The sequence below is a fragment of the Sphingomonas sp. SAFR-052 genome (assembly GCF_051965015.1).
Classification (GTDB): domain Bacteria; phylum Pseudomonadota; class Alphaproteobacteria; order Sphingomonadales; family Sphingomonadaceae; genus Sphingomonas.
The window spans coordinates 57,672-114,724 of the sequence record NZ_JBQCMO010000005.1; the positions used below are offsets into that span (position 1 = coordinate 57,672).

Sequence of the window (57,053 nt, forward strand, 5' to 3'; positions counted from 1 at the left end):
CTCCATCGCGCGCAATACCGCAACCCGTCCCTCCTCGCTGTCGGCGGCCGCAAGCGCGCGTTCGAGCGTCGCGCGGAGCCGGGTCAGCGGCGAGCGCAGGTCGTGCGCCAGCGCATCGGTCGCCATCTTCAATTCGCCTACCAGCATTGCGATCCGGTCGAGCATCGCGTTGACCGACCGGCCGAGATCCTCGAACGCATCGCGACCGCCGGCCAGTGCGACACGTCGGTCGAGATCGCCCGCGGTGACCGCCGCGACGGTATCGACAGTGCGCCACAGACGCCGCGCGATTATCCGCGCGGCGACCCATCCGGCAAGGGCGGCAAGCAGCAGCGCGACGATCATCGCCGCGATCATCGCCATCTCCATCGCGCCGACGAACGCCCGCTCGCCCTCGATCACATGCCCGGTCAGCAGCCGGGTACCGTCGGGCAGGACCGTGCCGATCACCCGCATCGATTCGGGCCGGTCGCGGCGGACACGGAACAGTTCGATCGTGGCGGGCGCGCCGGGATCGACATTGGGCGGCCATGCGCCGACATTCCCGGCCAGCGGCGTGCCGTCGCGGGTGGTCACCAGCACCACCGAGAGCGGCCGGTCGCTCCGGTCGAGCCGCATCTCCGCCGCCGCGCGCAATCCGACAACGCCGCGTGCCGCCCAAGCCTCCAGGAGGGTCGCGCGCAGGTGGTGCGCTTCGTCGGTCGCGCTGGCAGTCAGGCGGTTCTCGGTAATGGTCCGCACGCTCAGCAGCGTCACCGCCGCGCCGGCAAGTTGCAACGCAAAGACCAGCGCGGCAAAGCGCAGCGTCGCCGACCGGGGTAACAACCTCAGGACTCAAGCCCCAGCTTGTAGCCCGACCCGCGCACCGTATGGAGCAGCCGGCGCGGCTCGCCATCGTCGATCTTGCGGCGCAGGCGGCTGATATGCACGTCGGTCACGTTGCTGCCCGGATCGAAATGATAGTCCCATACCCCTTCGAGCAGCATGGTGCGCGTCACCACCTGTCCGGCGTGGCGCAGCAGATATTCGAGCAGGCGGAACTCGCGCGGTTGCAGGTCGATGACCCGCGTGCCACGCCGTACCCGCCGCGCGAGCAGGTCCATCTCGAGATCGTCGCAGGTCAGTACCGTGTCCACCGCCGGTCCGCCGGCGGGCTGTCGCCGGGTCAGCAGCCGCACCCGCGCGAGCAATTCGGCAAAGACGAACGGCTTGGTCAGATAGTCGTCGGCGCCCTGGGTCAGCCCCGCCACCCGGTCGTCGGGCGCTCCCATCGCCGAGAGGATCAGCACCGGCGTCGCCACTCCCGCCGCGCGCATCGCCGCGATGGTCGCCATGCCGTCCATCTGCGGAAGCATCCGGTCCATGACGATACAGTCGTATTCGCCGTCGATGGCATGGAACAGCCCGTCGCGGCCATTGGCGGCGCGATCGACGACGAAGCCGGCTTCGGTCAGCCCCTTGCCGATATAGGCTGCGGTTTCTTCATCGTCCTCGACGATCAGGATCTTCACGTGACGCCACCTCCGCCGGCCGCAATATCAGCGAGTGGGCGCCGACGTCACCCCTTGCCGCGACATGCAGCAGTACGGGACCATCGCCGATGCCGGGCGAGTGGCCGCCAATGCCGTCGATCACGTCGCCGACGTGCAGGCCCGATCGGGCCGCAATACCGCCGGTGCGCAGGCTGGTCACGACCCATGCACCCGATCCGTCGGAGGGGGCCAGCGTCGCGCCGTCCGCAGTGATCGCGTCCGCTGGGGAACCGACGCCGCACCAGCCCGCCGCGAGCAACGCGGTCGCGACCAATCCGCCGAGCAGCGTGGCGCGGGCCAAACCGAAACGGGGTGCGTCGTCCACCGGCATCTGCGACTCCTCGTCCCCATCCTGCCCGAAACCACCCGCACGGACGATGGGCGGTGGATGACGGTACGGTCATGTTGCGATTGACACGGGCGCGGCGGCGTGGCGGTGATGCGGATATGCAACCAGCTCGATCGCGTCCGCCGCGACGCATCACCATCGTCGACGTCGCGCGCCATGCAGCCGTTTCGACCAAGACCGTCTCGCGCGTGTTGAACGGCGAGCCGCACGTCACCGATGCGGTGCGCGACCGGGTGCGCGAAGCGGTCCGCACGCTCGACTACCATCCCAATATCATGGCACAGGGTCTGGCGCGGCAGCGGTCGCACCTGATCGGGCTGGTCTATGAAAACCCTTCGCCCAGCTATGTCGTCGACCTGCAGATGGGCGTGCTCGACCGGCTGCGCGGCGAACGCTACCGGCTGGTCGTGCTGCCGGTGCGATCGGTCAACGACCATGCCGACGAGGTCGTCGGACTGCTACGATCGGCGGCGGTCGACGGCGTCGTGCTGGCCCCGCCGGCGTCGGACAGCCGCCGCATCCTCGACGAACTGACCGCGATCGGCATGCCCTTCGCCCGGATCGCCCCGACCCGCTGGCCCGAGCTGACACCAGGGGTGGTCGTCGACGATATCGTCGCCGCCTGCGAAGTCGCCGCCCTTGTCCTGAACCAGGGGCACAAGCGGATCGGCATCATCAAGGGCGACCCGACCCACGCCGCCGCCGAGGCGCGCATGACCGGCTATGCGCAGGCGTTCGCGGCGGCGGGACGCTCGATCGACGACGATCTGGTGCTCGACGGGCTTTTCACTTTCGATTCGGGCTTCGCCGCGGCGCAGGCGTTGCTGGCGCGTCGCGACCGGCCAACCGCGATCCTCGCGCAGAATGACGATATGGCGGTCGGCGCGCTGATGGCCGCGCGCGATGCGAGGATCGACGTGCCGGGCGACCTGTCGATCGTCGGCTTCGACGATTCGGAAATCGCGCGCATCACTTGGCCGCGCATCACGACCATGCGCCAGCCGGTCTTCGACATGGCGGTCAGCGCGACGACGCTGCTGCTCGACCAGCTGGGCGGCGGGCAGGTCCCGGCCAGTGTCGAACACGAACACCGACTGATCGAACGCGACTCGGTCGCGGTGGCGCCGGCCGGCTAGGCGTCGGGCTTCTCGACCACCGCCCGCGCCACATCGCCCTTCCGCACCGCCGCCAGCAACGCGCCGCCGGAATAGGGTTTGGCAAGGACGATCGCATCGGCTTCGTCGGCGACCGCGCCCGGATCGCCGGTCGCGAACACCACCAGCGCGTCGGGTCGCAGCGCGCGGGCCCGCTGCGCCAGCTCGCGCCCCGATGCGCCGGGCAGGTTGACGTCGGTGATGAGGACGTCGACGGGCGCGGTCTGCAACGCGGTGATCGCCTCCTCGGCACTCGCCGCCTCCAGCACGACGAAGCCCGCCTCCTCCAGCATTTCCGCGCTGTTGATGCGGATCAGCCCGTCATCCTCGACCAGCAGGATCGTGCGCCGCAGCGTCGGCGGCGTCGTGATCGCGACCGGCCGGCTGCCAGGCGACGGTGGTGTGGCGAGGTTGCGCTGCTGCTGGTTCGACAGGACGTGGCGGATCTTTCGCGCCAGCGCCTCGCGCGTATAGGGTTTGGACAGCAGGTCGACGCCCTTGTCGAGCCGCCCGCCGTGCACGATCGAATTCTCGGTATAGCCGCTGGTGAACAGCACCGCGATGCCGGGCAGCCGTTCGCGCGCCTTGCGGGCCATTTCGGGGCTTTTGAGCGCGCCCGGCATCACCACGTCGGTGAACAGCAGGTCGATCGGCACCCCGCTCTCGATCACCGCCAGCCCGCTGGCGGCGTCCGATGCCTTGAGCACGCGATAGCCAAGGTCGCCGAGCATCTCGACCACCGTCGCGCGCACTTCCTCGTCATCCTCGACGACCAACACCGTCTCGCTGCCGCCGCGCACCGGGCCGGTATCAACCAGCACCTCGACATCCTCGGACTGCATCGCGCGCGGCAGGTACAGCTTGATCGACGTGCCGTGGCCGACTTCCGAATAGATTTTGACGTGGCCGCCCGACTGTTTGACGAAGCCATAGACCATCGACAGTCCCAGCCCCGACCCCTTGCCCTCGGGCTTGGTCGAAAAGAACGGCTCGAACACCCGTTCGACGACGTCGGGCGACATGCCGCTGCCGGTGTCGGTCACCGCCAGCATGACATATTGCCCCGGCACGACCTCTTCATGGGTGCGGGCATAGGCGTCGTCGAGATGGGCGTTGGCAAGTTCGATGGTCAGCTTGCCACGCCCCTCCATCGCGTCGCGGGCGTTGATGGCGAGGTTGAGCAGCGCATTCTCGATCTGGCCCGGATCGATGAAGGTATTCCAAAGCCCACCGGCAAAGACCGTCTCGATCTCGATCGCCTCACCGATCGCACGGCGCAGCATGTCGTCCATGCCCCGGACGAAGCGGGTGACGTTTACGACCTTCGGCTCCAGCGCCTGCCGCCGCCCGAACGCCAGCAACTGGCTGGCCAGTCGCGCGCCGCGCGACACGCCGGCCATCGCATTCTCGACGCGCCGCTCGGCCTTGGCATGGCCCACCACGTCGCGGGCGAGCAGTTGCAGATTGCCGCCAATGACTTGCAGCAAATTGTTGAAATCGTGCGCGACCCCGCCGGTCAGCTTGCCGACGGTCTCCATCTTCTGCGCCTGTGCCAGTTGTGCCTCGGCCTGTCTCCGCTCCGCGATCTCCGCGATCACCCGGCTCTCGAGCGTCTCGTTCAGGCTGCGGAGCTGTTCCTCGGCGCGCTCACGGTGCCGGACCTGCCGGGCGAGGCTGTCGGCCTGTTCGCGCAGCGCCGCCTCCGCTGCGCGCCGGTGCGAGATGTCGGTATGGACCCCGACCCATTCGGTTATCTCCCCCGCCCCGTCGAGGATCGGCAGCGCGCGGATGGCGAAGGTGCGCCATTCGCCGTCGCGCCGCCGGACGCGGTGTTCGTGGACAAACATACTGCGCGCGGCGACCGCGACGTTCCATGCGTCGATCGATCCTTGCGCGTCCTCGGGATGAACCGCCGAAGCCCAGCCGAATCCCTGATATTCCTCGACCGACTGCCCGGTCAGTGCCGCCCAGCCTGGCTGTTCGCCGACCATCCGCCCTTCGGCGCTGTTGGTCCACAACACGCCGTGCACCGCCTGCATCGCCGTGCGGAAACGGGCGTTGCTCGCCTTGATCTCGGCGGCGTCGCGGGCGCGTTCGGTAATGTCGATACCAAGGATATAGGCGCCGACCGTCGTGCCGCTATCGTCCTGATGCGGAACATAGCGGATTTCGACCGCGCGCGGCCCCAGCGCCTGATGCTGCAAGACCGTCTCGCCGGTGATCCATTCGCCGTTCAACGCTGCCTCGATATCGGGCTGCCGGTCGCGATACATGTCCTCGCCGATCACATCGCGGATATGGCGCCCGACCATCGCATCGGGCTCGCCACCGAACCAGCTTTGATATTTGGCGTTGGTGAAGCGATAGCGGTGGCTGCGGTCGATATAGGAGACCAGCATCGGCACCGCATCGGCGATGCGGCGCAGTTCCGCCTCGCTCGCCGCCAGCCGCGCTTCGATCGCCTTGCGCCCGCTATTGTCGATGACCGTGCACAGCACGCCGCCAGCCACCCCGCGCCCGTCAACGACCGGCGTATAATAGAGGTCGAGGATTAGCGTTTCCGACCCATGGGCACGTGAAAAGACGGTTGGCCGATCCCGGAACGATTGGCGTTGTCCGCGCAACGCCGCCGGCAGGACGGCACGGTGGTGGTCCCACAGGTCGGGAAACGCCTGTTCGACCGGGGTGCCGAACACCTCTGGATGGCGGTCGCCGACGATCGCGCGATAGGCGTCGTTGTAAAACAGGATATGGTCCGGGCCCCACATCAGCATCTTGGCGACCGGCGAGTTGACGATGTTGGCGATCGTCGCGCGCATTTCGGGCGGCCAATCGGCCGGCGCACCGATCGGCGAATCCGCCCAGCTTCGCGTCTGGATCAGCGCGGCGCATTCGCCGTCCGCCGCCGGCCAGTCCGCCGCCACCGTGCCGCGTGCCGCCGAACCGTTGCGCAGCGCGCGCAGGCCTGCCCGGACGACTTCGCTGGCATTGGCATAGTCGCCGCCCGCCACGGCATCGGCGATGAACGCCTTGAGCTCGGGGGTCAGCGATACGTTGCTGGTATGTCGTCCGGTCATCGCGAACATCTCATGCAACCCGCAATTTGTGTCAACAAGTGCCACAGCTTCATGCGGCAGCGGCGACCTCGGGTGCGGCAGACGGAGTTGCGCGCTCGCCGATCGACGTGACGACGGACGCGTTGTCGGGTGCGGTCACGCTCCCGCTGCGCTCCAGCTTGCCCCATCCGACCTTCGGTCCGGTCATCGCCGCCGCCAGCGCACGCAGCACGACGGCATAGAGCAGTTGCCGATAGCCGAAACGCTGCGCCAGCATCCGTAGCGCCGGCAGGCGCTCTCCCCGACCCTCCAGCCGATAGGCGACAAAGCCGCACGCCAGATCGATCGCAGTGAACGCTGCCCAGTAAAGCGCGACCCAGCCGACATCGCCGCCTGCCGCGTCCCAGCCGCGATCGGCGATCCGCCACGCGGTGGTACCGATACTGGCGACCAGCGCTAGGTCGATCAGCGGCGCGGCGAGCGTGAACAGCAGCTGGAACACCAGTGCCTGCGGCAGTCCCAGCATCGCCAGCCCGCGCGGCCGCCCCCGGCCGATGATCGCGCGATGCTTCCACAGGCATTGCAGCGTGCCATACGCCCAGCGATAGCGCTGCCGGAACAGCGCCCGCGCCGTCTCGGGTGCCTCGGTCCATGCGATCGCCTCCATGTCGCACGCGACGCGCCAGCCGGCACGCTGGATGGCGATAGTCAGGTCCTGATCCTCGGCCAGCGTGTCGTCGGGATAGCCGCCGACCGCATCGAGCGCAGCACGCCGCCACGCTCCGACCGCACCGGGCACCACCGTCACGGCGCTCAGCGCGTGGAGCGCACGCCGCTCGAGATTCTGGGCGGTGATATATTCGAGCGCCTGCCAGCGTGTGATGAGGTTCACGAGGTTGCCGACCTTCGCATTGCCCGCGACCGCGCCGATCGCGGGATCGGCGAACCAGCGCAGCAGCTTGGCGATGGTGTCGGGTTCGAACTGGGTATCGGCATCGAGCGCGACGACCACGTCGCCCTTGGCCAGCTGCAACGCGGCGTTGAGCGCGCGCGCCTTGCCGCCATTTTCCAGCGTCAGCAGCCGGACGCGCGGATCGATGCCGAACGCCGCCTGCACGATATCGGACGTCCCGTCGGTCGATCCGTCGTCGATCACGATCACGTCGATCCGCACGCCGACGCTCCCGAGAATGCGCCTGACCGATGCCTCGATCACGCGCGCTTCGTTGAAGGCGGGGATCAGGACCGAGACCGAGGTCGGGACCTGATGCGGCGCGGCCGGCGGCGGCCCGCCCCGGCGCGCGGCCAGCAGCGCCAACCCGGCCAGCGTCACCGATCGGGCGATGCCGATCGCGATCACCAACAGGAACGCGGTCATCAGCAGGTCGCGGGTCAGGCTGACCCCGCCGAACAGCCCGCGCGCGCTTGCCGCCTCGCTCGCCTGCGCACCGTTCAGCACCGGCATCACCTGATCGCGCGATAGCCCCGCCAGCCGTGACACCCCGACGATTTCATAGCCGCGCGCGCGCAAGCCCCGGATGATGCCGGGCAGCGCGGCCAGCGTGCGACTGCGATCGCCGCCCGAATCGTGGAGCAGGACGATCTGGGTCGGGCGATCGGGCGTGCCGGCCTCTACCTCCGCGATCGTGCGGGCGACGATCTGCTGCGGCGACGGGGTCTGCCAGTCGTGCGGATCGACGTTCAGACCGACCGTCAGATAGCCGAGTTCGGCCCCCACCCGCGTCGCATGCAGTTCGTCGCCGCGATCGGGATCGGCATCGCCCAGGAACGGCGGGCGGAACAGCCGCATCGCGCGCCCGGTATAGGCCTCGACCAGCCGTTCGGTCGCGGTCAGTTCCAGCCGGATAGCCTCCGGCGAGCGGTGCGACAGGTTCGCGTGCGAGGTGCTGTGGTTGCCCAGTTCGCTGCCCTCGTCGACGATCCGCCGCAGGATCGGGCCCTGCCCCAGCACATTGGCCCCGGTGACGAAGAAGGTTGCGGGTGCACCTTCGCGCTTCAGCACGTCGAGGATCTTCGGCGTCCAGACCGGGTCGGGCCCGTCGTCGAAGGTCAGCGCGACCATGTGCCGCTGCGCGCCGGTGCGCTGGACGATATCGGGTCCGGGCAGGCGATCGACCTGCGCGGCGCGGACTAGGCCGCTGCCGTCCTGCTGCAACGATCTTTGCCCGGCGGTCGCACCGGCATCCAGCCGCAGGACTTCGCCCTGTCCTAGCAACGTCACGCCCGCCGGTTGCGGCAGCGTGCCGGTTCCGCTGGCCGAACCGGTGCGCGCGACGGTCCAGAAATGCGGGTCCTCGCTGCCCATCCGCCACAGCGCCACGGCGTTGGCGCCCGCGGCCGATGCGGCGCGCAGCTGGTTCGCGGCGGTGACCGCGTCCAGCAGCCATACCTGATGGTCGCGCCCCTCCTGGCGATAGGCGAAATGCCAGTTGCCGCTGGCCGGGTCGAATTGCGGGACGGTCCCCGCCTGTCGCGCGAGGTTCCATGCATCGCCGACGCGCAGCGGCACGGTCGTTCGCCCGGTCCAGTCGTAACCGTAATTGCCGAGCGCAACGATCGCACCGGGACCGGCGCTGCGCAGCGCGTCGGCCACGACCTGCGCGAACCACGGCTGCGATGCGATCGGCCCTGCTTCACCGCCCATCCAATGCTCGTCATAGGCCATCAGCACCAGCCGATCGACGACCCTCGCATAGCTGGCGAGGTCCCATTCTGGATCGGCGACCGGCGTGGCGATCATCACCTGCCATTGGCGGCGGGCGAAGCGGGTGCGCAATTCGGACAGGAAGCGGCGATAATCGGCGTGCGCAGTCGCGGGCAGGCTTTCGAGGTCGAGCATGACCCCGGCGCCCTGCTCCGCCGTCACCATCGCCTCAATCTGTGCGACAAACCGGCGGCGCGCCGTTGCATCGGCCAGCAGTGCGGCGGTGCCGGTGCCGTCCCAGCTGCCGTCCTCGCGCGCGTTCTGCACCATCGGGATCAGCGCGGGCGGACGCTTTGCCTGTCGCAGCACCCGGTGGAGATAGTCGTCGCTTTCATAGGCGAAGCGATGATCGCGCCCCGAGACCGAGGCGATGCCCGGCGCCAGCCAGTCGACCTCATCGACATGCGCCACCAGCGACTGCCGCGACGCCGCGTCCCACGGCATGTAGAAGCCGAGCACCGGCAGATGGCGTGCCGGGGCCTTCGCCTGTCCGGCGGGCAGCCACGGACCGGGAACGGTCTGCACGGGCGCGGCGGCGATGGCGCGCGGGCGCGCGGCATCCTCGGGCAGGGTCAGCGCCCCCCGCTGCGGCGTCCGCGTCAGCGCCGACACGACCAGCGCGACGATCCCCAGCAGCGCGACGGCCAGCATGGCCGCGCCCCACCGCACCCACCGGGCACGCCGCCCGCTGGCATCGTAGAAGATGGGATGTGTCACGCCGCCCCCTGAAAAGTGGTAGCAAGCGCATAGGCATCGAAACCGAAAATGCGGTTAACTACGGACATATTGACTATTCGCCGCCGCGACCGCGATACGAACAGTCATCGGCAACGATTGATTTCGACGATCTGACAACGCTATCAGAGGCGTTGGAATTGCGACGTCGATCCGGCGCGCAACTGCGGGGGAGGGATATGCGCCGCATCGTGCCACGCCATCATCGTTCCCCGCGCCTGTCCGCCCCCCACCCGCGAAAGACCCTATCGATGTCCGCATCCCATCGCATCGCCGCGCTGCTCGGCGGCACGTTGCTCGCCACCGCCCCGGCGCTCGCGCAGACGACCAACAACGCCCCGCAGGCCGCCACCCGCCCCACCGATGGCCCGCAGGCGCGGCCGTGGATGGACCGGTCGCTCGACGCCGATGCCCGCACCGAACTGGTGCTGAAGGAAATGACGCTCGACGAGAAGCTCCAGCTGACCTTCGGCTATTTCTCGACCAAGGCCGATTGGCAGCGCACTGCGACCAAGAATTACGAGATGCCGAAGGACGGCCTGCCCGATTCGGCGGGCTTCATCCCCGGCATTCCCCGGCTGGGCATCCCCAACCAGTGGCAGACCGATGCCGGCCTCGGCGTCGCGACCCAGCGCTCGCCGACCCCGCGGCTGCGCACCTCGCTGCCATCGGGCATCGCCACCGCCGCGACGTGGAACCCGCAGGTCGCACAGGCCGGCGGCGCGATGATCGGGCGCGAGGCATATCTGTCGGGCTTCAATGTGCAGCTGGCCGGCGGCATGAACCTGATGCGCGAACCGCGTAACGGCCGGAACTTCGAATATGGCGGCGAAGACCCGCTGCTCGCCGGCATCATCACCGGCCACGAGATTAAGGGCATCCAGTCGCAGAACGTCGTCTCGACGATGAAGCATTATGCCTTCAACGGACAGGAGACCAATCGCTTCAACATCGACCACCGCATCGACGAGGCGGCGGCGCGCCAGTCGGACCTGCTCGCCTTCGAATTCGCGATCGAAGCGGGCGATCCGGGGTCGGTGATGTGCGCGTACAACCGCGTCAACGGCTTCTATGCGTGCGAGAATGACTGGCTGCTCAACCGCACCTTGAAGAAGGACTGGGGATATAAGGGCTATGTGATGTCGGACTGGGGCGCGACCCATTCGACGACACAAGCCGCCAATGCCGGGCTGGACCAGCAATCGGGCTGGGCGTTCGATCGCTCGCCCTATTTCGCCGATGCCCTGCGCGAGGCGGTGAACAACGGCTATGTCCCCGAAGCGCGCGCGACCGACATGGCGCGGCGCATCCTGTGGGCGATGTTCCGGAACGGGTTGTTCGATACACCGGTCGCGGGCGACCGCGCGACGACGATCGACTATGCCGCGCATGCCGCCGTCACCCGCGCCGATGCCGAGGAAGGCATCGTCCTACTGAAGAACAGCGCGGGACTGCTGCCGCTGGCATCGACGGCCAAATCGATCCTGCTGATCGGCGCCCATGCCGATGTCGGCGTGCTGTCGGGCGGCGGGTCGAGCCAAGTCTATCCGCATGGCGGCCCGGCCAACGGCCTTGCCGTCGCCGACGAATATCCCGGCGGCTTTCCGGGGCCGAAGCTCTACCACCCGTCCTCGCCGATGAAGGCGTTGCAGGCACGGACGAAGGCACAGGTCACCTATCTCGACGGCAAGGACGTGAAGGCAGCCGCTGCCGCGGCGCGCAAGGCCGATGCAGTGATCGTGTTCGGCGAACAATGGACCGGTGAATCGATCGATGCGCCCAATCTGAACCTGCCCGACAATCAGGACGCGCTGATCGACGCGGTCGCGCGCGCCAATCGCCGGACGGTGGTCGTGCTCGAAACCGGCGGCCCGGTGCTGATGCCGTGGCTGGGCAAGGTCGGCGCGGTGCTGGAGGCGTGGTATCCGGGCACGTCCGGTGGCGAGGCGATCGCACGGGTGTTGACCGGCGAGGTCAATCCGTCGGGCCACCTGCCCGCGACCTTCCCGGCCTCGCTCGCGCAACTGCCGCGCCCGGTGATCGAGGGCAATCCGAAGCTCGACCGCGATTCGCATCCGATGAGCAATTACAATATCGAAGGGGCTGCGGTCGGCTATAAGTGGTTCGACAAGACCGACGCCAAACCGCTGTTCCCGTTCGGATACGGTCTGTCTTATACCATCTTCACCCTTGGTGGCCTAACCGCCCAACCGACCGGCAAGGGCGTGCAGGCGCGCTTCACCATCACCAATAGCGGGAAGGTCCGCGGCAAGGGGTTGGCGCAACTCTATGTCGCAGGCAGCGGCTGGGAAGCGCCCAAGCGGCTCGGCGGGTTCGCCAAGGTCGACCTCGCGCCGGGCGAAACGCGGACCATGGAGGTGACCGTCGATCCGCGCCTGCTAGCGACGTTCGACAGCCAGACGCGCGGCTGGAAGATCGCGGGCGGGACCTATCAGCTGCTGCTGGCCAACAGCGCGACCGACATCGTCGCGCGGACGAGTGTGCGGGTGGCACCGGCAACGCTCGACAATCGCGGCAAATAAGCAGTCGATCGGCGGAGGCGCGCGCCGCCTCCGCCACAAGAAAAAAGGGCCGCGGTAGCAAACGCCACCGCGGCCCTTTTACGACGTGCTCGGCGCCGTGGCGCCCGCCGCTTACTTCTTGCCGAGCGAGAGACCGCCGAAACGCTTGTTGAAGCGTGCGACCTGACCACCCGAATCCAGCATCTGGCCACGGCCGCCGGTCCATGCCGGGTGCGCCAGCGGGTCGATGTCCAGCTGCATCGTGTCGCCTTCCTTGCCCCAGGTGGAGCGGGTTTCGAACACGGTGCCGTCGGTCATCTGGACCTTGATCGTGTGGTAGTCGGGGTGGGTGTCTTTCTTCATCGGTCGTCTCCACGAACGGCTGGTTCCGACCAGCCTGGAAATTGGAAGGCGCGCCCGTACACGGACGCGGCCATAATAGCAATGATCGTCGCCGATTTACGCCTTGGGCGGATCGGCGATCATCGCGGTGAATTCGCACTCGGCGGCCAGTTCGCCGTCGATGCGCGCCTTGCCCGCGAACTTGCAGACACGCGCGCGCTTCTGCACGAATTCGGCCTCCAGCGTCAGCAGCACGCCCGGTTCGACCGGCTTGCGGAACTTCACGCCGTCGATCGACATGAAATAGACCAGCTTGCCCGACCCGGCGAGGCCGAGGCTCTCGACCGCGAGGATGCCGGCCGCCTGGGCCAACGCCTCGACGATCAGCACGCCCGGCATGATCGGACGACCGGGAAAATGCCCCTGGAAGAAGCCTTCGTTGATCGTCACCGCCTTGATCGCGGTGATCGACCGGTCGGGGATCAGTTCCGCGACACGGTCGACCAGCAACATGGGATAGCGATGCGGGATCGCCGCCATCACACGCGTGATGTCGAGCGGTCCGATCGAGGTCGCCTCCCCTTCCATGATCAGCGGCCTGCCGGAGCCGGACGCGCGCCGGCGGCGGGCGCGGTGGCGGACGGAGCAGCCTGTGCCGGTGCGGTCACGCTGACGCTCGGCAGCGCTGCGTTGAGCGCGGTCAGCACCGCATCGGTGATTTCGGTGGCCGGTGCGTTGTAGAAGCTGTTGCCCTTATCCACCGCCAGCGTGGCGCCACGCTGCTGCGCGATCTGGGTAATGATCGGGCCAAGGCGGGTGCCGATCTGTTCACGGACATAGGCGATGTTGCGTTGGACCTGCTGTTCCTGCGCACCAACTTCCTGCTGGGCACGCTGCTGGTTCTGCTCGAACGTGCGGATGCGCGTCTGAAGTGCCGCATCCGGGTTACCCTTGGCCGCCGTGACAGCTGCCTGGAGCGCTTGCGCTTCGGTCTGGAGCGGCTGCCCCCGCTGCGTGGCCAGCGCCTGCAGCTGCTGGCGCTGTGCCTGCAACTGGGTGGTCGCCGCCTTGCACGCGGTGCAGTCGCGGAAGATCCGCTCCGAATCGACGACCGCGATCTTCGCGTCGGGTAGCGCCTGCGCGAAAGCCGGGGCGGTCGGTGCGGCGAAAACGAATGCGGCGACAGCCGCCTTGGTGAAGCTACGCATCAGAATTGAGTTCCTACGTTGAAAGTGATGAGTTTCTTGTCGTCGCCCGGCTGGCTCAGCAGCGCCTTGGCCAGATCGATCCGCAGCGGTCCGAACGGCGAGTTCCAGTTCACGCCGATACCGATCGACAGGCGCGGGCGGGCCGAATCGCCCAGGAACTGTTCGAGGAAGGGCTGGGTGGTGTTGATCGCGACGGTGTTTGGCTCGCCGCCGACGCAGGTGCCGCCGATGGTCGACGAATAGCCGACCGCGCAGGTCGTCTGCCGGATCGCCGGGGCGCCCGAACCGTCGGTGAACTGGTTGTTATAGACCTGCAACCCGCCGGTCGTCGTAATCGGCGAGCTGAACGGCAGCAGCGAGGGCGACCCGTCCTTGTTGAACTGCAACGTCCCGTCGGCATTGCGCGCCTGCTCGAACGCCAGCGTCGGGCGCGGCCGGGTGACGCCGAACAGCGCACCCGCCTGCACAAAGATCGACGGCCGCAGCCCGAGCTCGGCAATGCCCGAGCCCAAGGGCGGTTCGAGCTCGATCTTGCCGAGATAATAGGCCTTGCCGCCCAGCGGATCGTTCAGCACCTGTTCGCGCGCGGTAACCAGCGCCTGATCGCCGCCCGCGACCGAACCGGTATATTGCTGGCGCTGGATGCGGGGCCCCACGCCGCGAATGTCGAAGCCGCGGAACTGCGGTTCGCCCAGGTAGAAGCGATCGACGATGCGGACCGGATCGATCCCCTCGCCCGCGCTCTTCTGCAGCGCGTGGATATAGCCGCCCTCGACCCCGGCCGACAGGATGAAGCCGCCGACATTCCAGTATTTGTCGAAATCGCCGCGAACACGTGCGAACCGGACGTCACCGCCCAGACCAGCGAAATCGAGGCCGGTTACCAACCGCTGCCCACGCGACGGGCGCAGGCGGTTGTTGAGATTGTCGAAGATTAGGTTCGCGCCGACCATGCTGGTCAGCCGGTTGCCGATCGAGTCGCACAGATAGCGCCCGGCCTTCAGCGGGTCGCAGACGCCATTGGTGAAATAGGTGCCTTCGTCCAGCCCGACATTGTCCTGGCTCAGCTGATAGCGGCCCGACAGCGTCCAGAATTCGGTCAGCGGCACGCTCGCCACGATCTGACCACCGGTCGAAATCTGCGAATACAGCGAGTTGCGACCGGTGCCGAGGAAGTTGAACGAATTGAAGTCGCGGCGGAAGATCGTTCCACCCAGCGCGATGTTCTTGTCGAACAGATAGGGTTCAGTGAAGCCGAGTTCGACCGACTTCTGATAGGTCGAATAGTTGACCGACGCCTGAAGGTCCTGTCCCTTGCCGCGGAAATTCCGCTGCCGGATCGACGCCTGGATGATGAAGCGTTCGAGACTGGAGAAACCCGCCGACAGCGTCAGTTCGCCGGTCGACTTCTCCTCGACGTTCGCGCCCAGCACGATGCGGTCGGGCGCCGACCCTTCGGTCCGCTCGATCTCGAACTTGTCCTGGAAATAGCCGAGCGAGTTGATGCGGTCCTGCGAACGCTTGATGAGGAAGGCGTTGAACGCATCGCCCTCCGCCACACGGAATTCGCGGCGGATGACGCGGTCCTGCGTCTGCGTGTTGCCGGTGATGTTGATCTTTTCGACATAGGTGCGATTCGCTTCGTTCAGGACGAAGGTGATCGACATCGTATGCTTTTCGCGATCCGGCACATAATCCGGGCGAACGTCGGTGAACGCATAGCCGAACAGGCCGGCATATTCGCTCAGCTGATCGATCGTATCCTCGACCTGCTTGGCGTTGTACCAGTCGCCCTTCTTCATCGGCAGCGTCTTGGTCAACGCGGCATTGTCGAAGTCGCGGATCGCGCTCTCGACCTTCACCTCGTCGAATTTGTAGCGCGGACCTTCCTCCACCACATAGGTGATGATGAAGTCTTCCTTATCCGGCGTCAGTTCGGCGACGGCCGAGATGACGCGGAAATCTGCATAGCCTTCGGTCAGGTAGAATTGGCGCAGCTTCTGCTGGTCATAGGCCAGCCGGTCCTGGTCGTAGCTCGTGTTCGAGCTGAAGATGCGCCACGGCCGTGATTCCTTGGTCGCCATCTCGCTGCGCAACTGGCTGTCGCTGAACACCTCGTTGCCGAGGATGTTGATCTGGCGGACCTTGGACTTGGCGCCTTCGCTGATCTCGAAGATCACATCGACCCGGTTCTGGTCGAGCATGACCATCTTCGGCTCGACATTCGCGGCGAAGCGGCCCTGGCGGCGATACAGTTCGATGATGCGCGCGACGTCGGCGCGGACGGCGGTGCGGGTGAAGATCTGCCGCGGGGCGAGCTTGATCTCCTTAGTGATCTTGTCGTCCTTCAACCGCTTGTTGCCCTCCAGCACGACGCGGTTGATGATCGGATTCTCGCGGACGCGGACGACGATATCACCGGTTTCGACACCCTCGATCGTGACGTCGGCGAGCAGATCGGACGCGAGCAGGTCCTTGATCGCCTGATCGAGGGTTTCGGCGGTGTAGGGGATGCCGATGCGCAACTTGGTATAGGAGAGCACCGTATCAGGTTCGATGCGCTGCGATCCCTCGACGCGGAGCGAGCGGATGGTGCGGACCGGCGCGGTGGGAGCGGCCGGAGCCTGTGCGGCGGGGGGGCGCACCGCCGGCGCGGCAGCGGCGGGGGCGCGCTGCGCCTGCGCAAAGGCCGTGCTCGAGAGCATCGTGCCCGCGAGCAACGCGACACCGCGCACGCCGTGAATCGAAAACTTGCTTAGCGTCACCAAACCCACCCCAACCGGAGGAACTTTCATCACAGGACGTGCGCGCCCTGCCCTAACCACGTCAGCCGATCAAGCCGGCCAGCCCCTGCCACACGCCGAACGCCCCCAGATCGTTCACCGTGACGAAGATCATCAATGCCAGCAACAGCGCCAATCCACCGCGAAACGCCCATTCCATCGTCTGCGGACGGACCGGCCCGCGCTTCACCGCCTCGATCGCGTAGAACAACAGGTGCCCGCCATCCAGCATTGGAACTGGCAACAAGTTGATGAATCCGAGATTAATCGAAACGAACGCCACGAACGTCACCAATGCCGGCCAGCCAAGCGAGAATTGCTCGCCCGACGCCTTGGCAATGCGCAGCGGCCCGCCCATTTCCTCGACCGATCGCCGGCCGGTGATGATCTGGCCCAACCCGTCGACCGTGCCGCGCAGGATCGTGCCGACCATGCGAATCCCCTCGCCCGGCGCCTGCCAGATGGGAACCGATACGAAGACCGGGGCGCCGCGTTCGATGCCGAAGCGGCCGATCTGCGCCTCGTTGCCGAACCGGTCGCGCTGCCGCACCGCGCCGATCGTCGCCTCGGTCTCACGCGGGGCATCGTTGCGCAGATAATCGACGCGGACCCGCTCGTTAGGCCGCAGGACGGTGTAGAAGGACAGGTCGGCAAAGGTATCGATGGCGCGGCCGCCCATCGCGATGATCCGGTCGCCCGCCTGCAGTCCGGCGCGCTCGGCAGCGCTGCCCTCGACCACCCGGCCGATCGTCGCCGGGGTACGATCGACGCCATAGGCCGCGGCGAACCCGCCGAGGATCAGGACCGCCAGCAACAGGTTCACCGCCGGCCCGGCCGCGACGATGATCGCGCGCTGCCATACCGGCTTGGCCTGGAAGGTCCGCGCGCGTTCGGCAGCGGGCAGTTGCAGCCATTCGGCATCGGGCTGCGACGCCGGGTTCATGTCGCCGGCAAAGCGGACATAGCCGCCCAAGGGCAGCCACCCGAATTTCCAGCGGGTACCCTGCCGATCGGTGAAGCCCGCGATTTCCTTGCCGAAACCGACCGCGAACGCATCGACCTTCACGCCGAACCAGCGTCCCGCCGCATAGTGGCCGAGTTCGTGCAGGAACACGAGCGGCCCCAGCACCAGCAGGAACGCGACGACGGTAATCAGCAACCCAGGGGATTCGATCAAGCCGCGCAATCCTTCACACGCTCCCGCGCCAATGCCCGCGCTTCGGCATCGATCGCCAGCACGGCGTCGAGCGTCTGCGGCCCTGCTGGGTCGAAGCGCTGCAAGACATCACCGACGATTGCGGCAATTTCGAGGAAACCGATCCGCCGGTCGAGAAACGCGGCGACCGCGACCTCGTTGGCGGCATTCAGGATCGCCGGCCGTCCGCCGCCCGCCGACAGCGCCGCACGGGCCAGCGCCAGCGCCGGGAAGCGCTCCATATCGGGCGCTTCGAAATCGAGCCGGCCGATCCGTGCCAGATCGAGACGTTCGCACGGCGTCTCCATCCGGTCCGGCCATGCCAGCGCATGCGCGATCGGCACCCGCATGTCGGGCGATCCGAGCTGCGCCAGTGTCGACCCGTCGACATATTCGACCATCGAATGAATGACCGACTGGCGATGGACCAGTACGTCCAATTGCTCGGGCGTGACCGGGAACAGGTGATAGGCCTCGATCAGTTCTAGCCCCTTGTTCATCATCGTCGCCGAATCGACCGAAATCTTGGCGCCCATCGACCAGTTGGGATGGGCCACCGCCTGTTCGGGCGTTATGCTCTGCATTTCCGCCAGCGAGCGTTCGCGGAACGGCCCGCCGCTGGCAGTGAGGATGATGCGGCGAATGCGCTCGGGCGGGCAATCGTCGAGGCACTGGAACACGGCATTATGTTCGCTGTCGACCGGCAGCAGCGTCGTGCCGGCGCGGGTCGCCGCCGCCATCATTACCTCGCCCGCCGACACCAACGCTTCCTTGTTGGCGAGTGCCACCGCGCCGCCCCGGGCCAGCGCCGCCATGACCGGCTTCAACCCGGCGGTGCCGACGATCGCCGCCATCGTCCAGTCGACGGGCCGGGCCGCGGCATCGATCACCGCCTGCTCGCCCCCCGCCGCCTCGATCCCACTGTCGCCCAGCGCGTCGCGAAGTGCCGGCAGGCAGGCTTCGTCACCGACCACCGCCAGCTTCGCGCCGACCCTGCGCGCCGCCGCCGCCAGCTTGCCGACGTCGCGATGCGCGGTCAGCGCCTCGACCTCGAACTCGCCGGGCGCGCGCTCGATCAGGTCGAGCGTCGACGTGCCGACCGATCCGGTCGCCCCCAAAATGCTAACGCGCTTCATGCCAGATATAGTCCCGCCAACAGCATCAGCGCCGCCGCCGGCGCGACCGGCACCAGTCCGTCGAGCCGGTCCATCACTCCGCCGTGCCCCGGCAGGACGTTGCCCGAATCCTTGACCCCGGCGGCACGCTTCAGCTGGCTCTCATACAAATCGCCCGCCTGTGCCAGCACCGCGAGCAACGGCGTCGCCAGCACCAGATGCAGCGGCAGCCCGGCATATTGCAGCACGCCACCCAGGACCGACGCGGCGATGACCCCGCCGATCAGCCCAGCCCAGGTCTTGTTGGGGCTGATCGTCGGGGCGAGCTTCGGTCCGCCGATCGTCCGTCCGGCGAAATACGCGCCGATGTCGCAGGCCCAGACCAGCGCCATCGCCCAGAAGGCGAGCAGCAATCCGTCGGGCCGATCGCGCAGGAACACGACCGCCAGCGCCGGAAACCCGCAATACAGCAGGCCCCGCGCCAGCTTCGGCAGGCCGGTGGTGATGACGATGAAGAATGCCGCGCCGATGATGAGCCCGAACGCCAGGAATCCCGCCCCCGCCGCCAGCGGCGACAGGATCGCCAGCGGCACGGTCAGCGCCAGTTGCGTCAGTCGCTTATGCTCGCGCGAGACTTTGTGGAGATCGGCCCATTCGGCCATCATGAACAGCGTGCCGAGCGCGACCAGCAGCCAGAAGGCGAAGCCGCCGAACCACAGGGCGGTCGCGGCGACGGCGATCATGCCGACGCTGGCGAACGTGCGGGTGGCGAGGTCGGACTTGCGGCGCGCTGCTGGATCGGTGACGGGTTCGGGCGTCACAAGCCCCCGAACCGGCGCTGTCGCCGGCCATAGGCGGCGATCGCATCCGCCAGCGCAGCACCGTCGAAATCGGGCCACAGCGTGTCGACGAACAGCAATTCGGCGTAGGCCGCCTGCCACAACAGGAAGTTCGACAGCCGCTGTTCGCCCGACGTCCGGATCATCAGGTCGAGCGGCGGCAGGTCGTGGGTATCGAGTTCGCGGTCGATCGCCGCCTCGTCGATCGCCGACACCGGCATGCCCGCCGCGACCCGCTCGGCAAGGCGACGCGCGGCAGCGACCAGTTCGGCCTGCGCGCCATAGTTCAGCGCGATCGCGAGGATCGGACCGGTATTGGTCGCGGTCCGCGCGACGGCGTTTTCGATCAGCTTGACCAGATCGGGCTGCAGCGCCTGATAATTTCCGAGAATTCTAAGCCGCACGCCTTCGCTATGCAGTTCGTCGATCTCGCTCTTCAGGAAATGGCGGAGCAACCCCATCAGATCGCCGATCTCCTGTTCGGGACGCCGCCAATTCTCCGAGGAGAAGGCGTAGAGCGTCAGCGCCTCGACGCCCTGTTCGCGTGCCGCTCGCGCAATGCGCCGCACCGCCTCCACGCCCTGCCGATGGCCGGCGATCCGCGGCAGGCGCCGGGCCTTCGCCCAGCGACCATTGCCGTCCATGATGATCGCGACATGGCGGGGGATCGGCGTGGAATGGGGCAGCCCCGGCGCCGCGCGATCGTCCGCCGGAACCGAAGCGCGAGCGGCGAACGACGTCACTTGCCGAGGATTTCCTTTTCCTTGGCATCGGCCGCGGCATCGATATCGGCGATGGTCGCGTCGGTAAGCTTCTGGACCTCGGTCTCGAGCCGCTTGCGCTCGTCTTCCGAATACACGCCCTTCTTCTCGTCGGTCTTCAGGCTTTCCATGCCGTCGCGACGAACGTTGCGCACCGCGATGCGCGCCGATTCAGCGTATTTGCCCGCGAGCTTCGCCAGTTCCTTGCGACGTTCCTCGGTCAGGTCGGGGATCGGCAGGCGCAGCGTCTGGCCATCGACGATCGGGTTCAGGCCGAGGCCTGCCGACCGGATCGCCTTATCGGCCGGCCCGACGTTCGACTTGTCCCACACCTGTACCGACAACATGCGCGGTTCGGGGGCGGAAACGGTCGCGACCTGGTTGAGCGGCATGTGCGCGCCATAAACTTCGACCATGACCGGATCGAGCAGCGACACCGCCGCGCGTCCGGTGCGAAGGCCACCCAGATCGCCCTTCAGCGATTCGACCGCGCCGGCCATGCGGCGTTCCAGATCGGCCTTGTTATATGCGGCCATAACCGACTTCCTTCTAATTCAAGCGTTGTTCTGAACGATCGTCGACACACCTTCGCCCGCCAGCACGGCGGCGAGATTGCCTTCGTCACGAATGTTGAAGACGACGATCGGGATATTATTGTCGCGGCACAGCGCAACCGCCGATGCGTCCATGACCTTCAGGTCGTCGGCCAGCACACGGCCGAAGCCGAGCGTGTCGTAACGCTTGGCAGTCGGCACCTTCTTGGGATCGGCATCATAGACGCCGTCGACGCTGGTGCCCTTGAACAGCGCTTCGCAACCCATTTCGGCGGCGCGCAGCGCGGCGGTGGTGTCGGTGGTGAAGAACGGGCTGCCGGTGCCGGCAGCGAAGATCACGACGCGGCCCTTTTCCATGTGCCGCACGGCACGGCGGCGGATATAGGGTTCGCATACCGACGCCATCGGGATCGCGGACTGGACGCGGGTTTCGATGCCCATCTGCTCCAGCGCGTTCTGCATCGCCAGCGCGTTCATCACGGTCGCCAGCATGCCCATATAATCGGCACTGGCGCGTTCGAAGCCCTTGGCGGCCCCGGCGACACCCCGGAAAATATTGCCGCCGCCGACGACGATGCAGACCTCATGCCCTTCGCCCCGCGCCGCCTTGATCTCACGCGCGACACGCTCGCACATCGCCGGATCGATGCCGAACTGCCCCGATCCCATCAGGACCTCGCCCGAGAGTTTCAGGAGGATACGGTTGAAACGGGGACGGGTCATGACACCTGCGGAAATGGACTATCGGGAGCGCGGCGGACCCTAGCCGCGCATGCCCGCAAAGCCAAGCGACGTTATGCCGATGCAAAACGGGCCGCGTGGGCAGAGTGCCCGCGCGGCCCGCAAAGGTGGCAACGGTTGCGCGTATTAGCGCGCGAGACCTGCCGTGGCGGCGACCTCGGCGGCGAAGTCGCTCTCTTCCTTCTCGATGCCTTCGCCGAGCTGGAAGCGGACATAGTCCTTCAGCACGATCGAGGTACCGGCATCCTTCGCCGCCTTGGCGACGACGTCGGCGACCGGGGTCTTGCCGTCCATCACGATCGGCTGGCTGAGCAGCGCGTTTTCCTTGGCGAACTTCTTCACCGAGCCTTCGACCATCTTGGCGATGATGTCGGCCGGCTTGCCCGAATCGGCGGCCTTTTCGGTCGCGATCTGGCGCTCGCGCTCCAAAATGTCCTGGTCGAGACCGCTCTCGTCCAGCGCCAGCGGGAAGGCGGCGGCGATGTGCATCGCGATCTGCTTGCCGAGCGGCTCGAGCACGTCGACACCGGCGTCCGATTCCAGCGCGACCAGCACGCCGATCTTGCCGAGGCCCGGGCCGGCCGAGTTGTGGACGTAGGGGATCACCGCGCCCTTGGCGACTTCGACGGCCTTCGCACGACGCAGCACCTGGTTCTCGCCGATGGTCGAGATGTTGGCGACCAGCGCGTCCTCGACGGTGCCGCCGTTCGGCATCGTCTGGCCCTTCAGCGCCTCGACATCATCACCCGATTCCAACGCGATGGCGACAACGTCGCGGACGAAGCTCTGAAACTGGTCGTTCTTCGCGACGAAGTCGGTCTGGCTGTTAACTTCGATCGCGACGCCCTTGGTGCCGGCGACGGCAACGCCGACCAGACCTTCGGCCGCAGTACGGCTCGACTTCTTGGCGACGGCGGCGAGACCCTTGGTCCGCAGCCAGTCGACGGCGGCTTCCATGTCGCCATTGTTCTCGGACAGCGCCTTCTTGCAGTCCATCATGCCGGCGCCCGAGCGCTCACGCAGTTCCTTGACGGCGGCGGCGGTAACTTCTGCCATGATCAGGCTCCTGTTTGGTGTTCGATATGCTTGCGGGCGAGGCAGCGCGGTTTCCGCCCTGCCCCGCCCGCACGTCAGTTCCGTGACAGCGTTACGCTTCGACGGTCGCTTCCGGTTCGGCGGTCAGCGCCTCTTCCGCCGGCGGCTCGTCCATCGCGCCGAGGTCGCGGCCCGAATAAGCGGCGGCCTGCTGGCCACCACGGGTCGCAGCGATCGCGATGGCTTCGCAGTACAGACGGATCGCGCGGCTGGCGTCGTCGTTCGCGGGGACCGGGAAGGCGATGCCGTCGGGCGAGACGTTCGAATCGAGGATCGCGACGACCGGGATACCCAGCGTGTTGGCTTCCTTGATCGCCAGCTCTTCCTTGTTCGCGTCGATCACGAACATGATGTCGGGAATGCCGCCCAGATCGCGGATACCGCCGAGCGACAGCTCGAGCTTGTCCTTCTCGCGGGTCAGGTTCAGCACTTCCTTCTTGGTCAGGCCGTGCGTGTCGCCCGACAGCTGCTCTTCGAGCGCCTTCAGACGCTTGATCGAGTTGCTGATCGTCTTCCAGTTGGTGAGCATGCCGCCCAGCCAGCGATGGTTGACGAAGTGCTGGCCCGACTTGCGGGCTGCTTCGGCGATCGGCTCCTGCGCCTGACGCTTGGTGCCGACGAACAGGACCTTGCCGCCCGACGCGACGGTCGACGACACGAATTCCAGCGCGCGCGCGAACAGCGGCACGGTCTGCGACAGGTCGAGGATGTGAACGCCGTTACGATCGCCAAAGATGTACGGCTTCATCTTCGGGTTCCAGCGGTGGGTCTGGTGGCCGAAGTGCGCGCCCGATTCGAGCAGGGCCTGCATGGTGACGACAGGTGCCGCCATAGGATAATTCCTTCCGGTTGATCCTCTGGGAAGCAGGAACCCTGAAGGAGCCGAAGGCTCGGGCACCGGTATATGCGCTTCCCATGTGGGGTTGAGATCGGCGCCGTTAGCGCAAAACGTACCAACGATCAAGTGTTGACGTTGGAACGATATGAGAACATTAAGGGTGCATAAACGGACCATGGAACCGTGGTTCGGCGAAGATGTTGCACCTTTTGCGGTTTTTTTGAAATCGCATGTTCCGGGGAGTTTCGAGATGGCCCTGTTTGCTTCTGCTTTGTTCGCTGCCGCGTTCCTGATCGCCATGGGAACGATCGTCGCCACCATCCTGCCGGCAAGCGACCGCATCCTGCGCCTGCTGCGCCGGGGCCCGGAATGGACGATCGATCCGTTGCCGCCGGTCCGCCTTACCTCGCGGCGGGGCGTCATCCGGCAGCGCGCCGCTACGGCCGCGCCGCAGCCGCTTCGCGCTGCCGCCTGATCCGACCATAGCTGCGGATGCTGAACGGCAGCGTAGCTAGATAGGCGACGCAGACGACCGTCAGCGTCTGCCACGGCGCCGAGACCAGCGCCGCCGCGACGATCACGAGGATCGCGATCGCTTCGAACCGGATGTGTCGGCGCAGCTTGAGCGACGACCAGCTGAAGGTCGCTAGGCTCGAGACCATCAGGAACGCGACGAACGCCACCCATGGCGCCACGATCCACGGCGAGCGAAAGATCGCTTCGTCGCTCCAGATCCAGATATAGAGCGGCAGCATCGCCAGTCCCGCGCCTGCCGGGGCGGGAATACCGGTCAGGAAGCCGGCCGATTTGTGCGGCTGATCCGCCACGTCGATGCGGGCATTGAACCGTGCGAGCCGCAGCGCGGTGAAGACCGCATAGATCAGCGATACGATCCACCCGACGCGCGGTTCGTTGAGCAGCGCCCACAGATAAAGGATCAGCGCCGGCGACACACCGAACGAGATGGCGTCCGACAGCGAGTCGAGCTCGGCGCCGAACCGGCTCTCGCCACGCAGCATCCGCGCGACGCGACCATCGATGCCGTCGAGCACCCCGGCGAGCAGCACCATCAGTACGGCGCGTTCCCATTCGCCACCGATCGCAAAGCGAATACCGGTCAGGCCGGAACACAGCGCGAGCGCAGTGACCGCGTTGGGGGCGAGGGCACGCAGCGGAATGCCGCGGACGGGCAAGGGGCGCCGCATCTTACTGGGCGATCCCGGCGGGTGCGGGCAGGCCCGGCCGGCCCAGCACGGTTTCGCCAGCGACGCTGCGCTGGCCCAGCACGACCTGCGGTTCGATCCCCTCGGGCAGGAACACATCGACCCGGCTGCCGAAGCGGATCAGTCCGACCCGTTGTCCGGCGGCGACGATATCTCCGGGCTTCACGAAGCCGACGATGCGCCGCGCGACCAGCCCCGCAATCTGGGTGAAGCCGACGCGCTGTCCGTCGAGGCTTTCGACCACGACATGCTGGCGCTCATTCTCGTCGCTTGCCTTGTCGAGATCGGCGTTCAGGAACTTGCCCGAGATATAGACCACCTGCCGGATCGTCCCTGCAATCGGGGTGCGGTTGATATGGACGTCGAACACCGACATGAAGATCGACACGCGCACCAGCGGCCGATCGCCCAGGCCGTTTGGTCCGCGCAGTTCGGGCGGCAATTCGACCCGCTGGATCATCGTCACCAGCCCGTCGGCAGGCGCGACGATCAGTCCCTCGCCCTGCGGCGTGGTCCGCACCGGATCGCGAAAGAACGCGGCGACCCATAACGTCACCAGTCCCATCGGCCATGCCAGCGTCTCCCACGCCATGAAGGCGAAGAAGGCGGTGACGGCGGCGGCGATGAGGACGTATTTGCGCCCTTCGGGATGTACCGAGGACCAGCGCCACTTGACGGTCGTGGTGCCGACCGCGGGCTTTTCGAGCGATGCCATGAAGCGTGGTGTACCCAAGGTAGGCCGTGCTGACAACCGCCGCGCATCCGCGACGCGGTTGATCCTTGCCGACCGACCCCGTAAGGCCGCGCCAATCGCAACAGAAATCGAGAGCAGGCGCATGGCGAAGATCAAGGTCAAAACCCCGGTCGTAGAGATCGACGGCGATGAAATGACCCGCATCATCTGGGCATGGATTCGCGAGCGGCTGATCCAGCCCTATCTCGAAATCGACCTCGATTATTACGACCTCGGCATCGAAAAGCGCGACGAGACCGACGACAAGATCACCGTCGACAGCGCCAAGGCGATCCAGAAGTACGGCGTCGGCGTGAAGTGCGCGACGATCACCCCCGACGAGCAGCGCGTCGAGGAATTCGGCCTGAAGAAGATGTGGCGCTCGCCCAACGGCACGATCCGCAACATCCTGGGCGGCGTCGTTTTCCGCGAACCGATCGTCATTTCGAACGTGCCGCGCCTCATCCCGGGCTGGACCAAGCCGATCGTCGTCGGCCGTCATGCATTCGGCGACCAATATAAGGCGACCGATTTCAAGGTGCCGGGTGCCGGCAAGCTGACCATGAAGTGGGAAGGCACCGACGGGCAGGTGATCGAGGAGGAAGTGTTCGACTTCCCCGCCGCCGGCGTCGCCATGGGCATGTACAATCTCGACGAATCGATCCGCGATTTCGCGCGCGCGTCGATGAACTACGGCCTCGGCCGCGGCTGGCCGGTGTATCTGTCGACCAAGAACACGATCTTGAAGGCCTATGACGGCCGATTCAAGGACATCTTTGAGGAAGTGTTCGCGACCGAGTTCAAGGACCAGTTCCAGGCCGCCGGCATCGAATATCAGCACCGCCTGATCGACGACATGGTCGCCAGCGCGCTCAAGTGGCACGGCGAATTCGTCTGGGCCTGCAAGAACTATGACGGCGACGTGCAGTCGGATCAGGTCGCGCAGGGCTTCGGTTCGCTGGGCCTGATGACGTCGGTGCTGATGTCGCCGGACGGCAAGACGATCGAGGCAGAAGCGGCGCACGGCACCGTCACCCGCCACTATCGCCAGCATCAGCAGGGCAAGGCAACCTCGACCAACCCGATCGCGTCGATCTTCGCATGGACCGGCGGCCTGAAGTATCGCGGTAAGTTCGACGATACGCCCGAGGTCACCAAGTTCGCCGAGACGCTCGAGCGGGTCTGCATCGAAACCGTCGAAGCCGGCCACATGACCAAGGATCTTGCGATCCTGATCGGCCCGAACCAGCCGTGGATGACCACCGAGCAGTTCTTCGAACAGGTTCGCGTCAACCTCGAAGCGGCGATGGGCTCGCAGGGCTAAACGCCCCTCCTCCGCGGCCGGACGGACGGCGTCTATCCGATGGGATGGGCGCCGTTCGTGCGTTAGCGGTTGCCGCCACCGTGTCGCATCCGCAACAATGGCCCTATGCCGTTGCCGATTGATTCCACGCCGTTCAGTGATTCGCTGGTCATATTGGGGGCCGCCGGCCTCGTCATTCCCGCCTTCGCCCGTTTCCGCGTCAACCCGGTGATCGGGTTCATCCTCGTCGGCGTGCTGGTCGGCCCTTACGGCCTCGGCGCTTTGGTCGACCGGGTGCCGTGGCTGTTCCACATCACCATCACCGATCGCCATTCGATCGAACCCTTTGCCGAATTCGGCATTATCCTGCTGCTATTCTCGATCGGCCTCGAACTGTCGTTCAAGCGGCTGTGGGCGATGCGACGGCAGGTGTTCGGGCTGGGCGCGGCGGAGCTGCTCGGGTCGGGGCTGTTGATCGGTTTGGCGCTGATGGTCATGGGACAGGCGAGTGCCGGCGCGATCGGCCTCGGCCTCGCTCTGGCGCTATCGTCGACCGCGCTGGTGCTGCCGATGGCGGGCACGACCGGACCGGTCGGGCGCACCGCCTTTGCGATGCTGTTGTTCGAGGATCTTGCGCTGGTCCCGATCATCTTCGCGCTGGGCGCGCTGGCGCCGACCGCCAGCGACGATGGCTGGGCTGGCCTCGCGAACACCGCGCTATGGGGCGGGGTCAGCGTCGCCGCGCTTTATCTGGCCGGCCGCTTCATCCTGCCGAAACTGTTCGCGCAGGCAGCGCGGACGAAGAGCCCCGAACTGTTCCTGTCGGCCAGCCTGCTGGTCGTGATCGTCGCCAGCCTCGTCACCACCGCCGCCGGGCTGTCGCCGATCGTCGGTGCGCTACTGGCGGGCCTGCTGATCGCCGAAACCGAATATCATAGCGAGGTCGAGGTCATCACCGCGCCGTTCAAGGGGCTGGCGCTCGGCGTGTTCCTCATCACCATCGGCATGAGCCTCGATATCGCGACGATCATCGAGAATTGGCCGGAACTGCTCGGCGCGATCGCCGGTGTCGTCGTGCTGAAGGCGGTGGTGACCGGCGCGCTGCTCTGGGTCAACGGGGTGCGTCCCGGCACCGCGACCGAAACCGGCCTGCTGATGGCCAGTCCATCCGAAACCACGTTGATCGTGCTCGGCGCAGCGACGCAGGCGCAGCTGATCCAGGCATCGACCGCCGCCTTCTGGCAGACGGTGACCGCCATCGGCCTCACCATCACGCCGTTGCTGGCGATGCTCGGCAAGCGCGCATCGCGACGGATCGAGCGCCGGACCGGGACCGAGGAAGCGCCGCCGGTCGATCCGACCGGATCGGGCGTGGTTATCATCGGCTTCGGCCGCGTCGGGCGGCTGGTCGCGGAGATGCTCAAGACGCATGGCAAGCGCTACATCGCCGTTGATTCGGACATCGACAATGTCGCCGCGGCGCGGGCGGAGGGGCATCCGATCCTGTTCGGCGACGTCGCGCGATCCGAACTGGTCGACCGGCTCGATCTGGGGCGGGCGACCGCCCTCGTGCTGACGATGGACGACCCGGTACTGACGGTGCGGCTGACGCGGCGCGTGCGCGGATGGGTGCCGAACCTGACGATCCTCGCCCGCGCTCGCGATGCGGCCCATGCCGCCGAACTCTATGCGGCAGGGGTCAGCGACGCGGTGCCGGAAACGCTCGAAAGCTCGCTGCAACTGTCCGAAGCGGTGCTGGTCGATCTGGGTGTCGCGATGGGACCGGTGATCGCATCGATACACGAAAAGCGCGATGAACTGCGCCAGTCGATCCGCGAACAGGCCAGCATCGAACGCGAACCGCGCATCCGCCGGTTGCGCCGGGTCGACGACCCGGCGTGACGGTTCAGCCGCGGCCGATCAGGCGGCGGGCGATCGCGTCGGCGACTTCGGAATGCGGGCGGCCGCTGGCGTCGCTTTCGTCCCACACCTCGACCAGCCGGTCGGGGATGCGCGCGATGCGGCTCTCGACCTCGGCCCGGTCGCCCTGCCCCAGATATTCGAGCGCGACGTTGATGATGCCGCCGGCGTTGATGACGTAATCGGGCGCATAGAGGATGCCGCGTTCCTGCAGCCGCTTGCCGTCCCCTGCCGTCGCCAGCTGGTTGTTGGCACCACCGGCCACCGCCTTGCACTTGAGCGCCGCGATCGTCGCTTCGTCGAGCACCGCACCGAGCGCATTGGGGCTGACGATATCGGCCTCCAGCGTCAGCACCGAAGCGGGATCGGCGGTCGTCGCGCCCAGTTCGCTGGCCAGTGCCTCGGCACGCGCTTCGTTGACGTCCGCCAGCGTCAGCACCGCACCGTCCTTCGCCAGCAAGCGCGCCAGACCGCCACCGACCGACCCGACGCCCTGCACCGCGACGCGCACGCCGCGCATGTCGTCGCTGCCCAGCGCCCGCTTGGCCGCGGCGCGAACGCCCAGATAGACGCCCATCGCGGTGAACGGCCCCGGATCGCCACCGGCATTGCCCGCCGCCACCGGCAGGCCCGACACATATTTGGTCGCGCCGGAAATGGTCATCATGTCGGCTTCGGACATGCCGACATCCTCGGCCGTCACATAGCGGCCGCCGAGCGATTCGACCGCGCGCCCAAAGGCGCCGAGCAGTTCGGGGGTCTTGGCGCCGCCCTCGGGTGCCAACACCACGCCCTTGCCGCCGCCCATCGGCAGCCCGGCCATCGCATTCTTGAAGCTCATGCCGCGCGACAGGCGCAGCGCGTCGGTGACCGCCGCATCGCTGCTGGCATAGCGCCAGAAGCGAACCCCACCCGCCGCCGGCCCGAGCGCGGTCGAGTGGACCGCGATCACGCAGCGCAGACCGGTCTTGTGATCGGAGAACAGGTGAATGCCTTCGTGATCGTCGAAGTCGGGATAGCCCCAATCGGTCTGCACGGCGGCGGCTCCAGCGCTGTAAGGGATGGGGCGACCGACGGGACTTGAACCCGCAACTTCCGGCATCACAAGCCGGCGCTCTAACCAATTGAACTACGGTCGCCGTGGAAGGGCGCGCTTAGCCGGGCCGTACGCATCGGTCAAGCAGTGGCGTGCCGACAATCGTTCTGGCAGGAAAAAGTCCATGGAAACGGCCCCGCCCCCTGCCCCCGCCCGCCCGAATCTCGGCTCCGGCTTCCCCTCCGAACCGGTCGTCGACCACATCATGACCCGACCGGGCGTGCAGCGGGTGCCGAGCGCCAAGCTGTCGCTGTTCATTCGCCGCGGCCTGATCCCGGCCGATCTCTGCGCCGCGTTGATCGACCGGATCGATGCCAAGCGCCGCCCTTCGACCATCGCAGACGCCAATGGCGACCCGACTTTCCGCACCAGCGAGACCTGCGACCTCGATTCGAGCGACCCGGTCGTCGCCGCCGCCGAAGCGCTGATCTTCGATTTCTGCGGCCTCGACCCGGCGCATGGCGAGCCGTTGCAGGGGCAGCGCTATGCCGTCGGGCAGGAGTTCAAGGCGCATACCGATTATTTCGATCCGCAGGGCGGCGACTTCGCCCGCTATTGCTCGGTCGCCGGTAACCGGACCTGGACGGTGATGCTGTATCTGAACGAACCGGGTGCCGGCGGCGCGACGCGGTTCAAGGCGATCGACAAGATCGTCCAGCCCGAAACCGGCAAGTTGCTGGCGTGGAACAATTTGCGCGCCGATGGCAGCCCAAATCCGGCGACATTGCACCATGGGATGAAGGTGCGCGACGGCACCAAATATGTGCTGACCAAATGGTTTCGCGAACGTCCCTGGGGATAAGCGAACGGGCCGCCGGCATCGCTGCCGACGGCCCGTCGCCACCCGATCGTTCGATCAGAACTGCGCGGTGATCCCCAGCGAGAATACGCGGCCCAGATCGTAGCGGTTGATATAGACCTGATTGCCGCCGAAATTCTGGCTTTCGCTGTAACGCGTACCGGTCAGGTTACGCGCTTCGGCCTTCACTTCCAGCTGCGCGCCGGCAACTTCGAAGCCCTGCCGCCCGACCAGATCGAGCCGGATGCCCGGACGCTCGACGATATCGGGCTGGAACCCCGCACCCGACAGGTTCGACGGACCGCGATTGGTCACCCGATCGCTGGCATAGTTGAACAGCAACGTCAGCTGCGACAATGCCGCCGTATCCTCGACACCGATCTGGACGTTGACCAGATGGTCCGACTGTCCGGTCAGCGGCGCGCCGTCGCGGAACAGTGCGTTGGCCCGACCGAAGCCGGCCTGACAACCGCCGATACCCGGCGACCCCAGCGCCGCCGCCGGATTGGGCACGCAGGTGCCGTCCGCCGTGATCTGCGACTGGGTATAGGTATAGTTGGCGAGTAGCAGGAGGCGACGGGTCGCGAAGAAATTGCCGAGCCCGCTCAGCGGCACGTATCTCTGCGCCTCGACCTCGGCACCGTACAGCGTCGCCTTGGGCAGATAGGTGAAACCGGTCTGCAGCGTCGCGTCTGGGCTGGGATAGAAGCCCGCCTGTTCGATCGGGTTGTCGATCCGCTTGTAGAAGCCCGCAGCGGTAATGCGCTGATCGCGGCCGAAGAAATATTCGTAGCGGCCTTCGAGGTTCCACAGCTCCGAGTCGCGCAGGTTCGGGTTACCGAAGAACAGGCGATCCGAATCGGGATCGCGGAACTGCTGCGGGGCCAGTTCGCGGAACTGCGGACGCGAGATCGTCTTCGCGCCGCTGAGGCGGAACTGCATGTCCGACGCGAAATTCCATGTCAGCGTGCCCGCGGGCAGCCAATAGGCGTTCTTCAGGACCGTCGGCGTCAGGTTGATCGGCGTGACCTGTTCGTTCGCGGTTTCATAGCGAACGCCGGCGACCGCGCGCAGGCCATCGGACACCTCGGCCTCCGCCTGGACGTAACCGGCATGGATTTCGAGGCTGGCGTCATAGGCATAGGCGCCGGCCTGGGTATTGAACTGCAACTCGATCGTGCAGGCGCCGGTGCCGCGCTGCGGACAGGCGTTGAACAGCGAATCGGGCGACAGCAGATAGTCGGGCCGCAACAGATTGTTGGGGAAGCCCGGCGCGGTGCCGGCACCGTCGCTGGTCTGGTAGTTGAATTGCAGGCGACGCGAGGACCGGTCGGTGTTCGAATAGAAATAGCCTGCCGATACGGTCATCGGACGATCGGTCGGCAGCTTGTACGCCAAGTCCGCCTGACCCGTATACAGGTCTTCGTTCAGCTCGCTGAACACGACGCTGGCAAAGGGCGAGAAGCGCTGCGTCACCTGATAGGCGCCGTTGCAGTTGAAGCCGCGCGAAACCGGGGCATCGGTGACCGTGATCGGATAGCCGTTGGTGGTGCGGTTCGAGCAGAGATAGTCGAACTGACGCTCGTACGGCGCATTGCGCTTCGAATTGGCGAAGGCACCGCGCGCATCGAACTTAAGCGCGTCGGTCAGCTTGAATTCGCCAACCAGCTGGCTCTCGATCAGCTGGCGTTCGAACCAGTTGGTGTTCTGCTGCACGCGCAGGCCGCTGAAATTGTTGTAGTTGTCCGACGCGGCCAGGCGACCCTGCTTCAGCGTGTCGTGAATATAGACGTTGGTCCAGCGCAGCGTGTTGTCGTTGAACTCGTACCCCAGCCCGACCAGCCCGTTGGCGACGATCCGGTTGTCGGTCAGCACGGTGCGGAAGTCGTTGCGGACGGTGCCGTTCTCACTGACGCTGTCCTGCTGGATCGCATCGCGGGTGCGGAAGGTGTTGGAGAGGCCGAGCGAGGCGATGACGCCCAGCCGGTCGCTGCCGACATCGAACACCGATCCGCCGGCAATCTCGCCCGACAGATTGGCAGGCAGCTGGTTGTTGACCTGCAACAGCGAGGTGCGGGCATTGTCGAGCTGCGCGACCTGCGCGACCGGGATCAGACCCGAACCCTTGTCGGCATTGCGGATGAACGACGGTACGCCGCGCGTCCCGTCGTCATAGCCGATCCAGTCGCTCTTGCCGCCGGCATAGACATAGCCGAGCTCGCTGGTCGTGACCGTATCGGCTGCGATAGACCCGCCGATCGACAGGAAATTCTTCTTCGGGATCGCTTTCGACGTCAGGTTGATGACGCCGCCGCCGAATTCGCCGGGAAAGTTGACCGAATAGGTTTTCTGCACCAGCGCCGATCCGACGATCGAGGTCGGGAAGATATCGAGCGGGACCGAACGGCGCAGCGGCTCGGGGCTGGGCAGCGGCGAGCCGTTGAGCAGCGACGACGAGTAGCGATCGCCAAGGCCACGGACATAAACGAAGCCGCCGCCAACGACCGACAAGCCGGTCACGCGGGTAAGCGCACCGGCGATGTCGCCGTCGCCGGTGCGGGCAATGTCGGCTTCGGACAGGACCGACACGATCTGCGGCGTGGCGCGGACCACGTTCGGGATGTTGCGACCGACGACGACAATTTCCTCGCCCGCGGCTTCGTCGAAACCGGGCGACGAGACTTCGGCCGGGGCATCGGTCGTGGTGCCGTCCTGCGGCGCCGACGCGGCGGTATCGGGTTCGGTGCCGGTCTGCACGACCGGCGGTGTCGCGGTGGCGGGGGCCGGCGGCGTGGTCGATTGCGCCAGCACGGCCGGCGCAACCAGCTGCGACGTCAGGAGAAGGAGTGTTGCGTAAGCGCGGCGGTGCTGCATGGCCGTTGATCCACCTTGTAATTCTGAAAGAGCGAATGCCGGGACGGGCGTATCGGCCCGCCCCGGCATCGGCGTGTCATCGCGGGTTAGGCGACGGGTCGGATCAGCGGCCCTGGCAGGCGAAGTAGACCGACGAGAACACCGGCGGGCCCGCTTCCTGCTTCGTCGCATCCGCCGCGCGGATCGTCGAGCGATCCGAGGCGCTGGTCTCGCCAGCGATCAGGTTGATGCAGGCGACGTTGCCGACCGACTTCACCACGCCGTTGACATAGCGCATGTCGGAACCGCCACGCTGACGGATCGCCGCCGGGGCGAGCGCAGTCTGGATGAAGGTGAAGTTGGCATAGGTGCTGTAGGTACGCGGCAGCAGGTCCTCGCCGTTATTCGAGTCGATCTCGGTCGAGAACGAGTCGGCGGTCGCGCCGAGCACGCGCTGTGCTGCGATCATGAACTGCATGAAGCCGCGATAGCCGTTGTCGATGTCGAAGCCGTCATCGTCGGCGCCGGTGATGGCGATGTACTTCAAGTTGGTCGTGCCGCCGAAGATTTCGATGCCGTCATCGGCCGAGTTGTGGCTCTGGATATGATCCAGCACGGTGCCGCTGCCGGTACCGCCCAGCGTCAGGCCCTGCAGTTCGTTGCCGTCGCTGATGGCGATGCCCGAATAGCGGATCTGGACGTAGGACATCTGGCCCGAATTGTCGGCGGCGTTCGGCCCGCCATAGAAGCGGCCGGTCACGCCCTCGATTGCCTGCTGGCAGGTGGTCGACGAACCGTCGGCGTTGTTCGGGCCGGTACCGGTGGCGCAGACCGCAGTCGGCGCACGGCCGAGCAGGATGATGCCGCCCCACTGACCCTGCGATGCGTCCGACACGCCGTTATTCACCAGGTTCTGCTGCGAGGTAAAGATGATCGGCGCGTCGCGGGTACCGATCGCCGAAAGCTTCGAACCACGGTTCACCAGCAGCAGGTCGTTGGTGTTTTCCGACGAGTCGGCCGCGATCACCGAACCGGCGGCGATGGTCAGCGTTACGCCGGCCGCACCGGTGCTGCCGAGATCGGTTCCGACCTCGGTCTGGCCGCGCAGGCGATAGACAACGCCCGCGATCTTCGGCAGCGACAGGTCTGCCGTGATGTTCTGCGGCAGGCGGCAATAACGCAGGGTCGGGCTCGACGAACTGTTCGTGCCGTCATCGATCGTGCCGGTCGGGCAGACCGAGGTCGCAGCAGCGTAGGTACCGATCGACGGCACCGCGGTGCAGCGCGCGCCCGAACCGCCGAATTCGGCCGAGGTCGAGTTGCAGGTCCAGCCTTGGAAGGCGGTGTCGGTCGGGCCGTTCAGCGCGCCGACATAGTTGGTGCTGGTGAAGAAGCTGTTGATCGTCGACGGATCGGTCGCGGTCGTGAGCGACGCTGCGCCGGCCGGATAGACGCCGTTCAGCACCGAACCGACGCCATTGACGTTGTTGTTGGTGCCGGCGTTGACGATCGCCAGCTGTTCGTCCGACGTGATGGTGATGCCGTTGACGGTGGTCTGCGCGGCGAACTGCGCGGCGGTGATCGCGCTCGGCGCGGTCGAGGTCGGCGTGGGCGTCGGAGCCGGCGCCGGCACGGTCACGTTGATGCTGCCCGCCCCCGGCGATGCGACGCCATCGGCACCGCTGCACCCGGCGAGCGCCGCGCAGGCCGTCGTCGCCATGAGAATAAAGCCGAAGCGCTTGCTGCTGGCCATCACCGATGAACTCCCGAAACTTGGTTGGTCGTTGTGCGGGCGCGAGACCCGGCGATCGTCCAAGGCTCCCCCTTCGGCCGACCCACGGCCGCCGCGTTAGGGATGCTGCATGACGGGAACATGCGATTCCGATGAAGTTTCGGAGACGGTATGGTTTCGGTTTTATGACAGCGGGCGACAGGGCAACGAGCCGCCCGGAATCAGAAACGGCCGCCCGGCCCGTCGCCTCTGAACAGAGGTCTGACGTGCCGGACGGCCGTTGATCTGGTGGGCGCGACAGGGATTGAACCTGTGACCCCACCCGTGTGAAGGGTGTGCTCTACCGCTGAGCTACGCGCCCGGAAACCCGGAGGCCGGCTCCCTAAAGGGGTCCGGCCATGCTGTCCAGACCTTAATTCACCGAATCCTTCAGGCCCTTGCCGGCCTTGAACTTCGGCTGCGACGACGCCTTGATCGTCATCGGTTCGCCGGTGCGCGGATTGCGGCCGGTCGATGCCTTGCGCTTCGATACCGAAAACGTGCCGAACCCGACGAGGCGCACTTCGTCGCCCTTCTTGAGCGCCGCCGAGATGACGTCGAATACCGCTTCGACCGCCTTCATCGCATCGCCGCGGGTGAGCCCCGAATGGTCGGCGACCTGCCCGATCAGCTCCTGCTTGTTCATCCCGTGGAACCCCCTTTGTCTCAAAGAAATATGGCCAGACTCGAACGCGGCAATAAGGCCGCTGCGTCGGACGCTGTCAAAGCAAATTGCCAATGTGAGCGCAATCCAATGGATTGCGTAGCGTCGCCTACGTACGCCGCTTCGGCGACGCCGGCGGGACGGTGCTACCCCTCCCGCCGGCCCTGATCAATGCGGCCGCGATTCGGCGATGCCCGGTACCGGCACCGGCGGCTGCGCGGCCAGATCGTCCGCCTCGGTCCAATCGATCGCGGTCAGCGGCTCGGTCAGCGCGAGTCGCAGCACCTCGTCGACATGCGACACCGGGATGATCTCCAGCCCGGTGCGGATATTGGCGGGGATTTCCGCCAGATCCTTCTCGTTCTCGACCGGGATCAGCACGGTGGTGATCCCGCCGCGCAGCGCCGCCAGCAGCTTTTCCTTCAACCCGCCGATCGGCAGCACGCGACCGCGCAGCGTCACCTCGCCGGTCATCGCCACCTCGCGCCGGACCGGCACCCCGGTCAGCGTCGACACGATCGAGGTGACCAGCCCGATGCCCGCCGACGGACCGTCCTTCGGCACCGCCCCTTCGGGCAGGTGGATATGCACGTCCTTGCGGTGGAACAGGCTCGGCTTGATGCCATAGCCGGGCGAGCGCGCCTTGACATAGCTCCACGCCGCCTCGACCGATTCCTTCATCACGTCGCCGAGCTTGCCGGTGGTCTTGACCGCCCCCTTGCCCGGCACGGTGACGCTTTCGATCGTCAGTAGTTCGCCGCCGACCTCGGTCCAGGCCAGCCCGGTGACCGCCCCGATCTGGTGCTCCTCCTCGCCCACGCCGAAGCGGTATTTGCGCACCCCGGCGAATTCGGCGAGGTTTTCGGGCGTCACGGTGACCGACGTCGCCTTGCCCTCGAGGATGCGGCGCAACGCCTTGCGCGCCAGCTTTGCGATCTCGCGCTCCAGCGTCCGCACGCCGGCTTCCCGGGTATAATAGCGGATCAGGTCGCGGAGGCCCGTCTGGGTCAGTTCGAACTCACCGGCCTTCAGCCCGTGCGCATCGACCTGCTTGGCGACCAGATGGCGTTCGGCGATCTCGACCTTCTCGTCCTCGGTATAGCCCTCCAGCCGGATGATCTCCATCCGGTCGAGCAGCGGCTGCGGCAGGTTCAGCGTGTTCGCGGTGCACACGAACATCACGTCCGACAGATCGATGTCGATCTCCAGATAGTGATCGTTGAACTTCGCATTCTGTTCGGGGTCGAGCACCTCGAGCAGCGCCGATGCCGGATCGCCACGGAAATCCTGTCCCAGCTTGTCGATCTCGTCGAGCAGGAACAGCGGGTTCGAGGCGCCTGCCTTGCGCAGGTTCGTCACGATTTTGCCCGGCAGCGACCCGATATAGGTCCGGCGATGGCCGCGAATCTCGGCCTCGTCGCGCACGCCGCCCAGCGACTGGCGGATGAACTCGCGCCCCGTCGCCTTGGCGATCGACTTGCCAAGACTGGTCTTGCCGACGCCGGGCGGGCCGACGAGGCACAGGATCGGCCCCTTCAGCTTGTTGGTCCGCGCCTGCACCGCCAGATATTCGACGATCCGGTCCTTGACCTTCTCCAGCGCGTAATGATCCTCGTCGAGGACGGTCTGCGCGACGGCGATGTCCTTCTTCAGCTTGGACTTCTTGCCCCATGGCAGGCCGAGCAGCACGTCGAGGTAATTGCGCACGACGGTCGCCTCGGCGCTCATCGGCGCCATCGTCTTCAGCTTCTTGAGCTCCGACGTCGCCTTGGTCCGCGCTTCCTTGCTCAGCTTCAGCGTCGCAATCTTCTGCGTCAGCTCGGCGATCTCGTCGCCATCGCCATCCTCGCCCTCGTTGCCGAGTTCGCGCTGGATCGCCTTCAGCTGCTCGTTCAGATAATATTCGCGCTGGGTCTTCTCCATCTGCCGCTTCACACGGCTGCGGATCTTCTTCTCGACCTGCAACACGCCCAGCTCACCTTCCATGAAGGCGAAGACCATCTCCAGCCGCTTTTGCGGATCGGCCTCGACCAGCAGCGCCTGCTTGTCGGCGACCTTGACCGCGATATTGCCGGCGACCGCATCGGCGAGGCGCGAGGCATCGTCGAGCTCGGACAGCTGCACCGCCGTCTCGGCGGGCAGCTTCTTGTTGAGCTTGGCATAATTCTCGAACTGGTCGACGACCGAGCGCATCAGCGCCTTCAACTCGGCGCTCGGCTGCGCGACCGCTTCGGCGACGCGGTCGGCCATGCCTTCGTCGGCGTCTTCCAGCGTCGTGTCGCCGGCTTGCGCCGGGGTGACCGTCGCCACCAGATAATTGTCGACCGTTTCCAGTTCGGTCAGCGTCGCGCGCGCCTTGCCCGATACCAGCACCCGGACGGTGCCGTCGGGCAGCTTCAGCATCTGCATGACCTCGGCCGACACGCCGACATCGTACAGGTCTTCGCGCGCCGGATCGTCCTCACCCGGATCGAGCTGCGCCACGAGGAAGATTTCCTTCGATCCGGCCATCGCCGCTTCCAGTGCGGCAACCGACTTGTCGCGCCCGACGAACAGCGGCACGATCATGTGCGGGAAGACAACGATATCGCGCAGCGGCAGCACCGGCAGCTTCAGCGGCTCGAACGAAACGGAATTGGTATTCTCGGACATGGACACTCCACGACCCGGCCGAACTGCCGGACCCACACACCTATATGGTGGTGATTACCGCCCCATCAATCTCCGGTCGATGGGAAGCTGAACTGTGACGATCGCATTGGCGTTGCTGTTGGCGGGCGCTGTGGCGCAGGCGCCCGCCCCCAAACTGCCCCCGATCCCGCCGATCCACCCGATGACGTTGCGGTCGGGGGGCGAGGTCGCGCCGGAGCGCGCCGCGCTGCGGCTGGCGCATGTCGATCTGGCGATCGAGGCGTTGCCCGAACGGCGCACGCTGTCCGGCCGGGCGGTCCTGACGCTCGACGCCAAAGCGGCGACGCCGCGAATCGTCATCGACCTCGACGACGCCTTCACCGTCTCGGCAGTCGCGATCGGCGGCGCGCCCTTGCCGGAGACGGCTTGGCGACAGGCTGGCGGCCAGATCGCGATCGACCGTCCGCTCACCGCCGGGCAGCGGGCGACGGTCGAGATTCGCTATGCCGGGCAACCGCGCGTCGCCAAGCGCGCGCCATGGGACGACGGCTTCGTATGGAGCGAATGGCAGGGCAAGCCCTGGTTCGGCACGACCGCGCAGCTGACCGGATGCGATCTGTGGTGGCCGTGCCTCGATTTTCCGGCGGGCGAGCCGGCAGCGGCCGACCTGCACTTCACCGTCCCCGCCGGCCTGTCCGCCCCCGCCAATGGCGTGCTGCGCGGCATTGACCGGCTGCCCGACGGGCGCACGACCTGGAACTGGCATTCGGGGTCGGTGAACCCCTATGCGCTGGCGATCAGCGTCGGCCCCTATAGCGAGATGAAGGGCGAGTACCGCAGCCGCTACGGCAACGTCATCCCGCTCCAGCTCTGGCATCTGACCGGCAAGGAGGCGCAGGCGGCGCGGCTGTTCGCCGAATTCGCCCCGACGCTCGATTTCTTCGAACGGGTCATCGGCCCCTATCCCTTCGCCGATCAGAAGGTCGGCGTGGTCGAGACGCCGTATCTCGGCATGGAGCATCAGACGATCAACGCCTATGGCAATGGCTACAAGCCGGCGGCCGAGGGGTTCGACTGGCTGTTCCAGCACGAATTCAGCCACGAATGGTTCGGCAACCAGATGACGGCGGCCGATTGGGACGATTTCTGGCTGCATGAGTCGTTCGCCGCCTACATGCAGCCGCTCTATGCGAAATGGCGCGAGGGCGATGCCCGCTATATCGCGATGATGCTGATCCAGCGCGACCGGATCGCGGCCAAGGTACCGGTCGTCTCGGGCGTGCCCCGCACCGCGCGGGCGATGGAAGGGAAGGCCGGTCCCGGCACCGACGTTTACTTCAAGGGCGCGTGGATGCTGCACAGCCTGCGCAGCCTGATCGGGGACCGGGCGTTCTTCGCGGCGACCCGGCGGCTGGTCTATGGGCGTCCCGATCCGAAGCCGGGCAATTTCCGCCCCCGCTTTGCCACCACCCGCGATTTCGAAACGGCGGTGGCGCAGGAAAGCGGACGCGATCTGCGCTGGTTCTTCGACGTCTATCTGCGTCGGGCGACCCTGCCCGACCTGATCGAAACCCGCGACGGCGACACGCTCACGCTCCGGTGGAAGGTGCCGGGCGATGGCCCCTTCCCCCTGCCCGTCGAGGTGGAGGTCGATAGCGTCGTCCAGACGTTGCCGATGGCCGATGGCAGCGGGACGATCGCCCTGCCCGGCGATGCCCATGTCGTCATCGACCCGATGGCCCGGTTGCTGCGCCGGTCGACCGCGGTCGAACGGATGCAGGCACCGATTGCCCAGCCACGCGTTGCAACCTCATGAAACAGCTTCAAAAACGATCGGCCGAAATGGCCGCGACCTTCATGATCGGCGACGGAATGCTCGGCCTGTTGCAGCCGCGCCGCCATGTCGAACTGTGGCAGGAACGGGCGGGCGGCGCGGAATGGCTGGTCCGGCCGTTCGTCGGCCATCCCGGCCGCCGCCGCGCCTATGCCGTACTACAGATCGCCGCCGGGCTGGCGCTCGCCGCCCGGCAGGTCAAGGCACGACCGTGACGAAGATATAGGCGGCAAAGATCGTCAGGTGGACGATGCCGGCCAGCACCGTCGTCCGCCCATTGCCCAGCGTCAGCGTCGACACGAGCAGCGACAGCGCGAACAGTACCGTCGACTTGCCGTCGATCCCCAGCGACAGCGGCCAGCCCATCACCAGCGATACGATCGCCACACTGGGAATGGTCAGCCCGATCGTCGCTAACGCCGACCCCATGGCGAGGTTTAGGCTGGTCTGCAGCCGGTCCTTGCGCGCCGCCTTCACCGCCGCCAGGCTTTCCGGTGCGAGCACCAGCGCCGCGATCAGGATGCCGACCACCGCCAGCGGCAGCCCGGCGCCCAGCACTGCCGCCTCGATCGTCGGCGACAGGTCCTTGGCGAGCAGCACCACCCCGACCAGCGCGACCAGCAACGCCGCGAATGCGATCCATGCGGTACCGGCGCCCGGCGGCTCGGCATGGGCGTCCTTGGGCAGCGACCCGTCGGTCGCCGGCAGGAAATAGTCGCGGTGCCGCACCGTCTGCACCATCACGAACGTCGCATACAGGATCACCGACACCACCGCGACGAACGCCAGCTGCGAAGCCGACAGCGTCGGTCCGGCCACGGTCGAGGTATAGTTGGGCAGCACCAGCGACATCACCGCCATCGCCGCCAGCACCGACAGCGCGGCGCTCACCCCGCGCAGGACGAAGCGTTGCTCATGATGCCGGATTCCGCCGACCAGGACGCAAATCCCGACGATGAAATTCAGGATGATCATGATCGCCGCGAACACCGTATCGCGCGCCAGCGTCGCGACGTCGCCCGACCCCGACAGCATCAACGATACGATCAGCGACACCTCGATCACCGTCACCGCCACGGCCAGCACCAGCGTCCCGAACGGCTCGCCAACCTTGTGCGCCACAACCTCTGCATGGTGGACCGCGGCAATCACGCAGCCGATCATCACGACTGCCGCCAGTACCGCCCCGGTGCCACCGGCCTTGGCAAGATCCATTAGGATCGCGATCAGGCCGAGCACCGGGATCAGCAAAGACCACCATGGCAACGCCGTCCGATCGAGCAACGCCCGCTTCGTCGCCGGCGGGACTACCGCTTCCGCCTGCTCGACTGCCATCATCGCTTCGTGGTCGTTTGCTGCCGACATCATGCCTCCATGTTCGTTACGGTAAGGCAACACATGGTCGGACCGATGTTTCCCTGTCCGCCGGATTATCCGATGGTCGGGCGACCGATCGTGTCGATCCAGTCCGGCAGCTCGGCCAGCGATCCCAATTGCCGGAAGCGGTCGTGATTGGCCGGCGGCGGCGCGGCCTCATGCCCCCAAGCGAGCGGTTGCGGCACGAATGCCGCCCACGCACCCGCCGCGAGCGCCGGCAATATGTCCGAACGCATCGAATCGCCTGCCATCACCGCGCGGTCGGCATCGACGCCGTAGCGACCGAACAGGCGGGTAAACGTCTCGGTCGTCTTGTCGCTGACGATCTCGATGCCGGAAAAGCGATCGCCGAGCCCCGATGCCGCCAGCTTGGCTTCCTGATGCAGCAGGTCGCCCTTCGTCACCAGCACCAGCCGGCCGCGTTCGGCCAGCGCGTCGAGCGTCGCTTCGATGTCGTGCAGCAGTTCGACCGGATGCGCCAACAGCCGCCGCCCGGCAGCGAGCAGATCAGCGATGACCCCGCCCGGCAACCGATCACCACCCAGTTCGAGCGCGGTTTCGATCATCGACAGGGTAAACCCCTTGGCGCCATAGCCATAGAGTTTCAGGTTGCGCGCCTCGCACGCTTCCAGCGTCTCGATCGCCACATCGGCCGCGGCAAAGGGTTCGAGCATCGCGACGAAGGCGTCCTGCGCCTCCCCGAAATGGCGCATATTGTGCCACAGCGTGTCGTCGGCATCGAGGCAGATGAGTTCGATCGGCATGGCGCAGGCGATACCCGACGGTTCGCCGCTTCGAAAGGCCGCACAAACGAAACGGGCGCCGGTCGCCCGACGCCCGCTTCAACGATGCTGGGAAACCCGGCTTACGCCGCGTCGCCCGCCTTCTTCTTTTCGGCATAGACGCGAACCGGTTCCTTGCGGCCCTCGATCACGTCCTTGTCAACGACGACCTCGTCGACGCCGTCCATCGACGGCAGATCGAACATCGTGTCGAGCAGGATACCCTCGAGGATCGAGCGAAGCCCGCGCGCACCGGTCTTGCGTTCGATCGCCCGCTTCGACACCGAGACCAGCGCCTCGTCGTTGAAGCCGAGCTTCACGCCCTCCATGTCGAACAGCTTCTGATACTGTTTGACCAGCGCGTTCTTCGGTTCGGTTAGAATCTTGATAAGCGCGGCCACATCGAGATCCTCGAGCGTCGCGATCACCGGCAGACGGCCGACGAATTCGGGGATCAGCCCGAACTTCAGCAGATCCTCGGGCTCGGTCTGGCGCAGCACTTCACCGGTGCGGCGTTCCTCCGGCGCGGCGACATAAGCGCCGAAGCCGATCGACTTGCCCTGCAGACGGTCGGCGATGATCTTTTCCAGACCCGCGAACGCGCCACCGCAGATGAATAGGATGTTCGTCGTATCCACCTGCAGGAACTCCTGCTGCGGATGCTTGCGACCGCCCTGCGGCGGCACCGACGCGGTCGTGCCTTCCATAAGCTTCAGAAGCGCCTGCTGCACGCCCTCGCCCGATACGTCGCGCGTGATCGACGGGTTTTCCGCCTTGCGGCTGATCTTGTCGATCTCGTCGATATAGACGATGCCGCGCTGCGCCCGCTCGACGTTATAGTCCGACGCCTGGAGCAGCTTCAGGATGATGTTCTCGACATCCTCTCCGACATAGCCGGCTTCGGTCAGCGTCGTCGCATCCGCCATGGTGAACGGCACGTCGAGTATGCGCGCCAGCGTCTGTGCCAGCAGCGTCTTGCCGCAACCGGTCGGGCCGACCAGCAGGATGTTCGACTTCGCCAGTTCGACGTCGGCACCCTTCTGCCCGTGGTTCAACCGCTTGTAATGGTTGTGGACCGCGACCGACAGCACGCGCTTCGCCTGCTTCTGTCCGATGACATAGTCGTCGAGCACGTTGCAGATTTCCTGCGGCGTCGGAACCCCGCCATCCTTCTTCGCGACCAGTGCCGACTTCGTCTCCTCGCGGATGATGTCGTTGCACAGTTCGACGCATTCGTCGCAGATGAACACGGTCGGACCCGCGATCAGCTTACGCACCTCGTGCTGCGATTTGCCGCAGAACGAGCAGTACAGGGTGCTCTTGGAGTCGCCGCCGCTGAGCTTCGTCATTCAATTCATCTCCCGCGCCGCCGTGGCGCGTCTTTCCGCCTGTCAGGATACACACAGGCTTGTATCCGGCAATGCCTTAAAACTTTACCCGACCGCGCCGCCGGTTGAGACGCGGTCGGCCAGGCCGCTTACGCCGCCGGGGTTGCCTCCTCGGGCGCGCCCGGACGCTTGTCGAACACCTGATCGACCAGGCCGAACGCCTTGGCTTCCTCCGCCTCGAGGAAGGTGTCGCGGTCCATCGCCCGCTCGATCTCCTCCAGCGGCTTGCCGGTGTACTTCACGTACAGCGCGTTCATCCGGTCCTTGATGCGCTGAATTTCCTTCGCCTGGATCTGAATGTCCGACGCCATGCCCTGCGCACCGCCCGAGGGCTGGTGGATCATGATGCGGGCGTTGGTCAGCGCCACGCGCATGCCGGGCTCACCCGCCGCCAGCAGGAAGCTGCCCATCGACGCCGCCTGACCGATGCAGACCGTGCCGACGCGCGGACGGATATACTGCATCGTGTCATGGATCGCCATGCCGGCCGTCACCACCCCGCCCGGCGAGTTGATGTACATCCAGATGTCCTTCTTCGGATTTTCCGATTCGAGGAACAGCAGCTGGGCAGTGATGAGCGAGGCCATATGGTCCTCGACGCCGCCGGTCACGAACACGATCCGCTCGCGCAACAGACGCGAATAGATGTCAAAGCTGCGCTCGCCGCGGCTCGACTGTTCGATGACGATGGGGACGAGGGCGTCGTGAATATCGTGCATTGGGTTCCCGCTGAGTAGATTTCGACCCCTACATCGGCGCTCGCGAGAGGCGACGCAAGAGGCGACCCTACCGCAGTGCACCCGGAAAGATGGTTAGTGCGTGCCGGGCGCCCGGTGCGCGAGATAGGCGAGCCGCCGAACTTCGCGCCGCCCGCGCACCACCGTGTCGAGGATCAACCCTGAAAACAGGCATAGCGACGCGAGAATGACGAGACCGGTGGCGAGGATGGCGGTCGGGAAACGCGGCACCAGCCCGGTCTGGGCGTATGTGAAGACGAGCGGCACGGCCAGGATCACGGCCAGCACGGCGAGCGCCAGCCCGATCGCGCCGAAGAACCACAGGGGCCGCTCGATCCGGTACAGCGTGGCAATGGTGCGGGCGATGCGGAACCCGTCGCCATAGGTCGACAGCTTTGATGCCGACCCCTCCGGCCGCGCGAAATAGCGCGTTGCGACCTCGGCTACCGGCATGCGCAGTTCCAGCGCATGGACGCTGATCTCGGTCTCGATCTCGAACCCGGCCGACAGCGACGGGAAGCTCTTGACGAACCGCCGCGAAAAAACCCGGTAGCCCGACAGGATATCGGTGAAACTCCGCCCGAACAGCCGCGCGAGCATGCCGGTCAGCATCGCATTGCCCAACCGATGCCCGCGGCGATAGGCCAGCACCGCCTCACTGACCCGCTGCCCCACGACCATGTCGAGTTGTTCGTCGATCAGCCGCGCGACCAGTTGCGGCGCGGCCTCCGCATCATAGGTCGCGTCGCCATCGGCCATGACATAGATGTCGGCATCGACATCGGCGAACATGCGGCGCACGACCGCCCCCTTGCCCTGCAACCGCTCGGTCCGCACCACGGCGCCCGCGGCGCGCGCGACGTCGACCGTCCGGTCGGTGGAGTTGTTGTCATAGACATAGACGGTCGCCTGCGGCAGCGCGGCGCGGAAACCGGCCACGGTCGCGGCGATCGCGGCTTCTTCGTTGTAGCAGGGCAGCAGGACGGCGACGGTCATGGACATGGCGGGCCGTACAACATCCCCCGCCATCGAAAGCAAGCATCCCGACAGCAAAAGGCCGCCCGCTCCCGTTCAGGAAGCGGACGGCCTTCAAGCCGTTCGGTCGGGAAGGATCAGCCTTCGCTGGCTTCGGTCTCAACCTTCTTCTTGGCGCGCGGCTTCTTCGCCGGCGCCGGCGCGGCGTCGCCCTCGGCAACGTCGGCAGCCTCTTCGGCCGGAGCCGCTTCGGCCTTCTTTGCCGGAGCCTTGCGGGTCGCGGCCTTCTTCTTCGGCGCCTCGGCTTCCGCCGGGGCATCCGGCGAAGCCGGCTCGACGTCCTTCGCCGTCACCGGCTGGGCTTCGGCATGGTCATGATCGTGGTCATGGCCATGATCGTGACCGCAGCCCGGGCCATGCACATGCGGCACCGCGCCTTCCTCGCTCTCGATCTCGGCTTCCAGTTCCTCGCGCGTCACTTCGCGGTCGGTGATTTCCGCCTTGCCGAACAGGAAGTCGACGACCTTGTCCTCATAGAGCGGGGCGCGCAGCTGAGCGGCCGCCATCGGCTCCTGCTGGACATACTGCATGAAGCGCTGGCGATCCTGCGGGCCGTACTGCTGCGCGGCCTGCATGATCAGGCGCTGCATTTCCTGCTGGCTGACCTCGATGCCGTTGGCCTGGCCGATTTCCGACAGCAACAGGCCGAGGCGGACGCGACGAACGGCGATCTGACGGTAATCCTCACGCTCCGCTTCCAGTTCGGCGCGCGCCGCTTCCGGGTCGGCTTCATGGCCGGCTTCGTGCTGAAGCTGCGCCCAGATCTGGTCGAACTCGGCCTCGACCATCGACGGCGGCACTTCGAAATCATGGCCGGCGGCAAGCTGGTCGAGCAGCTTGCGCTTCATGTGGGTGCGGGTCAGGCCGTTCAGTTCCTGCTCGATCTGCCCCTTGATGAGGCCGCGCAGCTGCTCGAGGCTTTCGAGACCCAGCGACTTGGCGAACTCGTCGTCCGGTCCGCCCTCGGCCGGAACCTTCACGTCGGTGATCTTCAGGTCGAAGGTCGCAGGCTTGCCCTTCAGATTCTCGGCCTGATAATCCTCGGGGAAGGTGACTTCGATCGTCTTTTCGTCGCCCTTCTTGACGCCGACCAGCTGGTCTTCGAAGCCGGGGATCAGACGGCCCGAGCCGATCTCGATCGACATGCCTTCGCCCGTGCCGCCGTCAAAGGCAACGCCATCGACCTTGCCGACGAAATCCATCACGACCAGATCGCCGGTGGCGGCTTCATGGCCATCCTCGGCGTCGTCATGCCGCTTGTTGTTGCTGGCGAGCTGCTCGAGCTGCTGATCGACGACCGATTCGTCGGCCGGAACGGTCAGGCGCTCCAGCTTCAGCCCGTCGATCGCCGGGGCCGGCACGTCGGGCAGCACTTCCAGCGACACGGTGACCGCGGCGTCCTGACCGGGGGCATAGGTGCCGTCCAGCGACACCTGCGGTGCGGTGGCCGGACGCAGCTTCTGTTCGGCGATCAGCGTCTGGATGCCGTCCTGGATCGAGCTGTTGAGCGCGTCCTGCGACAGCGCTTCGCCGTGCATCTTGCGGATCAGGTTCGCGGGCACCTTGCCGGGGCGGAAGCCGGGCATCTTCACGGTCGGCGCGACGCGCTTCACTTCGGCATCGACCTTCGCGTCCACCTCGGCCGCGGTGATGGTCAGCGTGTAGGCGCGCTTCAGGCCCTCGTTCAACGTCTCGACAGTCTGCATTCTCGAAGCTTTCGTCAAAGGAATCGATTCGGGGCGGCTCCAGCCTCGACCGGGCGGCGGCGTCACTGGTGCGGGCGAAGGGAGTCGAACCCCCACATCTTTCGATACTGGAACCTAAATCCAGCGCGTCTACCAGTTCCGCCACGCCCGCCGAGCGGACGCCGCCGGCACGGGCGCGTCTATAGCAGCCATGCACGCCGGGGCAAGTCGCCACGCTTCGCAGAGTTGCATGGCGACCGCAACCCGCATCCATCGGACGCGTTGGATAGAGCGAAGGAGAGCATTTTCATGCCCGTCGAACCACCGATCCCCGCCGAGACCCCCGCCCCCGATCCCGGCGTTGCGCCGACCGCGCCGCCGCCCGAACAGCCCGTTCCGCAAATTGAACCGGGCCAACCGACTGCGCCGCCGCCCGAAATCGACGTGCCGGGCCCCGATATCGACGTGCCCAGCCCGATGCCCGGCGGTGATCCGGGGGTAACCCCGGTACCCGGCCAACCCGTGATGGAAGGAAACTGACATGGGCGATCGCGATCGCAGCAGCCACCCCGACAGCCCGCCGGAAGGCGAGACCGATCGCCGCAGCGATATCGAGAAGGCAGTCGACTCCGTTAACGGCGACATCGAGCGTAGCGGGACCGATGTTGGCGCGACCTCGCCGACCGAACCGACCGTCTCGTCGGATACGGCAGGTGGTTCCGGCGGCGTCGTCCGCAATCAGGAGGGGGACGGGCAGTAGGATCGCTACCGAAACCTTTCCAGCTAGGTCATTCCAGCGCAGGCTGGAATCTCCCGGTCGGCTGGCTGCGTAGGAGCCGCGCGAGACCCCAGCCTTCGCTGGGGTGACGTCGCGACCGACGATACCCCCCTTTACCCGGTTACCCGCCGCGCAGTGAGGATCCGCACCGGCGCGGCGGGCATCTCGCCCTTGAATGCGCCGTTACTCGCCTTGGCCGGATCGACCGGCGTGTCGAGGATTTTCAGCAGTACATCGCGACCGTCGACGATGCGGGCGAAGGCGGCATAGCCCTGCCCGTCCGCCGGCACGCCCGGCGCCGCATCCAGCGCACGTCGCTGATCGCCGACCGAGATCGTGAACTCGCCGCGCGCGGTGCCGACGCCCAGTCGCGCGACCGACAGCGTGCCGTCGGTATGCGACAGCCCCGTCTGCGTCGTCGGTTCGTGCTTGATCGGGGGCAGCATCTTCTTGACATCGGTATGCGGGCCGAACTGGACGAAGCCGAATTCCGGCCCGACCTTCACGATGCGGTAGAAGCTGACGCCGTCGAGCCGCTTCTGGTCGACATAGCGCAGGAAATTGGCGGCGGTGATCGGCGCACGCTTCACCTCGACCTCGACGGTCAGCGTGCCGGCGGTGGTGACGATCGCGACACGCGGCAGCGGCGGTTCGGCGGCCGGTTGCGGCAACGGCGCCTGCGCCCATGCCGGCCCGACACAGGCCAATGCCACCAGCAGCGCGCGTCGCGTCGTCTTCATCATCCCAGCGCCTTCTTCAGCAGGTCGTTGACCACGCCGGGATTGGCCTTGCCGCCCATCGCCTTCATCGTCTGACCGACGAAGAAGCCGAACAGCTTGTCCTTGCCACCGCGATAGTCGGCCACCTTGTCGGCGTTCTTTTCCATGACCTCGGCGATCACCGCCTCGATCGCGCCGGTGTCGCTGGTCTGCTTGAGCCCACGCTCCTCGACAATGGCATTCGCGCCCTGCCCAGTTTCGAGCATGATCTCGAACACCTGCTTCGAAAGCGTGCCCGACAGCGTGCCATCGGCGACCAGCTTCAGCAGTTCCGCGCCCTGTGCCGGCGACACCGGGCTGTCACCGATCGTCTTGCCCAGACGATTCAGTGCGCCATACAGGTCCGAAATCAACCAGTTGGCGGCCGACTTTGCCGGCACGTCCGAACCGCATTCCGCCAGCAACGCCTCGAACCAGCGCGCCGTTTCGACCTCGGCGGTCAGCACCGCCGCATTATATGCCGACAGGCCGAGTTCGCCTTCATAGCGCTTGCGCTTGGCGTCGGGCAGCTCAGGCAGCGACGCGCGGCATTCCTCGAGGAACGCATCGTCCAGTTCGAGCGGCAACAGGTCGGGATCGGGAAAGTAGCGGTAATCGTGCGCATCTTCCTTCGACCGCATCGACCGCGTCACGCCCTTGTCCGGATCGAACAAACGGGTTTCCTGCACGATGCGACCGCCATCCTCGATCACCGCGACCTGCCGGTTCGCCTCATATTCGATCGCCGCCATGACGAAGCGCACCGAATTGACGTTCTTCGTCTCGGTCCGGGTACCGAATTCCTCGCCCGGACGGCGCACCGATACGTTGACGTCGGCGCGCATCGACCCCTGGTCCATATTGCCGTCGCACGACCCGACATAGCGGAGAATCGTTCGCAGCTTCGACAGATAAGCCCCTGCTTCGGCGGGAGAACGCATGTCGGGACGGCTGACGATCTCCATCAGCGCGACGCCCGAACGGTTGAGATCGACATAGGAACGCGTCGGATGCTGGTCGTGCATCAGCTTGCCGGCATCCTGCTCGACATGGATGCGCTCGACCCCGATCGCCTTGGGCACGCTGTTCGGGTCCTTCTCGTCCAGCACGATCTCGACCACGCCCTCGCCGACCAGCGGGTGGTAGAGCTGGCTGATCTGATAACCCTGCGGCAGATCGGCGTAGAAATAATTCTTGCGGTCGAAGCGCGACCATTTGTTGATGACCGCATCGATCGCCATGCCGGTCCGCACCGCCTGCCGGATGCATTCGCGGTTCGGGGTCGGCAACATGCCCGGCATCGCCGCGTCGACCAGCGACACCTGCGTATTCGGCTCGGCCCCGAACGCGGTCGCCGCGCCGGAAAACAGCTTGGCGTTCGACGTGACCTGCGCATGGACTTCAAGGCCGATCACGACCTCCCAGTCGCCGGTCGCGCCACGGATGCGGTAGGTGGACTCAGTCATTCTCGTTCAATCCACGTTCTGGGCGCCGGAACAGTCGATGCCGTTCGCGCCGTTCCGTTTTTTCCTGCCGTTCGATCATTCTGCGACGGGCAGGACGATCATCGTTGCGCTTGCCTGACCAGTCGAGGGTGCCGGGAAGATCGCCCAGCGCCTCGAACCAGTCGAACACCATCACCACCATTTGTCCGCGCGCGCGACGAACCCGGCCCGCTGCTCGATCGCGAGGCCCGCATTCAGCACGCCCTGCTCGTCAAGTGGCTTCCCGATGATCTGCAAGCCCAGCGGCAGCCCGTCCTTGTCGACGCCGCCCGGGACGCTCATCGCAGGCAGGCCGGCCAATGACGACGGCACGGTGAAGACGTCGTTCAGATACATCGCGATCGGATCGGCGCTCTTCTCCCCCAGCGCGAACGCCGCCGACGGCGCGGTCGGGGTCAGCAGCACGTCGCACTGCTCGAATGCCTGTTCGAAATCGCGCGCGATCAGCGTCCGCACCTTCTGCGCTTGCGTATAATAGGCGTCATAGAAGCCGGCAGAAAGCACATAGGTGCCGATCATGATCCGGCGCTTAACCTCATCACCGAAGCCGGCGGCGCGGGTCGCGGCGTACATGTCCTGCAGCGCCGCTCCGTCGGGCAGCACTCGCTGGCCGTAACGCACGCCGTCATAGCGGGCAAGGTTCGACGACGCTTCGGCCGGGGCAATGATGTAATAGGCGGGCAGCGCGTACTTCGTGTGCGGCAGCGAAACCTCGACGATCTCCGCCCCTGCATCCTTCAGCCAGTCGATGCCGTGCTGCCACAGCGCCTCGATCGCCGCCGGCATGCCGTCAACGCGATATTCCTTGGGGATACCGACACGCTTGCCGCGCAGGTCGGCGTTCAGCCCCGCTTCCCATGCCGGGACCGGCAGATCGAGCGAGGTCGCATCCTTCGGATCGAAGCCCGCCATCGCCTCCAGCATGATCGCACAGTCGCGTACGTCATGCGCCATCGGCCCCGCCTGATCGAGCGAGGATGCGAAGGCGACGACGCCGTAGCGCGAACAGCGGCCATAGGTCGGCTTGATGCCGGTGATGCCGACGAACGCGGCGGGCTGGCGGATCGAACCGCCCGTGTCGGTGCCGGTCGCGGCTGGGCACAACCGCGCGGCAATCGCCGCCGACGAACCGCCCGACGATCCACCGGGCGCCAGCGGCGCGGTATCGCCGGGACGCCGCCAAGGCGAGATGACGTTGCCGAACGCGCTGGTTTCGTTCGACGATCCCATGGCGAACTGGTCGAGGTTCAGCTTGCCAAGCATCCCCGCACCGGCATTCCACAGATTGCCGGAGACGGTCGATTCATATTGCGGCACGAACCCTTTCAGGATGCCGCTCGCCGCCGTCGTCTCGACGCCCTGCGTGCAGAACAGGTCCTTCATGCCGATCGGCACGCCGGCCAGCGGCTTGAGCGTTTCACCCGCCGCGCGCGCATCGTCGGCCACCTTCGCGGCGGCCAGCGCATGGTCGGGGGTTTCGACGAGGAACGCGTTGAGCGGCTTCGCAGCGGCGACCGCGTCGATGAACGCATCGGCGACGTCGCGGGCGGAGAATTCGCCGCCGCGCACGCCGTCGCGGATCGCGGCGACGCCAAGGTCGGTCAGGTTCGACACTATTCGATCACTTTCGGAACGGTGAAAAAGCCATGCTCACCCTGCGGCGCGTTGGCGAGCACCTTATCGCGCACATCGCCATCGGTGACGACATCGTCGCGCAGGCGCAGATGGTTGGGGATGACGGCGGTCATCGGCTCGACGCCGCTGGTATCGACCTCGCCTAGTTGCTCGATGAAGCCGAGGATGTTGCCGAGTTCGGGTGCGAGCTTCTCGGCTTCGGCATCGGTGATCGCGATACGGGCTAGGCCGGCCACGCGTTTGACGGTTGCAGGTTCGACGGACATGGCACGGCGGCTAGCATCCCGCCGCGCCCCCCACAAGCACTGCAAAGCGGTTGCACGGGAACGCCGCTTCCCGCACCTAAGGCGCAATCACCAGCGGAGATCGGTTTGGCGCGCAAGTTCCTGTATGTCGTGGCGGCGCTGATCGTCCTCGCGATCGCGGCGCTGTTCGCGTTTCGCCTGTTCGGCAACGACCTGTTGCGCCGCGCGATGGTGCCGAGCGTCGCGTTCCGCGCCGAACCGGCGATGCCCGCCAACGCCTATGCCGACCGCGCGATGTGGTTCGCGCGGCCTGGACTGACCAACACGCCGGTCGACTGGCTGCCGCAGGGCGTGGCGCGAACCGCGCCGGGCAATGCCGAGATCTTCTTCCTCCATCCGACCTCGTTCGTCGGCACCGATCGGTGGAACGCAGCGCTGAGCGACAGCGAGACCAACGGCCGCGCCCAAGTGTTCCTGCGCGGACAGGCCAGCGCGTTCAGCGCCGCCGGCCGCGTCTGGGCGCCGCGCTATCGGCAGGCGACGTTCGGCGCATTCCTGACCAGCGACGCCGCCGCGACGCAGGCGCTCGACCTCGCCTATCGCGACGTGGCCGCCGCATTCGATACCTTCGTCGCCGAAGCCGATCCGAACCGTCCGATCATCCTCGCCGGGCATAGCCAGGGGTCGCTGCATCTGACGCGCCTGCTGCGCGAGAAGGTAACCGGCACCCCGCTCGCTCGCCGCATTGTTGCTGCCTATATCGTCGGCTGGCCGGTGTCGAAGGCGACCGACCTGACCGCGCTCGGCCTACCCGAATGCACCGCCGCCGATCAGGCGGGGTGCCTGTTGTCGTGGCAGAGCTTTGCCGAACCCGCCGACCCGACGCTGATCGTCGAGCAATATGACGCCTCGACCGGCTTCGACGGCCGCCCGCGCCAGGGTACGCCGATGGTCTGCACCAATCCCCTGACCGGCACAGCCAACGCCGCCGCACCGGCCGGCGCCAATCGGGGTACGCTGATCCCCGACAAGGCGCTGGAGGATGCGACCATGGCGCCCGGCCTCGTCCCCGCACGGTGCGACGAACGCGGCTTCCTGCTGATCGGTGACAATCCGCCCGATCTCAGCCCCTATGTGCTGCCGGGCAATAACTGGCATGTGTACGACTACAGCCTGTTCTGGGCGAATGTCCGCGCCGACGCGCTGCGCCGGTTGGCGGCGTGGGAGAGACGATGATTACCGAAGACCGCGCTGTCTTTCGCGACGCGCTGCCCGAGGGCGGTCGGCTGATCGGGCTGGACGTCGGTACCAAGACGATCGGCACCGCGCTGTGCGATGCCGGCTGGAGCTTCGCCAGTCCGGCGGTGCTGGTGAACCGCACCAAATTCACCGCCGACAAGGCGCAACTGGCGACGCTGATCCGGCAGCAATCGGTTCGCGGCATCGTCATCGGCCTGCCGCTCAACATGGACGGCAGCGATTCGCCGCGTACCCAGTCGGTCCGTGCCTTCGCCCGCAATCTCGACGATACCGGCCTGCCGATCTTCCTGTGGGACGAACGCTGGTCGACGGTCGCGGTCGAGCGGCAGATGATCGCCGAAGATTTGAGCCGCGCCAAACGGGCCGAACGCGTCGACAAGCTGGCCGCCGCCTATATCCTGCAGGGCGCGATCGATGCGCTGGTCAACGTTCCGCTCGGCTGACCTTGCGTCGGCACGCGGCGCGCCCTAACCGGTCGCCTCGATGCCTATCTCCGACCACCGCCCCGCCGCCATGATCGATGGTGGCGCCGTTTTCCCGCATCGTCACCTGACCGGGATAGAGGGGTTGCAGCCCCATGAGATCCTGTTCCTGCTCGACGAGGCGGAACAATGGATCGACGCCAACCGCAACCGTGCGCCGGGCGACCACCGGCTGGACGGCGTGACCCAGATCAACGCCTTTTTCGAGAACAGCACGCGCACGCTGCTGTCGTTCGAGATCGCCGGCAAGCGGCTGGGCGCCGACGTCGTCAACATGCATGCCGGCCAGTCGAGCGTGAAGAAGGGCGAGACGCTGATCGACACCGCCGTTACGCTCAACGCAATGCGCGCCGACGTGATCGTCATCCGCCACAGTTCGTCGGGCGCGGTGCAGCTGATCGCCGACAAGGTCGACTGCCCGGTGCTGAACGCGGGCGACGGCTGGCACGAACATCCGACACAGGCGCTGCTCGACGCGCTGACCATCCGTCGCCGGCTGGGCGAGATCGCCCACAAGCGGGTCGTGATCTGCGGCGATATCCTCCACAGCCGCGTCGCGCGGTCGAACATCCTCGCGCTCACCACCCTTGCCGCCGAAGTCCGTGTCGTCGCGCCGACGACCCTGATGCCGCAGGCGATCGAATCGATGGGCGTTACCCCGTTCACCGATTTCGATGCCGCGCTGGAGGGGGCCGATGTCGTGATGATGCTGCGACTGCAGAACGAGCGGATGAATGGCGGCTTCATCCCGTCGACCCGCGAATATCACCTCCGCTACGGCCTGACCCGCGAACGGCTGAAACGCGCCGAGCCACATGTGATCGTCATGCACCCCGGCCCGATGAACCGCGGAATCGAGATTACCAGCGACGTCGCCGACGATCCCGAACGATCGACCATCACCGAACAGGTCGAAATGGGGGTCGCGGTGCGCATGGCGTGCCTCGACGTGCTGACCCGGCGCAGTCGCGGCGTGGAGGGCTGGGCATGACCATGATCTTTACCGGCGGCACGCTGGTCTGCCCTGATGGCGGGGTACGCAGCGGCGATCTGGGCGTCAGCGGCGACACGATCGGGCAGGCCGGCGCAGATGCTGAACGCATCGACATTTCGGGCAAGCTGCTGGCGCCCGCGATCGTCGATCTCGGCGTCTTCGGCATCGATGCCACCGCGTGCCGGGCGGGCGGGATCGTCCGCGTCGGACTGATGCCGGATCAGGCGCCGGTGCTCGACGATCCCGGCATCGTCGCGCGGGCGGCACATATGGGCAAGCCCGACATCTGGATCCATCCGCTGTCGGCCGCGACGCAGGGTCTGCGCGGCACCGACCTCGCCGAAATGGCGATCAATGCCGAAGCAGGCGCGGTGGCGGTCGCGACCGGGCGGCGCTGGATCGCCGACAGCGGGGTGATGCGCAAGGTACTGGCCTATGCGCGGGACTGCGACCTCGTCGTTGTTGCCCATGCCGAGGATGGTGGCCTTGCCGGGGATGCGGTTGCGACATCGGGCGAAACCGCGACCCGGCTCGGCCTGCCCGCAGCCCCTGCCATGGCAGAGGCGTTGGCGATCGCGCGCGACCTGATGCTGGCGGAGGATACCGGCGCTCGCCTCCATTTCCGCCAAGTGACGACCGCCGCCGGTTTCGATCTGATCCGTGCGGCCAAGCGCCGCGGGGTCCGCGTCACCTGCGGCATCACGCCGGCGCATCTCTATTTCTCGGATATCGCGATGAGCGATTTCCGCACTTTCGCGCATCTCTCGCCGCCGCTGCGCGACGAAAGCGATCGCCGGGCGGCGCGCGCGGCGCTGGCGGACGGGACGATCGACGTGCTGTGTTCGGGTCACGATCCGCGCGGGCCGGAAGCGAAGCGCCTGCCCTTTGCCGATTCCGAACCCGGCATGGCGGGGGCGGAAACACTGCTGGCGCTGGGACTCGGGTTGGTGCGCGATGGGCTGATCAGGCTCGACCGGCTGTTCGCGCTGTTGGCGCGTAATCCGGCAAAGCTGCTCGGGCTGGATTCGGGTACGCTCGCCACCGGCGCACCGGCCGATCTGATCGTCGTCGATCAGGACCTGCCGTGGCAGGTGCGCGCCGACGCACTGGCGGGCAAGGCGGCGAACACGCCGTTCGACGGCCTGCCGGTCCAGGGCCGCGCGGTGCGGGTGATAAAGGGCGGCGCGTTCCTTTGAGGGAACGCGCCGCCTCCTCCTGGGAGAGGCTCGGGAAACTGGTTTAGCGCGAAGCGAGCCGTTGGGGACCGGCCCAGCTCGCCAGCTGCTCGCCGGCATGGGTGCGGACGAAGCAACGGTCGCCCTTCGCCCGGACGCGACTGCACAGCGATGCGGCGTCGCCCCGGGCAAGGCCGCCGACCGACAGCCGATAAAAGCTGGTTCCGCGCACGCTTGCCTGCATACCCTGTGGCGACAGTTCGGCAAGGCGGGGTACGGTGCGGGTCAAACGCCGCCATGCCGTACGGGCAACCGCCTGGGTATCGAACGCGCCAAGCTGCACGTAATAGCCGCCGGCGCTGCGAGGGGCCGCCGCCATGCGGACCGGCGCTACGGCACGCCCGCGATAGTCGCGCGGCAACGCCTGCACGATCTCCTGCCGCGGGGCGAAGGTGATGGCCGGCCGCACGATCGCCGCCAGCTGCGTCGGGACCGGTTCGGGCGCCGACGGCACATCAACTGCCTCAACCGCCACTTGCGCGGCCGGCGCCGCATCGCCCGGAGCCGCCAGCGCCAGCTGCACCGGCTGTCCGCGATCGACGGCCGGGGTGACACCAAGTAGCGCCGCGACCTGCTGCGCCGCCGATTGCGGACGCGCGAAGCCGGCCCATTCGACCAGCCGCGCATCGACCTGTTCGGGCGACATATCGACCGATGCGACCGTCCGCGCCTCGACCCAGCGCCCGTCGAGCGCGAGAGCGAGCGCCAGATTCTGCCGCATCGTCGCGGTCGCCGCCGGGTCGCGCGCCGCTTGACTGAGCAGCGCGATGCCGCCCGCCGGATCGC

At 66.5% G+C, this 57,053-nt stretch carries 50 protein-coding genes and 3 tRNA genes (2 of these 53 cut by a window edge); 14 read left to right on the forward strand and 39 right to left on the reverse strand.

Annotation, left to right across the window (positions count from 1 at the left end):
* The 3 genes in view from ACTHQV_RS10045 to ACTHQV_RS10055 are tightly spaced (at most 2 nt apart) and all read right to left on the reverse strand, a layout consistent with a single transcriptional unit that may run on beyond the window.
* A protein-coding gene (locus ACTHQV_RS10045) for a HAMP domain-containing sensor histidine kinase (RefSeq protein WP_440490033.1) crosses the window boundary here: on the reverse strand, positions 1-825 show its 5' portion. Its footprint begins 516 nt before the window's first position; the window shows 825 of its 1,341 coding nt (coding positions 1-825); it begins with the start codon at positions 823-825; its stop codon lies off the left edge, out of view.
* A 2-nt stretch (positions 826-827) separates the two neighbouring features.
* Positions 828-1,511 (reverse strand): winged helix-turn-helix domain-containing protein, encoded by a 684-nt coding sequence (locus ACTHQV_RS10050; protein ID WP_440490035.1) that lies wholly within the window; start codon positions 1,509-1,511, stop codon positions 828-830.
* On the reverse strand, positions 1,483-1,863 hold the full coding sequence (locus ACTHQV_RS10055; RefSeq protein WP_440490036.1) for a hypothetical protein: 381 nt from the start codon (positions 1,861-1,863) through the stop codon (positions 1,483-1,485). Before ACTHQV_RS10055 ends, ACTHQV_RS10050 begins: the two co-directional genes overlap by 29 nt.
* A gap of 116 nt (positions 1,864-1,979) precedes the next feature.
* Here ACTHQV_RS10055 and ACTHQV_RS10060 point away from each other — a divergent pair, with 116 nt between their 5' ends.
* Positions 1,980-3,017 carry a LacI family DNA-binding transcriptional regulator gene (locus ACTHQV_RS10060; protein ID WP_440490038.1) on the forward strand — a complete coding sequence of 346 codons (1,038 nt, stop codon included), beginning with the start codon at positions 1,980-1,982 and terminating at the stop codon, positions 3,015-3,017.
* On the opposite strand, the gene ACTHQV_RS10065 is transcribed toward ACTHQV_RS10060, so the two are convergent.
* Entirely contained in the window at positions 3,014-6,112 is a 3,099-nt protein-coding gene (locus ACTHQV_RS10065; protein ID WP_440490039.1) for a PAS domain-containing protein, read from the reverse strand. The two genes, ACTHQV_RS10060 and ACTHQV_RS10065, sit on opposite strands and share 4 nt — an antisense overlap.
* A 49-nt stretch (positions 6,113-6,161) precedes the next feature.
* Positions 6,162-9,533 carry a glycosyltransferase gene (locus tag ACTHQV_RS10070; RefSeq protein ID WP_440490041.1) on the reverse strand — a complete coding sequence of 1,124 codons (3,372 nt, stop codon included), beginning with the start codon at positions 9,531-9,533 and terminating at the stop codon, positions 6,162-6,164.
* Positions 9,534-9,802: 269 nt separating this feature from the next.
* On the opposite strand from ACTHQV_RS10070, the gene ACTHQV_RS10075 reads away from it, so the two are divergent.
* On the forward strand, positions 9,803-12,094 hold the full coding sequence (locus ACTHQV_RS10075) for a beta-glucosidase family protein (RefSeq protein ID WP_440490043.1): 2,292 nt from the start codon (positions 9,803-9,805) through the stop codon (positions 12,092-12,094).
* Between the two features lie 111 nt (positions 12,095-12,205).
* Here ACTHQV_RS10075 and rpmE read toward each other — a convergent pair whose 3' ends face one another.
* The 12 genes from rpmE to rpsB form a co-directional block, all read right to left on the reverse strand.
* Entirely contained in the window at positions 12,206-12,436 is a 231-nt protein-coding gene (gene rpmE / locus ACTHQV_RS10080; protein WP_440490045.1) for a 50S ribosomal protein L31, read from the reverse strand.
* A 96-nt stretch (positions 12,437-12,532) separates the two neighbouring features.
* The gene (gene fabZ / locus ACTHQV_RS10085) at positions 12,533-13,003 is read right to left on the reverse strand and encodes a 3-hydroxyacyl-ACP dehydratase FabZ (RefSeq protein ID WP_066689860.1); all 471 of its coding nucleotides are present in this window, start codon (positions 13,001-13,003) and stop codon (positions 12,533-12,535) included.
* A gap of 2 nt (positions 13,004-13,005) precedes the next feature.
* Positions 13,006-13,623: an OmpH family outer membrane protein gene (locus tag ACTHQV_RS10090; RefSeq protein ID WP_440490047.1), complete on the reverse strand. Its 618-nt coding sequence runs from the start codon at positions 13,621-13,623 to the stop codon at positions 13,006-13,008.
* Entirely contained in the window at positions 13,623-16,388 is a 2,766-nt protein-coding gene (gene bamA / locus ACTHQV_RS10095; RefSeq protein WP_440490048.1) for an outer membrane protein assembly factor BamA, read from the reverse strand. Before bamA ends, ACTHQV_RS10090 begins: the two co-directional genes overlap by 1 nt.
* A gap of 61 nt (positions 16,389-16,449) precedes the next feature.
* Positions 16,450-17,583, reverse strand: coding sequence for a M50 family metallopeptidase (locus ACTHQV_RS10100; protein WP_440490049.1), 1,134 nt, complete (start codon positions 17,581-17,583; stop codon positions 16,450-16,452).
* Complete coding sequence (locus ACTHQV_RS10105; protein ID WP_440490050.1) at positions 17,580-18,737, reverse strand: 1-deoxy-D-xylulose-5-phosphate reductoisomerase; 1,158 nt, start codon at positions 18,735-18,737, stop codon at positions 17,580-17,582. The genes ACTHQV_RS10100 and ACTHQV_RS10105 overlap by 4 nt, the downstream gene beginning before the upstream one ends.
* A complete protein-coding gene (locus tag ACTHQV_RS10110) occupies positions 18,734-19,537 on the reverse strand; it encodes a phosphatidate cytidylyltransferase (RefSeq protein WP_440490051.1) in 804 nt (267 codons plus the stop codon). Before ACTHQV_RS10110 ends, ACTHQV_RS10105 begins: the two co-directional genes overlap by 4 nt.
* On the reverse strand, positions 19,534-20,241 hold the full coding sequence (locus ACTHQV_RS10115) for an isoprenyl transferase (RefSeq protein ID WP_440490399.1): 708 nt from the start codon (positions 20,239-20,241) through the stop codon (positions 19,534-19,536). Before ACTHQV_RS10115 ends, ACTHQV_RS10110 begins: the two co-directional genes overlap by 4 nt.
* A gap of 53 nt (positions 20,242-20,294) precedes the next feature.
* Entirely contained in the window at positions 20,295-20,852 is a 558-nt protein-coding gene (frr, locus tag ACTHQV_RS10120) for a ribosome recycling factor (RefSeq protein WP_440490053.1), read from the reverse strand.
* A gap of 18 nt (positions 20,853-20,870) precedes the next feature.
* The gene (pyrH, locus tag ACTHQV_RS10125; RefSeq protein ID WP_440490054.1) at positions 20,871-21,593 is read right to left on the reverse strand and encodes a UMP kinase; all 723 of its coding nucleotides are present in this window, start codon (positions 21,591-21,593) and stop codon (positions 20,871-20,873) included.
* Positions 21,594-21,737: 144 nt separating this feature from the next.
* Positions 21,738-22,667 carry a translation elongation factor Ts gene (gene tsf, locus ACTHQV_RS10130; protein WP_440490056.1) on the reverse strand — a complete coding sequence of 310 codons (930 nt, stop codon included), beginning with the start codon at positions 22,665-22,667 and terminating at the stop codon, positions 21,738-21,740.
* Between the two features lie 91 nt (positions 22,668-22,758).
* A complete protein-coding gene (rpsB, locus tag ACTHQV_RS10135; RefSeq protein ID WP_440490058.1) occupies positions 22,759-23,538 on the reverse strand; it encodes a 30S ribosomal protein S2 in 780 nt (259 codons plus the stop codon).
* Positions 23,539-23,719: 181 nt separating this feature from the next.
* On the opposite strand from rpsB, the gene ACTHQV_RS10140 reads away from it, so the two are divergent.
* Positions 23,720-24,019, forward strand: coding sequence for a hypothetical protein (locus tag ACTHQV_RS10140; RefSeq protein WP_440490059.1), 300 nt, complete (start codon positions 23,720-23,722; stop codon positions 24,017-24,019).
* Here the strand turns inward: ACTHQV_RS10140 and ACTHQV_RS10145 are convergent.
* Together ACTHQV_RS10145 and ACTHQV_RS10150 are read right to left on the reverse strand one after the other, a co-directional pair.
* Positions 23,982-24,749, reverse strand: a complete 768-nt coding sequence (locus tag ACTHQV_RS10145; protein WP_440490061.1) for a CDP-alcohol phosphatidyltransferase family protein — start codon at positions 24,747-24,749, stop codon at positions 23,982-23,984. The genes ACTHQV_RS10140 and ACTHQV_RS10145 overlap by 38 nt on opposite strands.
* 1 nt (position 24,750) lies before the next feature.
* Positions 24,751-25,482, reverse strand: coding sequence for a phosphatidylserine decarboxylase (locus ACTHQV_RS10150; protein ID WP_440490062.1), 732 nt, complete (start codon positions 25,480-25,482; stop codon positions 24,751-24,753).
* A 121-nt stretch (positions 25,483-25,603) separates the two neighbouring features.
* Here ACTHQV_RS10150 and ACTHQV_RS10155 point away from each other — a divergent pair, with 121 nt between their 5' ends.
* Together ACTHQV_RS10155 and ACTHQV_RS10160 are read left to right on the forward strand one after the other, a co-directional pair.
* Positions 25,604-26,824 (forward strand): NADP-dependent isocitrate dehydrogenase, encoded by a 1,221-nt coding sequence (locus ACTHQV_RS10155; RefSeq protein WP_345875610.1) that lies wholly within the window; start codon positions 25,604-25,606, stop codon positions 26,822-26,824.
* Positions 26,825-26,929: 105 nt separating this feature from the next.
* The gene (locus tag ACTHQV_RS10160) at positions 26,930-28,705 is read left to right on the forward strand and encodes a cation:proton antiporter domain-containing protein (RefSeq protein WP_440490064.1); all 1,776 of its coding nucleotides are present in this window, start codon (positions 26,930-26,932) and stop codon (positions 28,703-28,705) included.
* A gap of 4 nt (positions 28,706-28,709) precedes the next feature.
* On the opposite strand, the gene ACTHQV_RS10165 is transcribed toward ACTHQV_RS10160, so the two are convergent.
* Positions 28,710-29,759 carry a Glu/Leu/Phe/Val family dehydrogenase gene (locus tag ACTHQV_RS10165; protein WP_440490066.1) on the reverse strand — a complete coding sequence of 350 codons (1,050 nt, stop codon included), beginning with the start codon at positions 29,757-29,759 and terminating at the stop codon, positions 28,710-28,712.
* Between the two features lie 26 nt (positions 29,760-29,785).
* Positions 29,786-29,862: transfer RNA gene (locus ACTHQV_RS10170), tRNA-His, on the reverse strand.
* A gap of 81 nt (positions 29,863-29,943) precedes the next feature.
* On the opposite strand from ACTHQV_RS10170, the gene ACTHQV_RS10175 reads away from it, so the two are divergent.
* Positions 29,944-30,621: a prolyl hydroxylase family protein gene (locus tag ACTHQV_RS10175; protein WP_440490067.1), complete on the forward strand. Its 678-nt coding sequence runs from the start codon at positions 29,944-29,946 to the stop codon at positions 30,619-30,621.
* Positions 30,622-30,675: 54 nt separating this feature from the next.
* Here the strand turns inward: ACTHQV_RS10175 and ACTHQV_RS10180 are convergent, their stop codons facing one another.
* The 5 genes from ACTHQV_RS10180 to lon form a co-directional block, all read right to left on the reverse strand.
* Complete coding sequence (locus tag ACTHQV_RS10180) at positions 30,676-33,492, reverse strand: TonB-dependent receptor domain-containing protein (protein ID WP_440490069.1); 2,817 nt, start codon at positions 33,490-33,492, stop codon at positions 30,676-30,678.
* A 103-nt stretch (positions 33,493-33,595) separates the two neighbouring features.
* Positions 33,596-35,224, reverse strand: coding sequence for a hypothetical protein (locus tag ACTHQV_RS10185; RefSeq protein WP_440490401.1), 1,629 nt, complete (start codon positions 35,222-35,224; stop codon positions 33,596-33,598).
* Positions 35,225-35,489: 265 nt separating this feature from the next.
* Positions 35,490-35,564: transfer RNA gene (locus tag ACTHQV_RS10190), tRNA-Val, on the reverse strand.
* Between the two features lie 51 nt (positions 35,565-35,615).
* Positions 35,616-35,888, reverse strand: coding sequence for an HU family DNA-binding protein (locus ACTHQV_RS10195; RefSeq protein WP_055756411.1), 273 nt, complete (start codon positions 35,886-35,888; stop codon positions 35,616-35,618).
* A 186-nt stretch (positions 35,889-36,074) separates the two neighbouring features.
* Entirely contained in the window at positions 36,075-38,558 is a 2,484-nt protein-coding gene (gene lon / locus ACTHQV_RS10200) for an endopeptidase La (RefSeq protein WP_440490070.1), read from the reverse strand.
* Positions 38,559-38,652: 94 nt separating this feature from the next.
* Between lon and ACTHQV_RS10205 the strand changes: the two genes are divergently transcribed.
* A complete protein-coding gene (locus tag ACTHQV_RS10205) occupies positions 38,653-40,353 on the forward strand; it encodes a M1 family metallopeptidase (RefSeq protein WP_440490071.1) in 1,701 nt (566 codons plus the stop codon).
* 26 nt (positions 40,354-40,379) lie between these two features.
* Positions 40,380-40,586, forward strand: a complete 207-nt coding sequence (locus ACTHQV_RS10210; RefSeq protein WP_440490072.1) for a hypothetical protein — start codon at positions 40,380-40,382, stop codon at positions 40,584-40,586.
* Here ACTHQV_RS10210 and ACTHQV_RS10215 read toward each other — a convergent pair.
* The 7 genes from ACTHQV_RS10215 to ACTHQV_RS10245 form a co-directional block, all read right to left on the reverse strand.
* Complete coding sequence (locus tag ACTHQV_RS10215; RefSeq protein WP_440490074.1) at positions 40,570-41,739, reverse strand: calcium:proton antiporter; 1,170 nt, start codon at positions 41,737-41,739, stop codon at positions 40,570-40,572. The genes ACTHQV_RS10210 and ACTHQV_RS10215 overlap by 17 nt on opposite strands.
* Before the next feature lie 62 nt (positions 41,740-41,801).
* Positions 41,802-42,512: an HAD family hydrolase gene (locus tag ACTHQV_RS10220; protein WP_440490075.1), complete on the reverse strand. Its 711-nt coding sequence runs from the start codon at positions 42,510-42,512 to the stop codon at positions 41,802-41,804.
* A 101-nt stretch (positions 42,513-42,613) separates the two neighbouring features.
* On the reverse strand, positions 42,614-43,879 hold the full coding sequence (gene clpX, locus ACTHQV_RS10225) for an ATP-dependent Clp protease ATP-binding subunit ClpX (protein WP_055756400.1): 1,266 nt from the start codon (positions 43,877-43,879) through the stop codon (positions 42,614-42,616).
* Positions 43,880-44,007: 128 nt separating this feature from the next.
* Positions 44,008-44,637, reverse strand: coding sequence for an ATP-dependent Clp protease proteolytic subunit (locus ACTHQV_RS10230; RefSeq protein ID WP_242117705.1), 630 nt, complete (start codon positions 44,635-44,637; stop codon positions 44,008-44,010).
* A 93-nt stretch (positions 44,638-44,730) separates the two neighbouring features.
* Complete coding sequence (locus ACTHQV_RS10235; RefSeq protein WP_440490077.1) at positions 44,731-45,657, reverse strand: glycosyltransferase family 2 protein; 927 nt, start codon at positions 45,655-45,657, stop codon at positions 44,731-44,733.
* Positions 45,658-45,767: 110 nt separating this feature from the next.
* A complete protein-coding gene (gene tig, locus ACTHQV_RS10240; RefSeq protein ID WP_440490079.1) occupies positions 45,768-47,396 on the reverse strand; it encodes a trigger factor in 1,629 nt (542 codons plus the stop codon).
* A 66-nt stretch (positions 47,397-47,462) separates the two neighbouring features.
* Positions 47,463-47,547, reverse strand: a tRNA-Leu gene (locus ACTHQV_RS10245).
* Positions 47,548-47,684: 137 nt separating this feature from the next.
* Here ACTHQV_RS10245 and ACTHQV_RS10250 point away from each other — a divergent pair.
* Together ACTHQV_RS10250 and ACTHQV_RS10255 are read left to right on the forward strand one after the other, a co-directional pair.
* The gene (locus ACTHQV_RS10250; protein WP_440490080.1) at positions 47,685-47,915 is read left to right on the forward strand and encodes a hypothetical protein; all 231 of its coding nucleotides are present in this window, start codon (positions 47,685-47,687) and stop codon (positions 47,913-47,915) included.
* Between the two features lies 1 nt (position 47,916).
* Positions 47,917-48,135 (forward strand): hypothetical protein, encoded by a 219-nt coding sequence (locus ACTHQV_RS10255; protein ID WP_440490081.1) that lies wholly within the window; start codon positions 47,917-47,919, stop codon positions 48,133-48,135.
* Between the two features lie 131 nt (positions 48,136-48,266).
* Here the strand turns inward: ACTHQV_RS10255 and ACTHQV_RS10260 are convergent, their stop codons facing one another.
* The 5 genes from ACTHQV_RS10260 to gatC are packed head-to-tail and all read right to left on the reverse strand — an operon-like array spanning position 48,267 to position 52,317.
* On the reverse strand, positions 48,267-48,896 hold the full coding sequence (locus tag ACTHQV_RS10260) for a peptidylprolyl isomerase (protein WP_440490083.1): 630 nt from the start codon (positions 48,894-48,896) through the stop codon (positions 48,267-48,269).
* The gene (gene gatB / locus ACTHQV_RS10265; protein ID WP_242117691.1) at positions 48,893-50,377 is read right to left on the reverse strand and encodes an Asp-tRNA(Asn)/Glu-tRNA(Gln) amidotransferase subunit GatB; all 1,485 of its coding nucleotides are present in this window, start codon (positions 50,375-50,377) and stop codon (positions 48,893-48,895) included. Before gatB ends, ACTHQV_RS10260 begins: the two co-directional genes overlap by 4 nt.
* On the reverse strand, positions 50,370-50,552 hold the full coding sequence (locus tag ACTHQV_RS10270; protein ID WP_440490085.1) for a hypothetical protein: 183 nt from the start codon (positions 50,550-50,552) through the stop codon (positions 50,370-50,372). Before ACTHQV_RS10270 ends, gatB begins: the two co-directional genes overlap by 8 nt.
* Complete coding sequence (gene gatA, locus ACTHQV_RS10275) at positions 50,549-52,030, reverse strand: Asp-tRNA(Asn)/Glu-tRNA(Gln) amidotransferase subunit GatA (protein WP_440490087.1); 1,482 nt, start codon at positions 52,028-52,030, stop codon at positions 50,549-50,551. The genes ACTHQV_RS10270 and gatA overlap by 4 nt, the downstream gene beginning before the upstream one ends.
* Positions 52,030-52,317 (reverse strand): Asp-tRNA(Asn)/Glu-tRNA(Gln) amidotransferase subunit GatC, encoded by a 288-nt coding sequence (gatC, locus tag ACTHQV_RS10280; protein WP_242117685.1) that lies wholly within the window; start codon positions 52,315-52,317, stop codon positions 52,030-52,032. The genes gatA and gatC overlap by 1 nt, the downstream gene beginning before the upstream one ends.
* 105 nt (positions 52,318-52,422) lie before the next feature.
* Between gatC and ACTHQV_RS10285 the strand changes: the two genes are divergently transcribed.
* The 4 genes from ACTHQV_RS10285 to ACTHQV_RS10300 are packed head-to-tail and all read left to right on the forward strand — an operon-like array spanning position 52,423 to position 56,228.
* The gene (locus ACTHQV_RS10285) at positions 52,423-53,532 is read left to right on the forward strand and encodes a DUF3089 domain-containing protein (protein ID WP_440490089.1); all 1,110 of its coding nucleotides are present in this window, start codon (positions 52,423-52,425) and stop codon (positions 53,530-53,532) included.
* Positions 53,529-53,999, forward strand: coding sequence for a Holliday junction resolvase RuvX (ruvX, locus tag ACTHQV_RS10290; RefSeq protein ID WP_440490090.1), 471 nt, complete (start codon positions 53,529-53,531; stop codon positions 53,997-53,999). Before ACTHQV_RS10285 ends, ruvX begins: the two co-directional genes overlap by 4 nt.
* 40 nt (positions 54,000-54,039) lie before the next feature.
* Complete coding sequence (locus ACTHQV_RS10295; RefSeq protein WP_440490092.1) at positions 54,040-55,029, forward strand: aspartate carbamoyltransferase catalytic subunit; 990 nt, start codon at positions 54,040-54,042, stop codon at positions 55,027-55,029.
* Positions 55,026-56,228 carry a dihydroorotase gene (locus ACTHQV_RS10300; RefSeq protein WP_440490094.1) on the forward strand — a complete coding sequence of 401 codons (1,203 nt, stop codon included), beginning with the start codon at positions 55,026-55,028 and terminating at the stop codon, positions 56,226-56,228. Before ACTHQV_RS10295 ends, ACTHQV_RS10300 begins: the two co-directional genes overlap by 4 nt.
* Positions 56,229-56,271: 43 nt before the next feature.
* On the opposite strand, the gene ACTHQV_RS10305 is transcribed toward ACTHQV_RS10300, so the two are convergent.
* Positions 56,272-57,053, reverse strand: the 3' portion of a protein-coding gene (locus ACTHQV_RS10305) for a tetratricopeptide repeat protein (protein ID WP_440490095.1). 445 nt of this gene lie beyond the right edge of the window; 782 of the gene's 1,227 nt are visible here — the last part of the coding sequence; the start codon falls outside the window, past its right edge — the gene reads right to left on this strand; the stop codon is at positions 56,272-56,274.

Excerpts from the sequence above, each read along its gene's own strand:
- ACTHQV_RS10055 (WP_440490036.1), bottom strand. The coding sequence starts at position 1,863 with ATGCCGGTGGACGACGCACCCCGTTTCGGTTTGGCCCGCGCCACGCTG.
- ACTHQV_RS10060 (WP_440490038.1), top strand. The coding sequence starts at position 1,980 with ATGCAACCAGCTCGATCGCGTCCGCCGCGACGCATCACCATCGTCGAC.
- ACTHQV_RS10065 (WP_440490039.1), bottom strand. The coding sequence starts at position 6,112 with ATGACCGGACGACATACCAGCAACGTATCGCTGACCCCCGAGCTCAAG.
- ACTHQV_RS10075 (WP_440490043.1), top strand. The coding sequence starts at position 9,803 with ATGTCCGCATCCCATCGCATCGCCGCGCTGCTCGGCGGCACGTTGCTC.
- rpmE (WP_440490045.1), bottom strand. The coding sequence starts at position 12,436 with ATGAAGAAAGACACCCACCCCGACTACCACACGATCAAGGTCCAGATG.
- fabZ (WP_066689860.1), bottom strand. The coding sequence starts at position 13,003 with ATGGAAGGGGAGGCGACCTCGATCGGACCGCTCGACATCACGCGTGTG.
- ACTHQV_RS10090 (WP_440490047.1), bottom strand. The coding sequence starts at position 13,623 with ATGCGTAGCTTCACCAAGGCGGCTGTCGCCGCATTCGTTTTCGCCGCA.
- ACTHQV_RS10105 (WP_440490050.1), bottom strand. The coding sequence starts at position 18,737 with ATGAAGCGCGTTAGCATTTTGGGGGCGACCGGATCGGTCGGCACGTCG.
- frr (WP_440490053.1), bottom strand. The coding sequence starts at position 20,852 with ATGGCCGCATATAACAAGGCCGATCTGGAACGCCGCATGGCCGGCGCG.
- pyrH (WP_440490054.1), bottom strand. The coding sequence starts at position 21,593 with ATGACCCGTCCCCGTTTCAACCGTATCCTCCTGAAACTCTCGGGCGAG.
- tsf (WP_440490056.1), bottom strand. The coding sequence starts at position 22,667 with ATGGCAGAAGTTACCGCCGCCGCCGTCAAGGAACTGCGTGAGCGCTCG.
- rpsB (WP_440490058.1), bottom strand. The coding sequence starts at position 23,538 with ATGGCGGCACCTGTCGTCACCATGCAGGCCCTGCTCGAATCGGGCGCG.
- ACTHQV_RS10140 (WP_440490059.1), top strand. The coding sequence starts at position 23,720 with ATGGAACCGTGGTTCGGCGAAGATGTTGCACCTTTTGCGGTTTTTTTG.
- ACTHQV_RS10145 (WP_440490061.1), bottom strand. The coding sequence starts at position 24,749 with ATGCGGCGCCCCTTGCCCGTCCGCGGCATTCCGCTGCGTGCCCTCGCC.
- ACTHQV_RS10150 (WP_440490062.1), bottom strand. The coding sequence starts at position 25,482 with ATGGCATCGCTCGAAAAGCCCGCGGTCGGCACCACGACCGTCAAGTGG.
- ACTHQV_RS10155 (WP_345875610.1), top strand. The coding sequence starts at position 25,604 with ATGGCGAAGATCAAGGTCAAAACCCCGGTCGTAGAGATCGACGGCGAT.
- ACTHQV_RS10160 (WP_440490064.1), top strand. The coding sequence starts at position 26,930 with ATGCCGTTGCCGATTGATTCCACGCCGTTCAGTGATTCGCTGGTCATA.
- ACTHQV_RS10175 (WP_440490067.1), top strand. The coding sequence starts at position 29,944 with ATGGAAACGGCCCCGCCCCCTGCCCCCGCCCGCCCGAATCTCGGCTCC.
- ACTHQV_RS10180 (WP_440490069.1), bottom strand. The coding sequence starts at position 33,492 with ATGCAGCACCGCCGCGCTTACGCAACACTCCTTCTCCTGACGTCGCAG.
- ACTHQV_RS10185 (WP_440490401.1), bottom strand. The coding sequence starts at position 35,224 with ATGGCCAGCAGCAAGCGCTTCGGCTTTATTCTCATGGCGACGACGGCC.
- ACTHQV_RS10195 (WP_055756411.1), bottom strand. The coding sequence starts at position 35,888 with ATGAACAAGCAGGAGCTGATCGGGCAGGTCGCCGACCATTCGGGGCTC.
- lon (WP_440490070.1), bottom strand. The coding sequence starts at position 38,558 with ATGTCCGAGAATACCAATTCCGTTTCGTTCGAGCCGCTGAAGCTGCCG.
- ACTHQV_RS10210 (WP_440490072.1), top strand. The coding sequence starts at position 40,380 with ATGGCCGCGACCTTCATGATCGGCGACGGAATGCTCGGCCTGTTGCAG.
- ACTHQV_RS10215 (WP_440490074.1), bottom strand. The coding sequence starts at position 41,739 with ATGATGTCGGCAGCAAACGACCACGAAGCGATGATGGCAGTCGAGCAG.
- ACTHQV_RS10220 (WP_440490075.1), bottom strand. The coding sequence starts at position 42,512 with ATGCCGATCGAACTCATCTGCCTCGATGCCGACGACACGCTGTGGCAC.
- clpX (WP_055756400.1), bottom strand. The coding sequence starts at position 43,879 with ATGACGAAGCTCAGCGGCGGCGACTCCAAGAGCACCCTGTACTGCTCG.
- ACTHQV_RS10230 (WP_242117705.1), bottom strand. The coding sequence starts at position 44,637 with ATGCACGATATTCACGACGCCCTCGTCCCCATCGTCATCGAACAGTCG.
- ACTHQV_RS10235 (WP_440490077.1), bottom strand. The coding sequence starts at position 45,657 with ATGTCCATGACCGTCGCCGTCCTGCTGCCCTGCTACAACGAAGAAGCC.
- tig (WP_440490079.1), bottom strand. The coding sequence starts at position 47,396 with ATGCAGACTGTCGAGACGTTGAACGAGGGCCTGAAGCGCGCCTACACG.
- ACTHQV_RS10250 (WP_440490080.1), top strand. The coding sequence starts at position 47,685 with ATGCCCGTCGAACCACCGATCCCCGCCGAGACCCCCGCCCCCGATCCC.
- ACTHQV_RS10255 (WP_440490081.1), top strand. The coding sequence starts at position 47,917 with ATGGGCGATCGCGATCGCAGCAGCCACCCCGACAGCCCGCCGGAAGGC.
- ACTHQV_RS10260 (WP_440490083.1), bottom strand. The coding sequence starts at position 48,896 with ATGATGAAGACGACGCGACGCGCGCTGCTGGTGGCATTGGCCTGTGTC.
- gatB (WP_242117691.1), bottom strand. The coding sequence starts at position 50,377 with ATGACTGAGTCCACCTACCGCATCCGTGGCGCGACCGGCGACTGGGAG.
- gatC (WP_242117685.1), bottom strand. The coding sequence starts at position 52,317 with ATGTCCGTCGAACCTGCAACCGTCAAACGCGTGGCCGGCCTAGCCCGT.
- ruvX (WP_440490090.1), top strand. The coding sequence starts at position 53,529 with ATGATTACCGAAGACCGCGCTGTCTTTCGCGACGCGCTGCCCGAGGGC.
- ACTHQV_RS10295 (WP_440490092.1), top strand. The coding sequence starts at position 54,040 with ATGCCTATCTCCGACCACCGCCCCGCCGCCATGATCGATGGTGGCGCC.
- ACTHQV_RS10300 (WP_440490094.1), top strand. The coding sequence starts at position 55,026 with ATGACCATGATCTTTACCGGCGGCACGCTGGTCTGCCCTGATGGCGGG.